Below are 53,982 nucleotides of genomic sequence, written 5' to 3'. Positions count from 1 at the left end.
TTGAGATTATAGCTATGAACGTATTCTACACTATCCTTAATATTATCATAATTTATATTTATTCCTATATTTTTTAAGATTTAAGAATTGTTTTTAAAGTAATTTCTGTTATTCTTTTTTCTATATAATCGTAGTTTAAATAATTTTGATTTGAATTGAAAGAATCTCAAATAGTTATTTCTACTATATATAATAGAATTGGGAAGGTAAAAATAATATTGCTTTACTAGAAGTATTTATAATTTAGAAATGATAATTAGAGGTATAAATAATAGTAAAATTATTATTGAAATTAAATACTAAAAATATTGGGAAAGAGAACCAACTGTTTTAAGAATCAGACATAAGTTAATAATATTAGATAATGGTTCATGTAAAAATTGCTTTTTTAAAATTAATTAATTTTAGCAAATCATTACAATTTTTAAATTACTTATAGCTAGTTTATATTACAAATTAGTTTTCTTAGCTTGCTATATAGTTTTTAAGTTGTTTAGAATAGATTGTAATGATTTGCTAAAGATAGGAAATAATAATTTTTTAATAATTCCTATCTAATAAATTTAATAGTTTCGTATTCGCTTGCATCTTCTATGTCATATGATGATTTTTGCATGGATGCAGATAAAGCTAGTCCTACATTTGCAAAACATATAAGTAAGAATGTTCCTCCCGATGAGAAAAATGGTAAGGGAATTCCAGTAACAGGCATAAGGCCTATTGTCATTCCTACATTTTCAAATATATGGATAAAAAACATAGCTGAAATACCAGAAACTAATAGGCTCACAAAAGTATTTTTTGAATTTTTACTTATAGCTATAAACCTATAAATCATTATAGCAAAGGCTATTAGCATAAGTATTGCACCTATAAATCCAAGTTCTTCTGCAAGCACTGAGAAAATATAATCTGTTTCCTTTTCAGGGATATAACCATATTGAGCTTGGGTTCCTTTCATATATCCACGTCCTGTAAGCATACCACTTCCTATGGCTATTAAACCTTGTTGTTGTTGCCAACCACTACCAGATGTATCTCTTGATGGGTCCAAAAAGTCATGAATTCTATCGGCTCTATAGCCTTTAAGATTAAGTAATAAAATTAAAAATCCAACTATAGCGATGGCTAATAGAGCAATGATCCATTTCCATGAAAGTCCAGCCATAAAAAACATTACAGCTATAAAAAATATATAAACCATGGCTGTTCCAAAGTCAGGTTGTAATAATATTAAAATTACAGGAACTAGGGCAAAGGCCATACTTATAAGTAGACCACTTGGTTTATTTATATTTGATTTGTATTTATCAAAATAAGCTGCTAAAGCAAATATTATACCAACTTTAGTTACCTCAGATGGTTGAATTTGAATAGGACCGAGAATTAACCAAGAATTAGAACCCCACTCTTGTTCACCTTGTCCAAAAAGTATGGTTAATAGTAACAAAATTAAAGATATTACATAAACTGGCATCCATGCTTTTTTTATAACATCCATATCCATGGTGCATAATACAAATATAAGTATAAATCCCAATACAGTTGCAACTATTTGGCTTTTTATATTGCTAATCTTTCCAGAAAAAGCAGAATAAAGTATAAATAGTCCATATAAACTTAAAAAAGCCACACTTATAAATAGCAGCCAATCGAATCTTTTTAAATCTTTTTTCTTTAAATTAAACATTTAATCACTCCAATACTAGTAATAATTATATAATAAGCATCTTAAATCTTCAATCTTTATTTTTCCCAAAAGATAAGGGTATAATAAATTAAGAGGTGAGAATTATTTTAGAAAAAGAAGAAATTTCAAAAGTAATAGATATACTAAATCAACTTTATCCAAATCTTGATAAAAGTTTTCTAGATTTTACAACACCATTTGAACTCTTAGTAGCTACAATTCTATCAGCTCAATGTACCGATGTAAGAGTAAATAAAGTTACAAAATATATGTTTAAAATTGCTAATAAAGCAGAAGACTTTGCAAATATGAATATTAAAGATATTGAAGATTTGATAAAAACATGTGGACTTTATAAGAATAAAGCAAAAAATATTAAAAATGCATCTATAATGTTGTTAAGAGAATTTGATGGAAAAGTACCTGATACCATGGAAGATTTGATTAAACTTCCAGGAGTTGGTAGAAAAACAGCAAATGTTGTAATGGCAAATGCTTTTAATAAAGACACCATAGCAGTAGATACTCATGTACAAAGGGTTTCAAATAGGATAGGTCTTGCTAATAGTAAGAATGTGTTAAATACTGAAAAAGATTTGATGAAAAACTTACCAAAAGACAGATGGTCAATTTTACACCATCAGATTATAGCACATGGAAGAAAAATTTGTAAGGCTAGAAATCCACTTTGCCATGAATGTGATATAAGAGTTTTATGTGAGTACTATAAGGAGAAAAAATGATAAAATTATTTGCTATTGACTTAGATGGGACAACTTTAGATAATCAGTCAAGGCTTGATAATAAAGTTATAGAGGCTTTAAAAAAATTAGATGAAAATGGTATAAAATTCGTATTTACTTCTGGAAGAGCAAAGCCATCCGTAGATTATTTAACATATCTTACAGGTTTCGATAACCCAACTATAGCTAATAATGGAGCTATAGCATCTATAAATAGAGAAAACATAATATACGAAAATTATCTAACTTATAAAAATATAGAAAAGCTTATTGAATTTTGTGAAAATTATAAACTTTTGTATCAATTTTATGACCATGATACTTATTATTCTAATAGAGTATGTCCTGAAAGATTTAACCATCTAAAAAAGAGAAGTGATTATGGAATGAATTATCAGGTCAATTTTTCTTTTTCAGCAAATCCCTTAAATGAAATAAAAAACAGAAATAGTAATGTACTTAAATTTCAAATATTTCCAAAGGAATATAATAAATTAAGTAAAGATAGGATTATTGAAGAAATTAGAAAGTTCAATAAAAATCTTTATATAACATCATCAAATGATAAAGTTATAGAAATAATGCAAAAAAATGTAAGTAAATATCAAGCTATATGTGAAGTTTCAGATTATTTGGGTATAAATAGAGATGAAATAGCTGCAATTGGAGATCAAGATAATGATATACCAATGTTAAAGTTAGCGAAGCTTTCTTTTGCAGTTGAAAATGCTATAGATGAAGTAAAAGAAATTGCAGATGTAATTGTAGGATCTAATGATGAATTTGGTATTGTTGAAGCTATTGATATAGTAATAAAAAGTAATAAAGATGTTTAATATAGTATTGATTTCTCCACAACATCCTGGAAATGTTGGCAATATATCAAGAACTTGTGTACAGACTGATTCAACTCTTCATCTAATAAGACCATTTAAATTTGACCTATCAAATAAATCTTTAAGAAAAGCTGGCATTGACTATTGGGATGATTTGAAGCTAGTAATTCATAATAGTGTTGATGATTTTTTTGAATATGTAAAAGATAAAAATATATATTTTATCGAAACAGGAAGTAATAGGACTTATTGTGATATTTGCTTTAAAGTAGATGATTATCTAATCTTTGGCAGAGAAAAAGAAGGTATAGATCAAAAACTATTAGATGAACATAAGGATAAAATTTTTAGTATACCAATGACTAATAAGATAGATAGGTCATTAAATTTAGCTAATTCAGTTGCAATAGTTTTATATGAAGGATTAAGACAAAATAATTTTTTTAAATAATAGAGGTGAAATATGTTTGATGTAATAATAATTGGAGCAGGACCTGCAGGACTTACAGCAGGTCTTTACGCTGGTAGGGCTAAGCTTAAAACATTAATTTTAGAAAAAGATATAGCAGGTGGGCAAATTGCAACAACAGAGCATGTAGAAAACTATCCTGGTTCTGAAAAAGGAGCAGGAGGTCTTGCCATATCAGATAGGATGGAAGAGCAAGCAAGAGAGTTTTGTGAAATAAAATATAAAGAGGTTAAGAAAGTAGAACTTAAAGGTGAAGTTAAAAAAGTGTATACGACAGATGAAGTTTATGAAAGCAAGGTGGTTATTATCTCAACTGGGGCAAGTCATAGGAAATTGAATGTTCCAGGTGAAAAAGAATTTGCAAATCTTGGAGTTTCATACTGTTCAACCTGCGATGGTCCATTTTATCAAGGTTTAGATATATTTGTAATTGGTGGAGGTGAGGCAGCACTAGAGGAAGCACTCTACCTTACTAAATTTGGCAAGTCTGTAAATATAATTCATAGAAGAGAAGGTTTTAGAGCAAGTCAAACTGTAGTTGATAGATGCAAGGAAAATGAAAAAATCAATTTCTTATTAAATTATACAGTTGAAGAGATAAAAGGCGAAAGTGAAGTAAATGAACTTATACTAAAAAATACTCAAACAAATGAATTAAAAACAATAAAAAATGATGATAATAGTCCATTTGGGGTATTTATATATATAGGTAATATACCACAAACTGATTTATTTAAAGATCAAATTGAACTTATAGATGGCTATATTCCTACAGATGAGGACATGAAAACTAATTTAAAGGGAGTTTTTGCTATTGGTGATACCAGAGTTAAAAAAATAAGACAAATGGTAACAGCAACAAGTGATGGATGTATAGCTAGCGAGATGGCTAATAAATATATCGATAATGGTGAGTGGTAATATACACTTGACAAAAAATCGTCAATTAGTAAAATAATTATTGTAAAGCACATTGAAAAAGCACTTAGGAGGAAATAATGACAACAAAAGTAGCTATTAATGGATTTGGAAGAATAGGACGTCTTACACTTAGAAGAATTGCTGAAGTTGAAGACAATATAGAAGTAGTAGCAATCAATGATCTTATTGATAAAAAAGGCTTATTATATGCATTTAAATATGATACTGCTCAAGGAAGATTCAACGGGGAAGCTGAACTTACAGATGATGGATTTAAAATAAATGGAAAAGATATAAAAGTATTTGCTGAAAGAAATCCAGAAGACCTTCCATGGAAAGACTTAGATGTTGATATAGTACTTGAATGTACAGGATTCTTTACAGAAAAAGAAAAAGCAGAAGCTCATATTAAAGCAGGAGCAAAGAAAGTGTTAATTTCAGCACCAGGTAAAGGTGATATGAAAACAATAGTTTATGGTGTTAACCATGAAACACTTGATGGATCAGAAACAGTGGTTTCAGGTGCTTCATGTACAACAAACTGTTTGGCACCAATGGTTAATGTATTGGTAAAAGAATTTGGTTTTGTATCAGGACAAATGTCAACAATCCATGCTTATACAGCTACTCAAGCTATCCAAGATACTCCAGCTAGTAAAAAAGACCTTAGAGGTGGAAGAGCAGCAGCTCAAAATACAATTCCAGCATCAACAGGTGCAGCTAAAGCGGTTGGTAAAGTACTTCCAGAAGTAGAAGGAAAAATAGATGGATCAGCTCTAAGAGTTCCAACAATAACAGGTTCTATTACAGAACTTTACTCAGTACTTGAAAATAAAGTTACTGTGGAAGATGTTAATGCTGCAATGAAAAAATATGAATCAGATGCTTTTGCTTACACAGAAGATGATATAGTATCAAGTGATATTGTTGGATATCCAGCAGGAAGTGTATTTGATTCACAATTAACCAAAATAGTTGAAGGTACAGATGGAACACAAGTTGTTAAAACTGTAGCATGGTATGATAACGAAATGGGATATGTATCTAACCTAGTTAGAACACTAGATTACTTGGCAAATCTTTAAGATTTTAATTGGCGGGATATAGTCTCGCCTTTTTTTAGAGGTGAATAATGAATAAAAAAACAGTAAAAGATTTAAATGTATCTGGAAAAAAGGTGTTAGTTAGAGTTGACTTTAATGTTCCTTTATCAAAGGAAGAAAAGGGAGTTATAGCTGATGATGCTAGAATAAGAGCGGCTCTACCTACTATTGATTACCTATCAGAAAATGGTGCAAAGGTAATATTAATTAGTCATTTAGGAAGACCAAAGGGAGAAGCTAATCCAGAATTTACTTTAAAACCAGTAGCAGATTGGCTTAAGAATAAGTATGGAGAAAAGTTCCATTTTATACCATCACCTAGGGTAATTGATCAAAATGTAAAAGATAAGGTAAATGAATTAAAAGATGGTGAGATTGCTCTCTTAGAAAATACAAGATTTAGACCAGAAGAAACCAAAAATGGTGAAGAATTTGCAAAAGAACTTTCTGAAATTTCTAATTTATATGTAAATGATGCTTTTGGTACAAGTCATAGAGCTCATGCATCCAATGTCGGAGTTGCAAGTATACTTCCATCTGCAGTTGGACTATTAATTGAAAAAGAAATAGATGTTATGGGTAAGGCTCTTGAAACACCAGAACATCCTTTTGTTTCAATTTTAGGTGGAGCAAAAGTATCAGATAAAATTGGTGTTATAGAAAATCTTATAACAAAAGTAGATACAATTCTAATTGGAGGAGGAATGGCTTATACTTTCCTTAAAGCACAAGGAAAAGAGATTGGTAAGTCATTACTTGAAGAAGATAAGATGGATTTATCTCTTGAGCTAATCAAAAAAGCTAAGAATAAAGGAGTTGAAATACTTCTACCTATAGATGTAGTTATTGCTGATGAAATAAAATCAGGTGTTGAGACTGCAATAGTTGATATTGATAATATTCCAGAAGATAAGGAAGCTTTGGATATAGGTCCAAAAACAATAGAACTTTTTGCAAGTAAAATTAAAGATGCAAAAACAGTTGTTTGGAATGGACCAATGGGAGTTTTTGAAATAAAAGAGTTCTCAAATGGTACAAATGAAGTTGCTAAAGCTTTAGCTGACTCAGATGCTGTGACTATAGTAGGTGGTGGAGATAGTGCCCTTGCTATTGAGAAAGCTGGATTTAAGGATAAAATAACACATGTATCAACTGGTGGTGGAGCAAGTCTTGAATTCTTGGAAGGAAAGACTCTACCAGGTATTGCTTGTATTGATGAAAAATAAGGAGTAGATATGCGTACACCTGTAATAATAGGAAATTGGAAAATGAATTTAGCTCCTAGTGAAGCAAAAGCTTTGTTAAGAGAGCTTAGAGAATTAGACCTTGATCAAAGTGTTGAAAAGGGAGTTTGTGTACCAGCTATAGATTTATTAATAGCTGAAGATATTTTAAAAGACAGTGATATTAAGTTTGGTGCTCAAAATATGTACTTTGAAGAAAGTGGTGCTTATACAGGAGAAATTTCTCCAACTATGCTTAATGATATTAAAGCAGATTATGTTATATTAGGTCATTCCGAAAGAAGAGAGTACTTTAAGGAAGATGATGAATTAATTAATAAAAAAGTCTTATCAGCACTTGAGCATGATATAATTCCAATTCTTTGTGTAGGTGAAACTTTAGAAGAAAGAGAATCTAATAAAGAAGAAGAAAAAGTAAGAAATCAATTAGAAAAAGATTTAAAAGATGTTAAAGATTCTGATATAGAAAAGGTAATTATTGCCTATGAACCAATTTGGGCTATAGGAACTGGAAAAACTGCATCATCAGATGATGCTGACTGTATGTGTAAGTTTATTAGAGACTATATAAAAAAGGTCTATGGTGAAGATTATAGCGAAAAAATTAGGATTCAATATGGTGGATCTATGAAGCCTAAAAATGTCAAAGAACTTTTAGCTAAAGAAAATATAGACGGTGGACTTATAGGTGGAGCAAGCCTTAAAGCAAGTGACTTTGAGCAATTAATAAATTATAAAAAATAATAAATAATAAGGAGAAATATAATGAGTGTAATTTCAAGTGTATATGCAAGACAAATTCTTGATTCAAGAGGAAATCCAACAGTAGAAGTTGAAGTTGTTACAGAAGATGGTGGATTTGGTAGAGCAAGTGTTCCATCTGGAGCATCAACTGGTGAATGGGAAGCTGTTGAGCTTAGAGATGGTGACAAAGATTACTATCTTGGAAAATCTGTCCTTCAAGCAGTTAAAAATGTAAATGAGATAATTGCTGAAGAATTAGAATTCACATATGATGTATCAGATCAAGTTGGTATTGATAAAGCAATGATTGAACTTGATGGAACTGAAAATAAGGGTAAACTAGGTGCTAACGCAATCCTTGGCGTATCTCTTGCAGTAGCTAAGGCTGCAGCTGATGAAATTGGCGTTCCTTTATATAACTATCTTGGGGGAACAAATGCTAAACTTCTTCCAACACCAATGATGAATATCCTAAATGGTGGAGAGCACGCAGATAATTCTGTTGATATTCAAGAGTTTATGATTTTCCCACTAGGTGCAGAAAGTTTCTCACACGCTCTTCAAATGGGTACAGAAGTATTTCATAGTCTTAAAAATGTACTATCATCAAAAGGATATAATACATCAGTAGGAGATGAGGGTGGATTTGCTCCAAATCTTAAATCAAATGAGGAAGCTTTAGAAATTATATGTGAAGCTATTAAGGCTGCAGGATATGAACCAGGAAAAGATGTTTATATAGCTATGGACTGTGCATCTAGTGAATTCTATAATAAAGAAGATGGTAAATATCACCTTAATGGAGAGGGAACAGTTAAAACTGAAGATGAAATGATTGATTGGTTAGAAGAATTAGTTGGCAAATATCCAATTATCTCAATTGAAGATGGTCTTGATGAAAATGACTGGGAAGGTTGGAAAAAACTTACTGATAGACTTGGAAATAAGGTTCAATTAGTAGGAGATGACTTATTTGTAACAAACACTAAAAAACTTGAAAAAGGAATTAAAGAAGGTGTTGCAAATTCAATTCTTATAAAAGTTAATCAAATAGGTTCTCTAACAGAAACTCTAAATGCTATTGAAATGGCTAAAGAAGCTGGCTATACAGCAATAGTATCACATAGATCTGGTGAAACAGAAGATACAACAATATCAGATTTAGTAGTTGCTGTGAATGCAGGTCAAATTAAAACTGGTGCACCTTCAAGAACTGACAGGGTTGCTAAATACAATCAATTATTAAGGATTGAAGATGAACTATTTGATACAGCACAATTTAAAGGTTTAAAGGCGTTTTACAATATCAATAAATAGTTAAAAAATATAGATAGAGGGGTAAATATATACAAAACCCCTCTTTTTATTGATATATATAATAATTTATGTTATCATTATATAGTATGAAAATGGAGGTGTCTTATGACAACAGTATTATCAATCTTATTGATGATTGCTTCTCTTGTACTAGTTATTGCTGTAACTCTGCAAGAACCAAAAACTGATGGACTTGGAACATTAGCTGGACAAGAAACTAATGTGTTTGGTAGAAGCGCACATAGATCAAAGAATGAAATGTTAGATAAAGTTGTAATAGCTGCAGGTATTGTATTATTTGTATTGAGTATAGTACTTTTAGCAATAAACTAAGGGGTTGAGTATAACTATAATTTGCCAAGCAAGTTAATAGGCTATACTAGCCTCTTTTTTAATAGGAGTAAAAATGAATTTCAAGGATTTAATTTTAAATATAGTAAATGGTGAAAATTATAGACCTATGACAATGAAACATATGTTAAAGTTTCTAGATTGTGATAAGTATATAAGAAAAGATGTAGTAAAAGAAATTCAAAAATTACATAAAGAAGGAGAACTCAATATTACAAAAAAGGGAAAGATTATGCCTTTAAGCAAGGAAGATAAGGCACTTATAGGTATAATTTCTACAGCTCAGGGCGGCTATGGATTCTTTATATCTGATGATGAAGACTTTGATGATGTTTTTATTTCTAATGCTAATCTTAATAAAGCTATAAATGGTGACAGAGTTAAAATAAAAATCTTAAAAGAAAAAGAATATGGAAAGAATGCTGAAGGTGTAGTTGTTGATATCTTAGAAAGAAAACAAAATAAGATAGTTGGACTTTATCAAAAAAATAAGAAATTTGGATTTGTTATAGCTGATGATAAGAGTATATTTGATGATATTTATATAGATAATGAAGACTCAAAAAACGCAAAAAATAATGATAAGGTAGTAGTAAAGATATTAAGATACCCTGAACATGGTAATCCAGAAGGAAAAATTACTGAAGTATTAGGCAACAAAGATGATGCAAATATAGATGTATTGTCTATAGTAAGAAGCCATGGGATAAAAGATAATTTTTCAAAAAAGGCAAAAAGTGAATGTTTATACATAAAAAAGGAAATTACTGATAAAGATATAGAAGATAGGATGGATTTTAGAAAGCTTTTTACGGTAACTATAGATGGTAGAGATTCTAAGGACTTTGATGATGCAATCTCAATTGAAATAGATAAAGATGATTATATACTCTATGTTCATATAGCTGATGTAAGTCACTATGTTAAAGAATCTACTGCAATTGATAAGGATGCTTATGAAAGAGGTAATTCAACTTATTTATTTAATATAGTTATACCAATGCTTCCTGAGGTTTTATCAAATGGTATATGTTCACTTAACCCAAATGAAGATAGGCTTGCTGTAAGTATTAAAATGAGAATCGACAAGAATGGAAATGTTATAGAAAATGATTTTTATAAATCTGTAATAAAATCAGACTATAGACTTATTTATGATGATGTAAATGCTCTCTTAGATGAAAATGATCAATCAGTTTATAATGATAAATTAACTATTGAAAAATTAAACTTGTTTAAAAAACTATATAAAATATTAAAGGATAAAAGAAGCAAAAGAGGATCAATTGATTTTAACTTTACAGAAAGTCAAATTGATGTGTCAGAAGATGGAGAAGTTTTAAATATATCTCGTTATGAAAGAGGTACTGGAAATAAGATGATTGAAGAGTTTATGATTGCTTCTAATGAAACTGTAGCAAGTTTATTTGCTTATATGGACTTTCCATCAATTTATAGAATTCATGAAAAACCAAAAGAAGAAAAAGTAGAGTCATTTAATAAAATTTTAAATACTCTTGGGCACAATATTAAGGGAAATAGCCTCCACTCAAAAGATTTCCAAGAAATCTTAAAAGAAGTAAAGGGTGAAGATGATGAAGGCTTAATAAATATTTTGATGTTAAGAACCATGCAAAAAGCCAAATATACAAATTATAGGGATATTCATTTTGGACTTGCAACAAAATTTTACACCCATTTTACATCACCTATTAGAAGATATCCAGATTTAATAGTCCATAGACTTATAAAACTTTATATAGAAAATAAACTTACAAAGCTTAACCAATCTAAATTAAGTAAGGATTTAGGTAAGAAGGCTGAACATTTATCAATTACTGAAAGAAATAGTGAAGAATGTGAAAGAGATGTAGAAGACTTAAACAAATGTAAGTATATGAAAAAATATATTGGGAAGGAATTTGAAGGTATAATTTCATCAATTACAGATTTTGGAATATTTATAGAGCTTGAAAATACTGTTGAGGGTTTATTTATGTATAAATTTTCCGAAGATAGATTCGAGTATATTGAAGATATGATGTATACTGTAAATACTGATAATAATAAAAGATATAAGATTGGAGATAGAGTAAGGATTTGTGTTATTAATGTAGATATTGAAAAAAGAAATATAGATTTTGATTTATTGGAGGAATAAGTGAAAGTAATTGCTAATAATAAAAAAGCAAAACATGATTATTTTTTAGAGGAAAAATATGAGGCAGGAATTGAACTTAAGGGAAATGAAGTAAAGAGTATTAAGGAAGGAAAAGTATCAATAAAAGAATCCCATGTAGGTGAGTATAAAGGTGAGATGTATATATACAATATGAATGTAACTCCTTATAAACAATCTTATGATAAAAATATAGACCCTATTAGGACAAGAAAACTTTTACTTCATAAAAAAGAAATTAATAAGTTAATAGGTAAGGTATCACAAGCAGGCTATACTATTGTTATAACAAAGATTTATTTAAAAGATGGTCTTATAAAAGCGGAAGTGGCTTTAGCAAAAGGGAAAAAGGTATTTGATAAGAGAGAAACTATTAAGAGAAAAGATGCAGATAGAAAAATTGAAAGAGCGTTAAAAAATTATTGATATGGCCTATATAGAATTAAAAAATGTGTATAAATATTTTAATGTAGCTGGAAATAAGATAATTGCAAATGATAATATTAACTTATCCATAGACAAAGGTCAGCTTGTAATAATAGTTGGAGCAAGTGGTGCAGGTAAAACAACCCTTTTAAACCTTATAGGAGGAATGGATAAGTTAAGTGAAGGGGAAATTATAGTTGATGATAAAAACTTATCGGATATGAATGAAAAAGAGCTTACAAAATATAGAAGAGATGATGTTGGGTTTGTTTTTCAATTTTATAATCTTATACCAAATCTTACAAGTATAGAAAATGTAGAACTTGCATCAGAGATTGCAAAAGATAATATGGATGCTTATAAAGCTCTTGATGAGGTGGGACTTTCAAATAGAAAAGACTCTTTTCCTTCTCAGCTTTCTGGAGGAGAACAACAAAGAGTTGCTATTGCAAGGGCTATTGCTAAAAGCCCTAAACTTTTACTTTGTGATGAGCCTACAGGAGCTCTTGATTATAGAACAGGTAAGTCTATACTAAAATTATTACAAGATACAGCCAAGAATCTAAATACTACTGTAATTATAATAACACACAATACAGCTATAAAAGATATTGCTGATAAGGTATTTGAACTTAAAGATGGTAAAATAGTAAATGAGTATGAAAATAAAAATCCTGAAAATGTAGAAAATATTGAGTGGTAAAATGAGAAAAAGTAATTATTATAAAAGTATATTTAGGGATATGAAAAATACCAAGGGTAAGATTTTTTCTATCTTTATAATGATAATGCTTGCCTCAATGATTGTAGTAGCTTTATTTCTAACAGGACCTACTATGAGAAACACCTTAAATAATACTTTAAAAAATGCTAATCATCCAGATATGATTATAAGCTCAACTTATGGACTTAAAGATGAAGATAAAGTAATTATAGAAAAAGACAAGGGTATTGAGAATGTATCCTACCAAAAAGGAACAGACCTATATTATAAAGACTTACTATTAAGTATAGATTCTAAAGATGAAACTTTCCCAAAATATAATATAAAAAAAGGTAGGGACTTAAAAAACAATAATGAAATAATCATTGATGAAGTATTGAAAGATGAGTTTAAAATTGGAGATACTATAGAATTTGATGAATCTTTAAATAAAAATATTGATGATAAATTAAAAAATAAAAAATTTAAAATAGTGGGCTTTGCCAATTCGACAGAAAATCTCATGAATGATATACGAGATTATTCAATTGAAGGCAAAAAAATGGTAGATGGCTTTGCTATAATATCTTATGATAATTTTAAAACAGATGATATAAAAAAAGCAAATATACTATATAAAGATACCAAAAATCTTCATAAATTTGATGAAACTTACATATCATATGTTGACAAAAAGAAGAAAGATTTAGAAGATGACTTTAAGTATAGGCCAAGTGAAGTTTTAAAAAAACTTAAAGATGAAAGTAATAAAAAATTAGATGAGAACGAAAAAGAATTAGATGATGCGAAAAAAAAGCTTGGTGATGAGCAAGAGAAACTCTACAATGCTAATGAAAAATTACTTAATGGTATAAATAAATACTATGCCAATGAAAAAGAATTTCAAAATAAAATTACTGAATCTGAAGAAAAGCTTAAATTATCAAAGGTTAAAATTGACAATGGATATATTAAGCTCGATAAGGCAAAGAAGCAATATGAGAGTGGTTTAAATGAATATAATACTAAATTTAGTAATGCAGAAAAAAGACTTAAAGATTTAGAGCTTGAAATTAATAAGGCTTACAAAATAATTAATGACAGTAGTAAGGAAATTGAAGAAGGTAAAAATAAAATTGAAAGCTCTTTTAAATCCCAAAAGGATAAATTAGTTGAACTTAATAACAATAAAAGTAAACTTGAACTTGAAATTTCAAAAATCAATGAAAGTAAAAAATCTATAGAAGAAAATATTAAAATTATTGAAAAAAAAATAGAAAATTTAGATGATAGTGAAGAGAATAAAGAAGAGATTGATAAGTTAAGTAAATCCAGAGAAGATCTCTCAAATAAGTTTAATGAATTAGATTCGAAAAATAAAGAGCTTATAGAAAAAAAAGAAGAAATAGATTTGTCTTTTAAGGAATTTAAAAATAAGTATGATTTAGCCTATAATGAAGCTATGGCTCCAATTTTAGAAAAAGAAGATGTACTTAATAAGAAAAAAAATAATTTAGGTAAAAAAAATACTATCTTACAAGAATCTATTAGAAAAATAAATATCGAGAAAGATAGTGCAAGAAATAAGTTAAATGAATCTAAATCCATGATAGCTTCTAATGAAGCAAGTTTAAATGAAGCTTTAAATCTTTATAATTTATCTTACGAAAGGTTTAAAAATGAAAAAGAAAATGGAAGATTTAAACTTGATAAAGCATATGAAGAACTTTTAGAAAATCAAAGAAAATTAGAAGAAACCAATAAAAAATTTTTCGAAGAAAAAGATAAATCATTAAAGAAAATTAACGATGGTTATGATGAAATTGAGGATGCTAGAGAAAATCTTGTAAGACTTCCAGATCCAAAATATAGTATAGGGAATATATTATCAAATAAAGCTATTGACACTTACTATAAGAATTCTAAGAACATGGATGAACTTTCTAAAGTATTTCCAACATTTTTCTATTTTATAGCTCTTTTAGTATCATTGACTACAATAAAAAGATATATTGAAGAACAAAGAATTCAAAATGGTACTTTGAAATCTCTAGGATATGCTAATAAGGATATCGCAAATAAATTTTATATATATGCACTTTCACCTACTATATTGGGATCAATAATAGGGGTTATTTTAGGAAAGTATCTAATAAGTAAGATTATATTTAAGGCTTATTCATCAGGATTTGATATATTTGAGATGGATTTTCCTAATAGTTTTTTACTTGTTGTTACAACTATTATCCTTTCTATAATTCTTATAACGCTTACTGTATTTTTTACATCAAACAGTGAGGTAAAAGAACAAACTGCAGACTTACTAAGGCCAAAACCACCAAGGGGTGGATCAAGGATATTTCTAGAAAAAATTGACTTTTTATGGAAAAGATTGTCTTTTATGACAAAAATTACTTTTAGAAATTTATTTAGATATAAGTCACGTATGCTGATGACAATTTTTGGTATTGGAGGATGTACTGCCTTGTTATTTTTTGGATTTGCAATGACAGACTCTATAAAAGATACATCAAATATCCAAAGACAAGAAATTAGCAAATATGATTATATAAATATATTTGATAATAGAGCTGATGTAAAAGATAAAAATGAATATGAAGATATAATAAATGGTGAGATGACAAAAAGAATCTATTATAAGAGTGTAGAAATTGATCTTAAAGATGATATCAAAGCTAATTTAATAGTCTTTGAAAATCAAGATAGGCTTAATGAATTTATTGATATAAGAGATAAATCCAAAAATCCTATTAAGTTATGTGAAGATTCTTTGGTAGTAACTACAAATCTTTATAATAAACTTAATGAAAAAGACGAGCTTAAGTTTTTAGACAAAAAAGTTAAAATTAAAGATGTGGCAGAAAATTATATAGATGATTATATCTATATGTCAAAAGAAGCTTATGAAAATAATTTTAATGATAAATTAGAATTTAATGCTGATATAATAAATACAGAAAATAAAGGTTTGAAAGATAAAATATTAAAAAATAAAGCTAGTCTATCACTAATTGAACCTAATAAATCATATGAAACAATTGATTCATTGATGGCAAATCTTAACTTGGTTATAGGAATAATCACTCTGGTTTCTGCAATATTGGCCATAGTTGTTTTATATAATCTTACCAATATAAATGTTAGTGAAAGAAAAAAGGAACTAGCAACAACAAAAGTTTTAGGATTTTTCCCAAGAGAGACGACAGCTTATATATATAGAGAAACTTATATTTTAACAATTTTAGGAATAATGTTAGGCTATATATTAGGATATATTATGCTAAAGTATGTACTTTTAGTTGTAGCACCTGATGGTATATATTTATCAGCAAAAACACATCCACTATCTTATATAATATCAGCTATAGTAACCTTATTTATTTCATTTATTATAATGATAATCGTCCATTTAAGATTGAAAAAGATAAATATGGCTGAAGCCATGAAGGCAGGAGAATAAAGCAGTTTAGTCTGCTTTATTTTATTGTGATATAATAGAAAAAGGTGATTAGTATGAAGATAATATTTTTAAGACATGGTCTTACTGAATCAAATAAGAGTAAGAGATTTTCTACAGAAGATACGAAAATATCTAAAGATGCTTATAAAGATCTTGATAAAAGTAAGTTTAATTTAAGAGATTATAATGTAGATAAGGTATACACATCCAAGCTATTGAGAAGCAAAGAAACTGCAGAATATTTAGGCTTTAATGAGTATACAGAAGATAAAAGATTAAATGAAATGGATTTTGGTGACTTTAAGGGAAAAAGGATTTCTGACACTTTAATAGAATACGAAAACTTTTATAAGGAAAGGAAATTAAATCCATATGATATAAGATATCCTGGAGGAGAGAGCGTAAAAGATCTTATAAAAAGGCTTGATGATTTTATTGAAGATAAAAAAACATCTCATAATACAATACTTTGTGTAAGTCATGGCATAGCAATAAGGGCAGCTATTTTTACAATATTGAATGATTTATCAAATTTTGAAAATTTTTGGATTGATAATGGCTCATTAACTATTATTAATATTGAAAATAACAAAAAAATTCTAGAGTGTGTAAATAAGATATGAAATTTATTAATTTATCAGATGTACATCTATCAGATAGTTTTGATTTTGAAAGCTCATATTCTAATATAATTAGAAGAAGTAAATGGGATAGTTTTAAGGACATATTAGAAAGTAATAAGGATGTAGATTTTGCCCTTATTTCTGGGGATCTTTATGAGCGAGATTATTTTATGTCTAAAGATTATGACAGATTGTTTAGGATAATAGAAAATTTTGGTAAAAATATTTATTATGTTACAGGAAATCATGACTATATAGATAGAAAAAATGATTTTTTCTTTGAAAATAAACCTCAAAACTTATATATATTTGGGAGTGAAAGAATTGAGTTTTATGAATATAAAAATGTAAGGATATATGGAATATCTTATGATGATAGGATATTTTCAAAAAGATTTAATTATAGTATAAATCTAAATAAGAATTATTATAATATAGGTATATTTCATGGCGAAATTACTAATATTAACTCAACTTATTTAAGTCTTGATTTAGAAAGACTTAAAAAAATAGGATTCAACTATGTAGGGTTAGGTCACATTCACAAAAAAACAAACTTTAATAATAATATTTACTACGTAGGAAGTATAGAGCCTCAATCTTTTAAGGACAAAGGAAAATTTGGATATATTAAGTATGATAATGGAGATTTTTTCTTTAAAGAATCTTCTAAGCTTGAATTTTTAGAATTAAATGAAGATCTATCAGACTATAGAAATATGGACCATATGATAGATTCTATAAGAGATATGTTTAAAGGGGATTATGTTTTTTTGAGATTAAAACTTGATAATTATGATTTATTTGATATTAATGAAAAAAAATTAAGAAAAGAACTTGATTTAATTTATATTGAACTTGTTTACAAAAAATCATTATCATATTATAATGATTTAATTAAAAAATATCCAAATACAATATTGCAGGATTTCTATGATTCTTTGTTAAGTCTTGATGAAGATGAAAAAGTAAAAGAAAGAGCATTAGAAATAGGTATAGATGCAATACTTAGGAGTAGAGATGTCTAATTTATATATAAAAGAAATCAACTTATTATCTTTTGGACATTTTCAAAATAAAAATATAAAATTCAATGAAGGATTTAACCTAATTTATGGAGAAAATGAAAGTGGTAAATCTACAATTCTTGACTTTATAGAGGGTGTTTTTTATGGATTTGACCAAGGTAAAAATAAGATTAATTTTTCATATAAAAGAGAAAAATACAGACCAATTGGTTCTTTTAAATATATGGGTTCATTAATTCTTTCGAAAAATAATAAGGATTATAGAGTAGATAGAAATTTTGATGATGGAAGCTATAAGATATATGATTTAAAAGAAAATATAGAGATAGAAAATAAAAAATCAAGACTAAATTATCCGGGTGAGTATTTCTTAAATATTAGTTATAGTATTTATCGAAATATAATAAATAATCAACAATTACAAGATATTGATCAAGATTCTAAAAAAAAGATTATAGATTTTTTAAAAAATCCATCATCGGATTTAGAATTTTCATCCCTAAAAGCAAAAGAAAATATAGAGGACAGAATTAATAAGCTCGGAAGTAAAAGAGCTTATACAAAACCCTATGCAAAAAATCTTAAACTTTTAGAAAATAAAAATGATGCGCTTAGACGTATAAATAAGTTAAATGACCAATATTATAATGATTTATTAAAATTAAAAAATCAAAGGCATAAAATTATACAATTTTTAGAAAAAATCAAAGAATTAAAAAATGAAAGAGATCAGTATAGGAAAGCAAAAGCTAATAGTAATTACTTAGAAGAGAAAGCAAGAAAAGAATCTTTAAATATTATTGAGAGAAAACTTAAAGATTACAGTGAGTTTTATGATATTGATAGGATTTATTTTGAAAAGTTGGATGAACTCTTAGATGAAAGTAAAGACTTTTATAAGAATAATAAAAGTCGTGATATTAAATTTCTTTATTTTATTATAATTTTAATGATTACAATTTTTATTATCTTAAAAAGAGCTTATATTATATTAGCCTTTATTATACCAATAATTTATTTTTTATATAAAAAGGTTAAAAATGATTATAAAAAAAGAAATAATCTAATTAATTTAAATATTAGAATAAATAATGAATTATTAAAAGTTGGGGCCAAAAACAAATATCAATACGAAAAAAAGAAAGAAAAATTTATAGAGTATGAAAAATTAAAAATTGAAAAAGAAAAGATAATAGAGATTCTTAATATTCTTGATAAGCAAGAGAAATATGATAAAGAAATAGATATTAACTATAAAAAAAATATAGATATTTTAAAAATTGATAAAGAAATTGAAGAAAATGAAAATGAGCTTAATAAACTTAGGGATTTAAATTTAAAACTTGAAAAGAAATTAGCACTTGTTGAAGATGAATTAGGAAAGAAAAATGATCTTATTGAAGATATAAAAGCTATTAAGAGAAAGCTTGATGAAATAGAACTCGAATTAAGAGCATCCAATTTAGCGATAAAACTTATAGAATCTAATAAAGATAAGTTAGGGAAAAATAAAATAAAGCTTGAAAATAAGATTTCAAAGTTAATAGCTGATATATCTAATTGTAAGTATAAAGATTTATCCTATGATGATAAACTAAATCCATTAATAAGGACAAAAAATAATGAATTTATTGATCTAAATAAATTATCAGTAGGTTTTTTTGATCAGATTAATTTCGCTTTAAGACTAAGTCTTACTGAAAATTTATATAATAATATGTTTTTGATTTTCGATGATGCTTTTATTAATTATGATAGTTTTAGACTTAGAATGGCCTTGTTACATTTATTAGATATTTCTAATAACTTTCAAATTATTTACTTTTCATGTCATAAAAGAGAAGAGGATATACTTAAAGCAGAGGGAATTGATATAGATATAAAATACATGGAGAAAATATGATTTATGCACTAGCAGATTTACATCTTGATTACACGGAAGAGAAGTCTATGGAAATTTTTGGCGAAGCTTGGGATGGATATCAAGAAAAAATATTTAAAAATTGGCAAAATATTATAAATGATGAGGATTCAGTTTTGATAGCTGGAGATATTTCCTGGGCTATGACAGAAAAAAATGCTTATAATGATCTTAAGAGAATAGATAATTTGAAGGGAAAAAAAATCCTTCTTAAAGGAAATCACGATTATTGGCGGCAGTCATTAAAAAAGTTAAATGATTTAAATCTTAGAAGTATAAGTTTTTTACAAAATAATTCTTTTGAAGTCGAAGGATATGATATATGTGGAACAAGAGGTTGGATTAGTAGAGATTTTAAAGACTTTGATGAACATGACGAAAAAATTTTTAAAAGAGAACTTCAGAGATTAAGGAATTCATTAGAATATAATAAGAAAGGAAATAAGAAAATTGTAATGCTTCATTACCCACCATTAAATTCAGACAAATCTTTAAATGAATTTTTTAGAATTTGTAAGGGTTATAAGGTAGAATCAATAGTGTATGGACATCTTCATGGACCAGGACATAAACAAATTGTTGAAGGAATATTTGATGGCATTAAGCTTAAATGTATTTCTGGAGATTATGTAGATTTTAAAGCAGAGAGGATAAGTTTAAATGGATCGTGAATTAGAATTAAAAATTTTAAATATTGACTTGAATGAAATGGAAAAGAAGTTGATTTCTAAAGGAGCTAAAAAACTAGGTGTTGAGATACAAAAAAATCATACTTTTTCACCACAGAATAGGAGTGAATTTCCAAATGGATATCTTAGAATTAGGGAAAAAACTATTGATGGGAAAAGATTAGATACAGAGTTGACCTTTAAGGAATCTGTAGATTCAAAAGATGATGTTAGAGTTAATAACGAATATACTACAAATATCACCTCTACTTCAAACATGATAAAGATTCTTGAAGAAATTGGACTTGTGGAAAGATATGTAGGTGAGAAAAAAAGAGTTTCTTATGAATATAAAGAACAAAGATTTGACCTTGATACATGGTCAAAGGATGTATATCCAGACCCTTATATGGAAATTGAGTTTACAAATGTTAATTTGATTGAAGAAATTTTAGATGAATTTGATATTGATAGAGATAATGTTACAAGTGAGTCTATAAATGAGCTTATACAAAAATTAAAGTAATTTATTGACTTAGCAAGACACTTTTGATATAATTAAAAAAACTTAAAAAGGAGTGTCTAAATGCTAAAAATTAAAAATTTACTAAGTGCAGAAGATTTGTATAAAGATGATTTACTTGAAGTAATTGACTTAGCAGAAGACATAGTAAAGAGTCCTAGTGATTTTTCAGATTATTGTAATGGAAAACTATTAGGGACTCTTTTTTTTGAGCCTTCTACTAGGACTAGACTTTCTTTTGAATCAGCAATGTTAAGGTTGGGTGGTTCTGTTGTAGGATTTTCAAATGCAGCATCTTCTAGCCAAAGTAAGGGTGAAAGTTTACAAGATACAATTAAGACAGTTAGTCAATATGCGGATATAATTGCCATGCGCCATCCCCAAGAGGGAGCTGCAAAACTTGCAAGTGAAGTAAGTGATTGTCCAATTATTAATGCGGGAGATGGCGGACATCAACATCCTACTCAAACTTTGACTGATATTTTAACTATAAAAACTTACAAAAATAAGTTAGAAGGACTTAGGATAGGTCTATGTGGAGACTTAAAATATGGCAGGACAGTCCATTCATTATTAAAGGTACTAACCATGTTTGATAATAATGAATATGTCCTAATTTCTCCAGAAGAGTTAAAACTTCCAAACTATATTAAAAAATCAGTTTTTGAAAAACATAATATAGAATTTGAGGAAAGAAGGTCTTTAGATGATTCTATAAATGATTTAGATATCTTATATATGACTAGAATCCAAAAAGAAAGATTTTTCTCAGATAATCAATATACTAGACTCAAGGATTCTTATGTTTTAAATAAGGAAAAACTTAAAGATGTCAAGAAAGATTTGGCTATACTTCATCCACTTCCAAGAGTTAATGAAATTGATACTGATGTAGATAATGATCCTAGAGCCCTTTATTTTAAACAAGTTAAATGTGGTATGTATGCAAGAATGGCACTTATTATTAAATTATTGGAGGGAAGAGATGCTTGAGATTACTTCACTAAAAGATGGAATAGTTATAGATCATATTAAAAGTGGTTTAGGAATTAAAATATTTAACCTTTTAAGTTTAGATGAATTATCAGAAGAAGTTGCACTTATTTTAAATGCAAAATCATCATCCCAAGGCAGAAAAGATATAGTTAAAATTGCAGGAAATCTTGATATTAACTTAGATGCAGTAGCAATTATCGACCCAAATGCTACAATAAACTTTATTAAAAATGAAGAAGTTGTAGAAAAGAAAACATTGGATTTACCTAAAGAAACTAGGGGAATATTTAAATGTCAAAATCCAACTTGCATAACAACAAGTGAAAGAAATATTGAAAGTAAATTTATCCTTATAGATAGGAAGGAAAAGATGTATAAATGTGCTTATTGTGACCATATTTATGATGTGGAGGAATAATGAGACAAGTATTTAAAAACCTTGTTGGGATTGATGATGTAAATATATCTAGAAAGAATATTTTTGTTGAAAATGGATTTATTACAGATGAATTTGACTTAGATGATGATGTAGAAATTATAGATTGTGAAGGTCTGATTTTAGTTCCTTCATTTATAGATATGCACACTCATTTTAGAGACCCAGGATTTATCTATAAAGAAGATTTAGAATCTGGCTCTAAGACGGCTCTTAAAGGTGGATATACTACGGTAAATCTCATGCCTAACACAAATCCAATTGTATCAAGCAAAGATGTTTATGATGATATAATGAAAAGAGGAAGAGATTTAAATCTTATTGATATATTTCAAGTTTATTCAATAACTAAAGATTTTGAAACAGATGATTTATCACATCTTAAAGACCTACCTGAAGATTTACTATTTCTTTCAAACGATGGAAAGGGTGTGGATGATGATTTTGCTATGTATAAAGCTATAAAAATAGCTAAAGAGAATAAACTTAAATTCACTTTACATGAAGAATGTAAAGAAATATCTAAATATGATTATGAAATAGCAGAAGATTTGATGACTATAAGAGATGCATACCTTTCTTATAAAATGGATGTACCAATTCATTTTTCTCATGTATCTACTAAGGGAGCTATTGAAGCTATTGCATATTTTAAAGATAAAGGTGCAAATATTACTTGTGAAGTTACACCTCATCATATTTATTTTACAAATAGGGTTGATTTAAAAGTTAATCCTCCTATTAGAAAAGATAAGGATAAAGAAGCTTTACTTTCTATGATAAAAAGAGGATATGTAGACTGTATAGCAACCGACCATGCTCCTCATACTAAAAAAGAAAAAAATGAAGGAAAACCTGGTTTTATAGGACTTGAAACTGCTTTTTCAACTTCTTATGAGGTTTTGGTTTTATCTGGTCTAATATCTTTAAATGACTTAATTAGGATGATGAGCACAAATCCAGCTAAGCTTCTTGAGATTAAAAAAGGAAAACTAAAAAAAGGATACTTGGCTGATTTTACCATTATTGACTTAGATAAAGAATATATATATGAAGAAGAAGATATTTTATCAAAATCAAAAAATTCTTTATTTATAGGTAAGACACTAAAGGGACAGATTAAAAAAGTTTACAAAAAAGGAGTACTAAAATATGACCTTGATGGAAAGATTATATAATAAAGTAAGTCAAAATGGCTTTGTTTGTGTAGGTTTAGATACATCTATAGACTATATACCAAAAACTCACAAAGAAAATAAGTCTATTGATCAAGCTCTATTTGATTTTAATAGGGAAATAATAGATAGTACAAAAGATGTCTGTGCTATATATAAGATTCAAATTGCTTATTATGAATCATATGGATTATTGGGAATGAAAGCCTATAGCAAAACTCTATCCTATATTAGAAAAAATAATCTTTTAAGCATAGCAGATGTAAAAAGGTCTGATATTGCTCAGAGTGCAAAACAATATGCAAAAGCTCATTTTTCTGGAGATTTTGAAGCAGACTTTATCACTCTTAATCCATATATGGGAATGGATTCGATTTCACCTTATTTAGATTTTATTGAAAAAAAAGATAAAGGTGTTTTTGTACTTTTAAGAACTTCAAATCCTGGAGCAAGTGATTTTGAGTGTTTAAAGCTTAAAGATAATAGTGAATTTTTTTATACAGTAGGTGACAAGCTTAAAGAGTTGAATAATAAATTATTAGATAAAACAGGCTATGGCCCAATAGGATTGGTCGTTGGTGCAACACACAAAGATGAGGTGGAGAAAATTAGAAAAAGATATGATAATATGTTTTTCTTAATACCTGGTTTTGGTGCTCAGATGGCAGAGTCTATGAATGTATATAAACTTCTCAACAATCTTAATGGAGGAGTAGTAAATTCATCTAGGGCTATCCTAAAAAATTATCTCAATTTTGATGATGGTGAAGATAAAATTGGTTATTATGCAAGGCTTAAGTGTATAGAAACAAGAAAGGAAATTGAGAATAATGGAAGGCTATAGAAAAGCAGATGTGGTTTTTAATAAAAAAATTAGTGATAATATCTATTTTTGTAAGTTAAAAACCAAAATTAATGCAAAGCCTGGTCAATTTTTTATGCTTAGAACAGATAGCTTTAGAGAATCTCCACTATTATCAAGACCTTTTGGTGTGTGTGATCAAGATGAAGAAACTATGTCATTTTTATATCAAGTTAAGGGTGTAGGTACAAATATAATAAAAGACTTAAAAAAGGGATCAGAAGTAAGTATTCTTGGTCCTCTTGGAAATGGATTTAAGATAAGAGAAGGTAGAAAATCAGCAATAGTTGCTGGTGGTATAGGGATAGCTCCTTTATTATTTTTGGCAAAAATGCTTGATAAAAAGGCTGATTTTTATGTTGGATTTTCTGATTTTGAGTATTTTACAGATTATTTTAAAGACTATGTGAATAATACAACTGTAACTATAGATAAAATAGATAAAATATTTATTACAGATAAAATAAATACTAATGATTACGATGTAATCTATGCTTGTGGACCAAATCCAATGCTAGAGACACTATCTAAGAAAAATACTACTACTGAAATCCAAATATCTATGGAAGCACACATGGCTTGTGGAATAGGAGCATGTCTTGGTTGCACTATTGAAAATATCAATGGAGATTTTATTAGAGTATGTAAAGACGGACCGGTTTTTGATTCAAAGGAGATATTTTAATGACTTTAAAAGTAAATATCTGTGGAATAGAATTTAACAATCCTGTAATAGCGGCAAGTGGTACTTTTGGTTTTGGCAAAGAATTTGCAAATTATATAGATATAAATAAGCTTGGTGGAATATCTTCAAAAGGTCTAACCCTACATAAAAATTTAGGTAATAAGGGGGTTAGAATTTATGAAACACAATCTGGAATTATGAATTCAATTGGACTTCAAAATCCAGGCATAGATTATTTCATTAAAGAAGAACTTCCTTTCTTAGAAAGTAAAAATCCAGTAATTATTGCAAATTTAGGTGGACATAGTATTGATGAGTATGTAAAAGGTGCAATATTACTAGATGATACATCTATCCCTATAATTGAGTTAAATATTTCTTGCCCTAACGTTAAAGAAGGTGGAATGGCCTTTGGTACTGATCCTAATAAGGCTTGTGAAGTTATAGAAGAAGTAAGAAAAGTCACTAAAAAAGTTTTAATGGTAAAATTGTCTCCAAATGTAGGAAGCATAAGTGAGTTTGTAAAAATTGCAGAGAATTCAGGTGCTGATTGTATATCCTTAGTAAATACTTTTAATGCTTTAGCAATAGATGTTGATAAGAAAAAGGCGATTTTTGAAAATAAGACTGCTGGTTTATCTGGACCTTGTATAAAACCAATAGCATTAAGAATGGTATATGAGGCAAGTATGGCTACAAAGCTACCTATAATTGGAATGGGTGGTATAAGAAATTATAGAGACTGCCTTGAGTTCATTATGGCAGGAGCAACGGCAGTCCAAGTTGGGACTAGTAACTTTGTTGATTTTAATACAATGATAAATATTATTGATGATTTAAAATCATATATAGATAGAGAAAATATAAAATCTTTAGATGAAATAAGAAATATTATATAGGAGATATTATGGATAGAACAGTTGAATTATTAAAAAAATCTAATGCTTTACTTGAAGGACATTTCTTACTTTCAAGTGGAAGACATTCTAGAAAATATATACAATGCGCTAAATTAATAGAAAATCCAGTATATTGCGAAGAGATTGCGAAAATTATAGCTAAAAAAATTAAGGAAGCTGGAATTAAAGTTGATTTATGTGTAGGTCCCGCTATGGGAGGGATAATTATAGCCTATGAAGTAGCAAGAGCTCTAGGGGTAAATGCTATCTTTACTGAAAGGGTTGATAATATAATGACTCTAAGAAGAGGCTTTGAAATAAAAAAAGATATGAATGTTATTATAGTTGAAGATGTAATAACAACTGGAAAATCTTCATTTGAAACAGTAGATGTTATTGAAAAAGAGGGAGCAAATACTGTGGCTTTGACATCAATTGTGAATAGGTCAGGTCTTGATCAGATAAGGGGACTTAAGTTAATATCAGCTACAAAAATTCAAATTAATAGCTTTGATCCTGATAATTTACCAGATGATTTAAAGGATACTCCTGCAGTAAAACCTGGTTCTAGAAAATAAAGTTGAAATATAGCATAAGTTATGATAGAATATTTGTAACAATTCTGTAACATTTAAAATAATAAGGGAGATATGTGTGTTTAAATATAAAAAATTAAAAATATCTATGTTTTCTTTTTTATCTATTGTTCTTGTGCTAATTATTTCATCTGGAATTGAAAGTTCATCATTTGCATCAAATTCAAGTCAAAGAAGAAATAAGATTATTAGGGGAATAGAAAAAATTGACAAAGAGGCACTGAGTTTAGAGCAGTCTAAAATTAAAAGATATGAAAAATTAGAGAATGATTTAAAAGAGTTTAGGGAAAAGGGGTCTGAGAATATAAGTGAGAATTCTTATTTATATTTAACCAATAAGACTGATTTTACAGCTGATGAATTAGAAACAGGTCTTAAAAATACAGAACTTTTAGGCCTTGGTAAAGACTTTAAAAATGCAGAAGAAAAGTATGGAGTAAATGCAATACTTTTAATGGCTATGGCTAAGCATGAAACAGGTAATGGAAATTCATATCTTGCAAAAGAAAAAAATAATCTTTTTGGATTCAATGCTATAGATCAAGATCCTATTAATAAAGCAAATCATTTTAAAACTAAGGGTGAATCAATAGACTATGTAGCTAAATTCTTAAAAGAAAATTATTTGAGTAAAGATGGTAAGTTTTATAATGGAATATCTACTGCATCTATAGGAAAATTATATGCTTCAGATCCATATTGGTCAGAAAAAGTAGATTATATGATTAGAGAAGTTTCTGTAAATATATTAGAAAATAAATAAAATTAAGGTTAAAAGGGGCCGTTGCAAAATGATAGAAATTAATAATTTTGCAACAGTCTCTTTTTGTTCTAAACTTAATAATTAACTAAGGGTGCACGCCTTAATGAAAAATTAATTTTTATAAGACATAAAGATAAGAGAAACTTTATGCTTATTGGATTATGAAATTATTTTAGCCCCATCAAGATCCACATTAAGTTTTTTTACATCCCAATCTTTAAGATTGTTATTAATATAGTCTTTAAGCATCGCATATGTTTTGGAGTTTTTTTCTGAAAGTACCATTATTGTTGGGCCTGCACCACTAAGATAAGTAGCAATTGCATCAAATTCTAAAGATTTTTCTTTAAGTAAATCAAAATCTTTTATAAGTCTCTTTCTGTAAGGTTGGTGAAACCTATCATCAAGGCATACTTTAATAAGATTTTTATCAAGATTTACAAGAGCAGGAGTAAGTAAAGCAGCTCTTGAAACATTATGTACTCCATCTTTTAGACTAATCATTTTTGGAAGTATATTCCTTGAATCCTTGGTGCTTAATGAAAAATTAGGAATTAAAGCTAGAAATTCTAGATTTTTATTAAGTTCAAACCTTCTATAGTGTATGTGTTCATTGTGTTTAAGCGAAATTACAAAGCTTCCCATAATGGCTGGAGCTACATTATCAGGATGTCCTTCAATTTCTGTTGCTATGTCAAGAGCAAGTTCCTTATTTATGGTTTTATTCATCATGAAAAGAGCAGAATATACTCCTGCAACTATGCAAGTTGATGATGAGCCTAGTCCTCTAGTATATGGAACTTGTGATTTTATCTTTACTGATATTGGAATAATATCCTCATCTAAATATTTAAAAGTTTTTTTATATGAATCAATCACAAGGTTATCTTCCATGAAGGTTTCAGATTTTTTAAATGTAAACGTATTAAATAAATTTAAAGAAACGCCAAAAGTATCAAAGCCTACTCCAATATTAGCACTTGTTGCTGGAACTTTAACACTAAATTTGCAATTTAAGATTTCTAATACTTCTTTTTTCATATTTTTAGGATCAATTATCCTATGATGTATAATCTTCTTATTTTCTAATTCCTTAATATTTTTTGGAACATCAACCTTCATTAGTTTAGCTAAATCTTCAAGCTTTTTAAAATCATCTTCTGATTTAAAAATACCTATTGAATTCAAGACCTTGTCTGGAAATTTAAAAGGGCTTGCTGTAGATGCTATTAATGTCAGAGTATTATCAGATGTTCGATTTTTATAGCTTTTGTAGACACTATATGAAACAGCTGTATGAGAATCTATTACATAATTGTAATTATCGTAGCAAGTTTTTATAGCATTTGAAATATCTTCTTCTGTTGCAAAACCAGCTTCTATAAGGCTCTTATCTAAGTCTTTCCACTTGTACGATTTTTTGTTTTTAAGATCTTCCATAGCTATTTTGACTTTTTTTGTATCCCCATCTACTAGGTGGAAAAGTAAACGTTCAAGGTTAGAAGAAATTAGTATATCCATTGACGGAGATGATGTAATAATAAGATTTCTATTAGAATTATATATACCACTATTAAAAAAATCTGTAAGTACATTATTTTCATTTGATGCTACTATTAACTTGTTTATAGGCAGTCCCATCCTTTTTGCATAGTATGCAGCTAAAATATTGCCAAAATTTCCTGTAGGAACACATATATTAATTTTTTGACCTATATTGAGTTTTCCTATTTTTACTAACTTGAGATAGGAATAGACATAGTAGACTATTTGGGGTATAAGTCTACCTATATTTATTGAATTAGCAGAAGAAAGTTCATATCCCCTTTTTAAAAGTAGATTTTTGTAATTTTGATCAATAAAAATTTTTTTAACAGCACTTTGGGCATTATCAAAATTTCCATTTATAGCAATTACATCAAGATTATCTCCCTCTTGGGTTAGCATTTGGAGTTCTTGAATTTTTGATACCCCTCCCTTTGGATAAAATACCATGCAACGAACACCATCAATATTTTTAAAACCTTCTAGACTAGCCTTACCAGTATCCCCTGATGTTGCAACAAGAATTAGTATATTTTTATTGTCCTTATTGACCTCCAATGATGCTTTAAGAAGGTGTGGAAGGACAGAGAGGGCCATATCTTTAAAGGCATGAGTTCTTCCGTGATAAAGTTCAAGAAAGACAGCATCATTTTCTTTTAAAGCTACAACTTCATTAGGAAATTTTGAATCATAAGCTTTGTAAGCAATATCTTTTACCTTATCACCTAAATCATCAAAATATAAACCTAAAATATAAGCTGCAAGATCTTTATAGTTATAATCAATTAGACTATCAAGTTTTTTTATCTTTGGAAAATACTCTGGCACAAAAAGACCACCATCTGGTGCTATACCTTTAATTATTGCCATAGAACCATTCATTTTAATATTTTTATTTCTAGTCGAAAGAAATTTCATCAATAATCCTCACTTTCAAGTCTTATTATTATAGAATTTGAATCTTTTTTAAGAGCTCTTTTAAGTTTTTCATATTGACAATTTTTAATCAAGTAACTTTCATTTGTTAATTTTTTTCTTTTAAAACTATCAAGACTTATAATTTCAGAATTATATCTAACATAAAAATCCCCCTTGATTTCATCTTTTGCAATTTGTCTATTAAGTCCCTCACCAAGTCTTACCTTAGACTGTCTATCAAATAATATATCTATAATATCATTTGTAACTGCGTTAGCTGTAGGAAGCATACCTGCTCCAGCTCCATAAAACTTTAATTCTCCAACCATATCACCATATACTGTTACACTATTATAGGCTTCCCTTACAGATGCAAAGTAGGAGTTAGAGTAAACTGCTACTGGTTGGACAATTGCTTTAATTTTTTCATCTTCTACCCACGCATCACCTATGAGCTTTATGGTTCTATTTAATTTTGCAAGATTTTTAATATCACAAGCTTTTATATTTGATATACCTTCCAAGAGTATATCATTTTCATCAACATCTTGTCTAAAAGCCATTGTTGATAGAATTCTAAGTTTTCTGAGAGTGTCAAGACCATCGACATCACTAGATGGGTCAGCTTCTGCATAGCCTAATTCCTGAGCTTTTTTTAGTACATTTTCGTAATCCTCACCTTCTTCTGTCATTTTTGATAAAATAAAATTACAGGTTCCATTCAGAATACCTCTTACTCTTGTAATATCATTTTCCATAACTAAATCTCCAAGAGGTTTTAGAACAGGAATACCACCTGCAACAGCTGCCTCATGAAGAAAATGAAGATTGTTATCCCTTGCAAGGTCATTAAGTTCATTAAAATACTTACTAATAGCAGCCTTATTTGCGGATACAATATCTTTTCCCTTATTCATTGCCATCACCATCATGTCTTTTGCTTGATCAATTGATGAGGTTACTTCTACAATAATATCTATAGCGTCATCATTTAGGATTTCTTCAAAGTTATTTGTTAAAAGATTTCTATCTATTTCGACTTTATATTCTTTATTAAAATTTCTAACTAAGATTTTTTTTATGTCAATTTCTGCATTTGTATAGTACATAATAGAGTCATGTTTTTCTTTAATAATTTTATAAACGCCTTGACCAACAGTTCCAAATCCTAATATCGCTATTCCTACAATTCTTTTCATTATTTACTCCTTATTACAACAGTTTTTTATAAATTAATAATTTTTATTATTAAGCAAATATTTACTTTTTATAAAAATAATAGTATAAAATGTATTTATAATATGCAATACAAGCATTTAACTTATAAATTTTTAATATTAAGTTTTAGATATTTTTTATGATTTTATTACTTTAAAAGATAAAAGTCAAGAAGATTATGAAAATTATGATTTATACAAATAGTCAATTAAACATAGATAGTATATTTAAGTTTGGCTTAAATATTATTTCTAAGACTTAAATTATATGATTATTAACAAAAAAATATTATTTGTATTTACATGTATTATAAAATAAAAAAAGATAGTTTTGTTTTATGATTTTGAAAATCAAAATTTTTGTAATATACTAATGTCATGAGTATAAAAGATAATTTAACTATAAGTACAGCGAAATTAATTCGCTTTTTATTGAAATTGACAAAACACAAGGCTACAAGTCTTCCAGGTAAAATTGCTTATAAGATGGATAAAGATATACTTAAGTCACTTAGTAAAAATACTAAATTTATTTTTATTACAGGGACGAATGGTAAGACTATGACTACACACTTTGTGACAAGTATTCTTAAAAATCATTATAATAAAGTTTTTACAAATGAATCTGGATCAAATATGATTCAAGGAATAATTACAAGTCTTCTAGATAATCCTAAAAATGAAAATACAGTTGCCGTTTTGGAGGTAGATGAGGCGAATCTTGTTAGGGTTTCTGAATTTATAAAACCGGATTATGTTGTTTTGACAAATATATTTAGAGATCAAATGGACAGGTTTGGTGAAATTTATAATGTTTATAACAAGATTTTAGAGGGATTTAAAAAATGTGATGATGTAAAAATTATAGCAAATGGTGATTTACCAATATTTTCATATGATTCATTAAAAAAATATAATCCAATATATTATGGTATTAGAGAGGATAAAAAAGATAGTCAATTATATGACTTAGATGCTGAGTTTAATAGTGATGGCATACTTTGCCCAAATTGTAAGTCTATTTTAAAATATAGAATTATAAATTATTCATCCCTAGGAGATTTTTCATGTCCAAACTGTGATTTCCATTCTCCAAAAATAGATTATAATATTGAAAATATTTTATCTATGGAAGCAAATTATTCAAAATTTCTTATAGATAATGAAGAGTATGAAATTCAAATTGGAGGATTTTATAATATTTACAACGCCCTTGCGGCCATATCTCTTTCAAAAGAATTGGAACTTACTTATGAAGAAATATATGATGGATTAAAAAATCAGGAACACGTTTTTGGTCGTCAAGAAAATCTTAATATTGAGGGCAAAGAAGTAATTATAAATTTAGTTAAAAATCCAACTGGTTTAAATCAAATTATTAATCTTATGCTTTTAGAAGATGATCCTATAAGTTTATTTTGTTTTTTAAATGATAATTATGCTGATGGAACAGATGTATCTTGGATTTACGACTCTTATTATGAAAGACTAAAAAAACTAAATATAAAAGAAGTAAAAGTTTCAGGTAAGAGAAAAAAAGATATGAAGAGAAGACTAGAAATCGCAGATATATTTGATGGGGAAATTATAGAATTTGACTATGAAAAAGATATTTTAAAAGCTATCAGTACATCAAAAACAAATAAAATTTATATACTTTCAACCTATACTGCCATGTTAAGATTAAGGGAGGTTTTAAACTTACAATGATAATAAATATATGCCATCTTTATGGAAATCTTTTAAATACCTATGGAGATGTAGGAAATGTTATGGCTATTAAATATTTAGCAGAAAAAAAGGGCTATAAAGTAAATGTAGATGTTATTAGTATTAATGATGATTTTTATTATAAAAAATATGATTTTGTTTTCTTTGGTGGAGGACAAGACTACGAACAGTCAATAGTCGAAAAAGACTTAGAAAATAAAAAAGATAACATAATAAAATATATTGAAAATGATGGATTATTTCTTGCGATTTGTGGAGGATATCAACTTTTAGGTAAATATTATTATGATGCTTATAATAATAAAATAGAAGGTCTTAACATTTTTGACTATTATACAAAAAATCAAGAAGATTCTAAAAGATTTGTTGGGAATGTAAAGGTTAAGGATAATAAAAGCGGACAAATTTATGAAGGATTTGAAAATCATGGTGGAGTAACTTATCTTTCAGATAAACATTGTGCATTTTCAACCATTATTGAAGGATATGGAAATAATGGCCAAGATAAAACTGAAGGATTTAGATATAAAAATACTTTTGCAAGTTATCTCCATGGTCCTTTGTTAGCTCGCAATGATAATTTGTGTGATACATTTTTACAAATCATAGAAGATAATAAAAAACAGTATTAACCTAATTCACTTTAATAAGCTATTGAATTGATAAGTTTTTATTGATATAATGTACTATGAAAAGCAAATCATAAAGTTTTATAGGAGTTTAAATGAAAAAAGATATTGAAATTGCTAGAGAAGCTCAAATTAAGGATATTGATGAAATAGCACATTTTCTCAATATTGAAAAGTATGAGAAATATGGAAATTATAAGGCTAAAATCGATCTTTCTTATTCTGAAAATCAAAATAAAGATTCAAAGCTAGTATTAGTAACTGCTATTAGTCCAACACCTTATGGAGAAGGTAAGACTACTATGAATATAGCCTTGTCTATGGGGCTTAATAAACTAGGAAAGAAAGCTATTTCAGCTTTAAGGGAACCATCTTTAGGACCATCTTTTGGTATTAAAGGAGGAGCCTGTGGTGCAGGATATTCTCAAGTTATACCAATGGAAGATATTAATCTTCACTTCACTGGAGATTTTCATGCTATAACTAGTGCTGTTAATCTTGTAGCTTCAATGATTGATAATCATATTTACCAAGGTAACGAAAAAAATATAGATTTAAGTAATATTCTATGGAAAAGATGTGTTGATCTTAATGATAGGGCCTTAAGAGAAGTAGTAGTTGGTTTAGGTAAAAAAACGAATGGAATAGCTAGACAAGATGGATATGATATTACTGTTGCTACAGAAATGATGGCAGTATTTTGTTTAAGTAATAACTTAAATGATTTTAGAGAAAAAGTATCCAGAATGATAGTTGCCTATGACTATGATAACAATCCGGTTACAGTAGATGATATTAAAGCTACAGGACCTGTAGTAGTTCTCATGAAAGACGCACTTAAACCAAACCTTGTTCAAACCTTAGAAAATACGCCAGCTATTATACATGGTGGACCTTTTGCAAATATTGCTCACGGCTGTAACTCTATTATAGCCACTAAAACGGCACTTGCCTTATCGGAATATACAGTAACAGAAGCAGGCTTTGGAGCAGACTTGGGAGCCGAAAAATTCTATGATATTAAGTGTAGAAAGGCATCTATAAAGCCAAATATTACTGTAATAGTTGCAAGTGTTAGAGCACTAAAATATCATGGTGGTGTTAGCCTTGAAGATATTAATTGTGAAAATCTTGAGGGCTTGAAAAGTGGCTTTAAAAATCTTAAAGTTCATCTAGAAAATTTGAAGAAATTTTCTAATAATGTGGTAGTAGCAATTAATAAGTTTGACCAAGATACTAAAGCTGAACTAAGTTTATTAAAAGAACTAGTTAATAATTTAGGTATAGAGGCCTTTGAATGTGATGTATATCATAAGGGCTCAGAAGGTTGTCTAGATATATGCAAGTATATTATTGAAAAATCAAATAAAGATAATGATTTTAAATTATTATATGATGAATCCTTATCTATTAAAGAGAAAATTGATGTTATTTGTAAAGAAATATACAGGGCTAATGGAGTAAAATATACAAAAAAAGCCCTTGATGAAATAGAAAGAATTGAAAATTTAAACTCAGATAAATTACCTGTATGTATTGCTAAAACTCAATATTCATTTTCTGATGATCCAAAGAATCTTAATCCTGAAAGTGAATATGAAATTACTATCAATGATATAAGATTAAATCAAGGAGCAGGTTTCATAGTTGCTATTACACAAAATATTATGACGATGCCAGGCCTTGGCAAAAAACCTGCTGCTTATGAGATTGATATTGATGGAAATGGGAATATCGTTGGACTATTTTAGGGAGATATGTATGACAGAATCAAAATTAAAAAGTAAAGAATTAGATGAATTTTTTGATGCTATATTGATGTTAAAAAATCGAAAAGAGTGTTATATGTTTTTTGAGGATGCTTGCACAGCAAGAGAGCTTCAATCTATATCACAAAGGCTTCAAGTAGCTAAATTATTAAAGATAAGAAAAACCTATAGTGAAATAGAGGAGCAAACTGGTGCATCAACTGCTACAATTTCCAGGGTAAATAGGTCGCTTCACTATGGAACTGATGGATATGATTTGGTTTTAGAAAATCTTATAGCAAATAATCTAAAAGAAGAAAAAGAAAATAATAGATAAGTAAAAACTTATAACGGATTTATCTTAATGATGTATAGACATAAAACTGGACAAAGAGCGGTAAGGATGGTACACATCAATCAAGGTGAATCCGTTTTTTAGTTAGTCTAATTTGATTAATCTTTTTTACAAACTAGTTTGTGGTATAATTGTAAGGATGAAAGGATGTGAAAAATGGACTTATCTAATTTAAATGATAAACAGAAAGAGGCTGTTTTACATAATAAAGGTCCTTTGTTAGTGGTAGCAGGTGCAGGTAGCGGTAAGACTCGAGTTCTAACTACAAGCATCGCTTATCTAATTAAAGAAAAAAATGTGGATCCAGTAAATATTTTAGCCATAACTTTTACCAACAAAGCTGCTAATGAAATGAAAGAAAGAGTTGCTAATTTATTGGGTAAAGATGTATCTTATCTTTGGATTGGGACATTCCACTCCATATGCGCAAGAATTCTTAGGATGAATATTGATAAGTTAGGCTATGATAATAACTTCACAATATATGACACAAATGATCAGAAAACTTTAGTAAAAGAAATAATAAAAGACTTAGGATATAAGGATGAAATAAGCCCAAAAGAAGCCTTAAATATAATCTCATATTGTAAAAATAAATCAATATACCCAGATGAATTCTTAAAATTAAATACATTCTATGTAAAACAAGAAGAGTATTATAAAATATATAAAAATTATGAAAAAAGAAAGTTTGAATATAATTCCTTAGATTTTGATGATTTAATACTTAAAACTTTGGAATTGTTTGCAGAAAGTCCTGATACTCTAACTTACTATCAAAATAAGTTTGAGTATATTTATGTAGATGAATATCAAGATACAAATAAAAGTCAATATGAATTGATTAAATTCATAGGAAAACTACATAATAATATTACTGTTGTAGGAGATGCTGATCAATCTATTTATAGCTTTAGGGGAGCTGATATAAATAATATTTTAGATTTTGAAAAGGACTTTAAAGATGCTAAGACTATAAAACTTGAGCAAAATTATAGGTCGACTTCAAAAATAATAAATGCTGCAAATAAATTGATAGAAAACAATACCGAAAGAAAAGATAAGGTTCTTTGGACATCAAAAAAAGATGGTGCAGAAGTCTTATATAAAAAATCTTCTCTTGAAACAGAAGAGGCAAGCTTTGTAGTTAATGAAGTTACATCACTTTTAAAAGATGGCTATAAATTAAGTGATATTGCAATCTTATATAGGACCAATGCTCAATCGAGAATATTTGAAGAAGTTTTCATGAAAAAACTTATAGATTATAAGGTTATAGGTGGTTTAAAGTTTTACGACAGAAAGGAAATAAAAGACCTTGTAGCTTATCTTAAAGTTTTAGTAAATCCTAAGGATGATATTTCATTAAAAAGAATTATTAATGAACCTAAAAAAGGAATAGGTCAAAAAACCATAGAAGGACTAGAAAAAGAGGCTTCTAAATTAGGTTTTTCTTTGACAGAACTTGTAACAGACCCAAGTCTTTTCAATGGCCTTACTGAAAAGTACAAAAATACTTGTAGAAAATTTTATGATCCTTTAAAAGATATTTTTGAACATTATAGTGATTATCTAATAGTTGATTTAATTGAAAATGTTTTGGATAAGAGTGGTTATTTAAAATCTCTTGAAGAAAGTTATTCAATAGAAAATAGATCAAGGATTGACAACTTAAATGAGTTTATGTCTTCTGCAGCTGAATATCAGTCAAATAATCCTGAAGACAATATATATGACTACTTAGAAAATCTATCTCTTTTATCAGATCTTGATAAGACGGAAGAAAGTGATGATGCTATATCTTTAATGACTATTCATTCTTCGAAGGGTTTAGAATTTAAAGTCTGTTTTATTGTTGGTATGGATGAAGGTTTATTTCCATCAAAAAGAAGTATTGATGAAGGAAATATTGAAGAAGAGAGAAGACTATGCTATGTTGCAATAACACGTGCTATGGAAAAATTATATATAACCTCAGCAGAAATTAGAAGACAATATGGTCAACCAGTATATTATAAACCATCAAGATTTTTAAATGAATTAGACGGTTCAATAAAAAAGCTAGATCAAGATAAGACTCAAACCTTCTCCAATCACGAGTTAAGAGTTAAGACAAATGAAGATTACATGAGAGATAAGGCCAGAGAAAGTGTTCTAAAGAAAAAAACCATAAAGGAATCATCAAAAGAAGAATTTAAAATAGGTGATAATATTCTCCACTCTAAATGGGGAAAGGGTATGATAGTACAAATAAAATTATCTACTGATGGAAATGAACTAGTTGTAGCATTTGATAAAAAAGGTCTTAAAAAATTAAATCAAGACTATGCTCCTATAAAGAAGGTTTAATATGGACAAAAAAGAAAGAATTAGAGATTTAATAGATCAAATTAATGAATTAAATTATCACTACTATACTTTAGATAAACCTTTAATATCAGATGGTGAGTATGATAAGCTATATGATGAGCTTAAAAATCTTGAAGAGGAAACAGGTATAGTGGATAAATTCTCACCCACTCAAAGAGTTGGAGGAGTAATACTCGATAAGTTTGAAAAGCATTACCATATTTCAAGGTTATATTCTCAAGATAAGTCACAAAATTACGAAGATCTAAAAGAGTGGATTAATAGATGTGAGAGGTTAAGACAAAATTATAATAATACTCATGAAGATAAATTAAAAAAGTTAGAATTTATAACTGAGTATAAGTTTGATGGACTAACAATAAATCTAACCTATAATGATGGAGTGCTTCAAACTGCAGCTACGAGAGGTAATGGAATAGTTGGAGAAAATGTTCTAGAACAAGTTCTTACTATTTCTTCTATCCCAACAAAAATTGATGAAAAATCTTTGATAGAAGTCCAAGCAGAGGCTGTAATGCCACTTTCTTCATTAAAAAAATACAATGAAGAAAATGAAGTTCCTTTAAAGAATGCTAGAAATGCAGCAGCTGGAGCAATTAGAAATCTAGATACAAGTCAAACAAAAAAAAGAAATCTTAAGGCATATTTTTATCAAATTCCTACAAATGAATTATCATTTGAAACTGAAGAAGAAATGCTTAAGTTTTTAGAAAAGCAAAAACTTCCAGTATATCCTTATTACAATTTGATTGATAATTTTGATGACTTAGTTAAAGAGATAGAAAGAATTAAAGTTCAAAGACATAAAATAGACATATTAACTGATGGCGTAGTAATTAAAATAAATGATATAAAAACTCAAAAAGTACTTGGATATACTAATAAATTCCCTAGATGGTCAATAGCCTTTAAATATGATCCTGAAGAATACACTACAATTTTAGAAGATGTTTTGTGGAATGTGGGAAGAACTGGAAAAGTTACACCATCTGCAATAGTCAAACCTGTAGATTTTTCTGGGGTTACTGTAAGACGTGCTACCTTAAACAATTATGATGATATTGAAAGAAAAAAACTTAGAATTGGTTCCAAGGTGTTCATAAGAAGATCTAATGATGTAATTCCAGAAATTTTGGGCGTAGTTGATGAAAATCAAAAAAATACAAAAAAGATAGAAAAACCATCAAGATGTCCTTTTTGTAACTCAGAACTTATTGAAGGGAATGTTCATATATACTGTCCAAATTCTATATCATGTACACCTCAACTCAAAGCAAGACTTGTTCATTTTGCTTCAAGAGAGGCTATGGATATAGATGGTTTGAGTGAGAGAACTGCTGAATTATTTATAAAAAATTTAAATATTAATGAAATTTATGACTTATATGATATAGAATATGAGGATTTGATAAAACTTGAATCATTTAAAGAAAAAAAGACTAATAATCTATTAAATGCTATTGAAAATAGTAAGGAATGTGATTTATCAAATTTCACTTATGCTATAGGAATTCCAAATGTTGGAGTAAAGACTGCAAATGACCTGGCAAATAAGTTTAAGACTTTTAATAATCTTAGAAATGCAAAAGAAGATGAGTTAATAGAAATTGAAGATATCGGTGAAAAAACTGCAAGTTATATAATAGATTTCTTTAATGACCATAATATTAGTAAATCAATTGATATACTTTTATCAAAAGGCATAAAAATTAAAGAAATAGAGAAGGGTATTAAGTCTGACTTATTAAAAAATAAAAATATTGTTATAACGGGTTCTATTGATAATTATAAAAGAAATGATTTGAAAAAATTAATAGAGAATAACTTAGGTAATGTAACAAGTTCTGTTTCTAAAAATACAGACCTAGTCTTGTGTGGTCAAAAACCTGGCTCAAAAAGAGATAAAGCTATTGAATTGGGAATTGAAATATTAGAAAGTGAAGATTTACTCGATTTTATAGAAAAATTGGAGGAAAACTATGAATAAAAATGAAGTTGAAAGAGTTTATAGACTTGCTAACTTAGATCTTTCAAATGAAGATATAGATATAATAACAAATAAATATAATATAATACTTGATTTTATAGATCATATATTTGAGGTAGATTGTGAAAATGTCGAAATGACAGAAATGTTAGAAAATCATAAGGCTATATTAAGAGAGGATGAAGCTCAAGAATCTCTTGATAGAGAAGATGCCTTAAAAAATGCTAAAGATACTCAATTTGGATACTTTAGATTAGATTGGAAACTTTAAGGAGATATTGATGGATATAAACAAAACTATTGAAAAATATAAAAATAAAGAGATTTCAGTCTATGATCATACTAAAAAAGTTTTAGAAAAGATAAAAAATGATAAAACAAATGCTTATATATCATTTAATGAAGAAGATTCTCTTAAAAGAGCAAAATATCTTGATCAAAAACTTAAAAGTGGTGAGAATTTAGGAAAATTATTTGGAATACCTGTAAGTGTTAAGGATAATATTTCATATAAGAATATGAAATTGACCTGTGCTTCAAAAATGCTAGAAGATTTCACACCTTTGTACAATGCTACAGTAGTTGAAAATATTTTAGATGAAGATGGTATAATTATAGGGAAAACAAATATGGATGAGTTTGCTATGGGTGGGTCTGGTGAAACATCTTATTTTGGTCCAGTTTTAAATCCGCTTGATGAAAATTTGATTCCGGGTGGATCATCATCAGGTTCTGCAGTTAGTGTTGCAAAAGGTGATGTATTAGTTTCTTTAGGTACTGATACTGGTGGATCAGTAAGGCAACCTGCTTCTTATTGTAATATAATTGGCTATAAGCCAACTTATTCTATGATGAGTAGGTATGGAGTTGTAGCTATGGCAAATACCTTAGATCAAGTATCTTTATTTGCAAACAATGTAAAAGACTTAAGAATTTTAGCAAGTGCAGTTCAAAGTCCTGATCAAATGGATATGACAGCAAGCTTAGAAAAATATAAATTTTCTGACGATGATTTTAGCTTTGAAGGTAAAAAAGTTGCAATTATAAAAAATGATAACAATGAATTTAACATTACAGATTCTGTATATGAAGATTATAAAAATGCCATAGACTTAATTAAAAACAAGGGTGCTATAATAGAGGAGGTTGACCTTAAATACTCAAAGTATGCTAATGAAGTTTATAGTGTAGTAATGAGCTCTGAAGTAAGCTCAAATCTTTCTAGATTTGATGGCATCAGGTATGGTTACCAAACAGAAGATTATAAAGATGTTGAAGAACTATTTATAAAAAATAGATCTGAAGGTTTTGGAGAAAATGTTCAAAGAAGAATAGCACTGGGAACTATGTATTTATCAAGTGAAGATAATCAAAGGATATACAAGCAAGGGTTAAAAATCAGGAGTCTAATTATTGAAGAATTAAAAGAAATATTTGATAAATATCATTTCTTAATTACACCTACAACTGTAGATTTGCCATCTAAACTTGGAATTTATACAGATAATCCATTGAAAGACTTCTCATCAGATATATTTAATGTAATAGTTAATTTAGCAGGATTATGTGGAGTTTCAGTACCTGTTAGAAAAGGTATATCAGGAAGTATTCAAATAATTGGTGATAGATTCAAGGATAAAGAGATTATAAATGCTTGTGAAGAATTTGAAAGGATAAAAAATGAAGACTAGAACAATAATAGGATTAGAAATTCACGTTGAACTGTCAACTAAAACAAAAATGTTTTGTTCATGCAAAAATGAATTTGGTGCTATCCCTAATACAAATACTTGTCCAACTTGCTTAGGTCATCCTGGTACTCTTCCAAGAATTAATAAAGAAGCAGTAAGATATGCAATTATGGCTGGACTTGCTTTTAACTGTGATATAAAGACAGAAATGAAAATGGACAGAAAGAAGTATTTCTATCCAGACCTTGTAAAGGGATATCAAATAACACAACAAGATGAACCTTATGCTGTTGGTGGATATATAAAACTTAAAAATGGAGATAAAATAAGACTAAACCATATCCATATGGAAGAAGATACTGCAAAATCAAATCACGATGAAAATAATAGGACATTAATGGACTATAACAGAGCAGGACTTCCATTAATAGAAATAGTATCAGAGCCAGATTTGAAATCTGCTAAAGAAGCTAGAGAATTTGTAGAAAAGCTTGCCCAAACATTGAGATTTTTGGATGTTTCAGATTGCGTAATGGCTGAAGGATCAATGCGTTGTGATGTTAATATAAACCTTGAAAATCTTGAAAATGGGAAAAGAACTGCCATATCTGAAATAAAAAATCTTAACTCAATGAAAGCTATAGAAGATGCCTTAAATTTTGAAACTAATAGACATAAAAAAATGCTAGAAGATGGTAATCTAGGTATAAAAGAAACTAGAAGATGGGATGATTTAAGTCAAAGCACTATATCTATGAGAACAAAGGAAACTACAAATGACTATAGATTTTCCATAGAGGGTGATATCCCAAGAATTAAGCTTGAAAAAAGTTTCATAGAAGATATAAAAAATAATTTACCTGAACTTCCTGAGAAAAAAGAGCAAAGATATATAGAAGAATATATACTATCTTCATATGATGCTAACCTTTTATCAAATGATAGAAAACTTTCAGAACTTTTTGAAAGCACAAATGAAATTGTAGATAACCCAAAAGAAGTTTCTAATTGGATTTTAACAGAGCTTTCAAGAAGATTAAATGAATTTGAAATAGAATCTGACCAAATGAATTTATCTGTAAAAAACTTTGCGAAACTTATAAACTTGGTTATTTCAAATAAAATCAACAATAATGTTGGTAAAAAACTTTTAAGAGAAATCTTTGAAAGTAATGATGATCCAGAGAAACTAGCTAAAGAGAGAAATCTTCTACAAATAAGTGATGAAAATTTCCTAGAAGACATAGTAAATGAAGTTTTGAGAGAAAATCCTCAATCTATTGAAGATATAAAAAATGGTAAGGATAGGGCTTTTGGATTCTTAGTAGGTCAAGCTATGAAAAAGACCAAGGGTAAGGCAAATCCACAACAAGTAAATGCTTTGCTTAAAGATAAAATAGCCAAATTCTAATTCTAAGAATTGATTTATTATGAATATATTAATAGAAAATGCTAATATACTCTCAATGGCAGATGGTGAAAAAATTTATAAATCTAATATCTGTATTGAAGATGGCAATATTACAAAAATTTCAGATAACACACAATATTTTAATTATGATAAAAAGATTGATGGAAGTGAAAAACTTGTCATGCCAGGGTTTATAAATGCCCATACTCATGTTGGCATGAGTTTTTTTAGAAATTATTCTGATGATGTGAGTCTTATGACATGGTTAAATGAAAAAATTTGGCCACTTGAAGATAAACTATTAAAAGACGATGTTTATTGGGCTTCACTTTTATCACAAATAGAAATGATTATGACTGGCACTACAACATTTGCTGACATGTATTACTTTGAAGAGCAAACCATAAAAGCACTTGATAAGTCAAAAATGAGAGCACAAATATCAAGAGGTCTAACCTTAGAAGATAAGGATAATAAAAAAATAAAAGAAAATCTAGCTCTTTATGAAAAATTTGATGGAAAAGATGGAAAAATAAATATAGCGTTTGGTCCTCATGCTGTTTATACGACTGACAAGGACTATCTTAAAGAAATATCCAAAATATCATCAAAAAAAAATATTCCAATTCATATTCACCTATCAGAAACAAAGGCAGAAAACATTGAATGTCAAAAAAAATTTGGTCAAAGTCCAACTGAAGTGTTTAATGAGTGTGGAATATTTGATAATAGGACTATAGCAGCCCATGGATTGTACTTATCTGAAAAAGACATTGAAATATTAAAAAATAAAAATGTTTCTATAGTTCATAATCCATCATCAAATTTAAAACTTTCATCTGGTTTTTTAGATGTTTCTAAATTATTATCTACGGGAATCAATGTTGCAATGGGTACTGACTCAGCAGCTAGCAATAATAATTTATCAATGATTAAAGAAATTTCTTTGGCTTCCTTAGTTTCAAAATACTATGATCCAAAGAATTTAAGAGCTTATGATATTTTAAAACTTGCTACTATAAATGGTGCTATGGCTTTAGGACTTTTTGATAAGATTGGAAGTCTTGAAGAGGGGAAAAGAGCTGATTTAATTTTAATAGACTTAGACAATCCAAATCATACTCCAAAAAATAATCTTATATCATCAGTTTGTTATTCAACATATGATAAGGATGTAGAAACAGTAATAATAGATGGTGATATTGTTTATGAAAATTATGAGTTTACAAATTTGGATATTGAAGAAGTGATGGCAAAATCAGAAGAAGCATTTAAAAGATTAAGGATGAGATAATGCTAGGTATAGATTTAGTTGATATAAATAAATTTAGGATGAAATGTAAAAATCCTAAATTTATTTATAAAATATTTACTGATAATGAAATTCATTATGGAAATAAAAAAGGTAATAGAATAGAAACTTTTGCTGGTCTATTTGCTGCAAAAGAGGCCGTTATAAAAGCTTTAAATCTTAATTTAGCTTATATTTTAAGAAAAAAAATAGAGATTTTACATATAAATAATAAACCATATGCAGTAGTTGATAATAAAATAGAGCTTGAAATAAGTATAAGTCATCAATCAGATTATGCTGTTGCTATATGTAATAATAAAAGTCTATTTAATGAAATTATTATTGATAAAAATATAAAAAAATTATTAGTAGATAGAAATGAAAATTCTCATAAAGGGGATTTTGGCAGAGTTGCAATATTAGGCGGAAGTAATGGAATGAGTGGCTCTGTTTATTTGTCATCTCTTGCTTCACTTAGATCAGGATGCGGACTAAGTCATATTATTTGTCCGTCATCTATTTCAAATATTTTACAAATAAAGTCAACTGAAAGTATAATAGAAGAAGTAAAATGTGATAATTTTCATTATAGTGATGAGATATATAATAAGATTCTCATATATTTAAAAAATAAGGATAGTCTAGCTATAGGCCCTGGCATGGGAAGAGCTAATGGCTTAAATAAGCTTTTATTCTCAGTTATAAAAGAATATAAAAAAAATATCGTTATAGATGCTGATGGATTAAATGCTTTATCTGATGATATTAGTATACTTAAAAATCATGAAAATATAATTCTAACTCCACATGTAATGGAATTTCATAGGTTATCTAAGCTTCCTTTAGAGTACATAAATAAAAATAGAATGGAAGTTGCAAAGAAATTTGCAAAAGAAAATAAAATTATTTTAGTTTTAAAGGGTCAAAAAACTATTGTGACAGATGGAGATTACTCTTATATAAATAATACAGGAAATTCCGGCATGGCTACTGCTGGAAGTGGCGATGTTTTAACAGGTATTATTTTGGCAAATCTATCAATAATGAAACCTCTAAATGCTGCCATATTATCAGTTTATATACATGGATTGGCAGGAGATATTGCTAAAATAAAGTTAGGGGCTGATTCAATGATTGCAAGTGATATAGTTAATAATATAAGTGAAGCTTATAAATTAATGAGGAAGTAAAATGATAAAAAACTTTAATTTAGTCTATATACATAATGATTTTTATAAATTGAAAATATTTGATAAATATATTAAAAAAATAAATATTAAGCTAATAGGAGATATAAATGAAGGTTAAAAGAGGTGACTTATTTTATGCTGATCTTTCTCCAGTAGTTGGTAGTGAGCAAGGGGGCGTTAGGCCCGTTATAGTAGTTCAAAATGATATGGGGAATAAATACTCTCCAACTATAATTGTGGTTCCTGTCACAAGCCAGATAAAAAAATCAAAACTTCCTACTCACGTCTCACTTAGTGCTAATAAATTTGGTTTACCTAAAAATAGTGTAGCCTTATTAGAGCAGTTAAGAACTATTGATAAAAGAAGATTAAGAGATAAATTGGGAAGTTTCGACAAATCAGTTATGATAAAAATTGACCAAGCTATAGCAGTTTCTGTTGGAATTGATTGATGAAATCAATTATTAAAAATATACTAATAGTAGTTTTACTAATAGTTCTTTCAATAGTTAGCTATTATACATATACCAATAAGAAAATAGATACAAATTTAGAAATTGACTATATAGATGTAGGTCAAGGTAATGCTGTATTAGTAAAAGAAAACAAAAAAGTTTTATTGATAGATGGAGGAGGTAGGTCTAGTAGTAGAAAATATTATTCTTATATTGATAATAAAAATATAGATACTATTGATTATCTTTTAGTTAGTCATTATGATGAAGACCATATAGCGGGTCTTATATCCATATTGGATAATAAAAAGGTTATCAATGTAATTTGTCCTAACTATAAAAAGAATAGTAAAATTTATAAATCTTTTATGAAATCCTTAAAAAATTCTAGTGCTCATATAATTCATCCACAAGTCGGAGATGAATTTATTTTAGGTAAGGCAAAATTTAAAATCTTATGGCCTAAATCTTTTGAAGATAGTTTAGATAATGAAAATTCCATAGTTTTAAGACTTAGTCATGGCAATAATTCGTTCTTATTTCCTCAAGATGTTGATACGAAAATAGAAGACCAGCTAATATATAGTGGTTATAATCTAAAAAGTGATGTACTAATGCTAGGACACCATGGGAGTAAATTTTCTACTTCAAAAGAGTTTATTAAAGAAGTTAGACCAAAGCTTGCTATACTTTCAGTTGGAAAAAATAATAGGTATAATCATCCCGCTAAACGTGTAATTGATTTACTTATAAACGAGAATATAAAACTTTTAAGAACAGACATTGATGGTAATATATCCTTAGAAAGTAATGGGAATGAAATAAAAGTATATACTGATAAAGAATAAAAATCCCTCTTTAAAGTGAAACTTAATATAGGTTGAACCGACCTCCCAAATTGGTTTTTTATCTTCAACTTTTGTGGTTCAGTCCATAGATATAGTTTCACTAAATTAGAGGGATTTTATTATTATTTACTTTTTACTATCATTTTAGCTAACTCATCTGGATTTCCACACCCAGTAGTTATTACTAGATCATCTTTCTTAATTTCTTTAAGTATATAATCACGAGCACTTTCGAAATCTGGAATATAAATTGCATTTCTTCCAGTCTTTACCATAGCATCAACTACATCCTTGCTATTTATAGTAGGATCAAATGCTTCTCTTGCTGCATATATATCAGTAATTATAACTTCATCTGCATCATCAAAACTTTCAACAAAATCATTAAATAGAGTTTTGGTTCTCGAATATGTATGAGGTTGCCATACACATATTAACCTACCCTTTGTATGCTCCTTAAGAGCGTTTAGAGTCACTTTAATTTCTGAAGGGTGATGTCCATAGTCTGTCATAATATCGCATCCGTTTACATTACCTATTACTTGCATTCTTCTATCAAGCCCTTTATACTCTTTTAAATATTTTCTTATAGTTTCAATATCTACACCATTTTCATGAGTTGATATGATTGCTGCACAAGCATTATTTATATTGTGTCTTCCTATTATAGACAATTCGAAATGTTCAACACTACCATCTTTCATAATCAAATCAAATCTCGGCCTGCCAAGTTCATCAAATGTTATATTAGTAGCGTTATAATCAGCATCTTTATTATCTTGACCATATGTTATAAGCTCACCTTGAACAGCATCTAAAATAAGTTTATTATTTTCTTCATTAAGATTTAGTATAGTTTTAGAATCTTTATCTTGGTTTCTTAAATAGGTTTTGAATGTTTCAATTATTTGATTTAAATCCTTATAAAAATCTAGATGGTCCTCATCTATATTTAGGATGATTACAGTTGAAGGATAATAATACTTTATATTTCCTTTGTATTCACATGCCTCAGTTACTAAAAAATCTTTGTCACCTACGTGTACATTTCCATCAATTTCATCTAATTCTCCACCTAATAAAATCGAAGGATTTTTTGAAGAATGCATAAGAATTTTTGAAATCATACTTGTTGTGGTACTTTTTCCGTGAGAACCAGAAATAGCAATTGAGTTTTTATAGTTTCTCATAAGGGCTCCTAGAAAAACACCCCTTGTAACAACTGGTACATCTAGCTTACGTGCTGCTATTAGTTCCTCATTAGAATCTGCTATAGCATCAGTATATATTACTAAATCTGGATTTTTAATATTTTCTTTTTTTTGTCCAATTAGGACATCTATCCCATTATTAATTAGGTTTTTACTTGTTTCGGAAAGCTGTCTATCAGAACCTGTAATATTGTAACCATTTTCTTTTAGTAAAATGGCGATTCCACTCATTGAAATACCACCTATTCCAATCATGTGAATATTTTTATACTTGTAATCATTTATATTAAATTCAAACATTATTACTCCTTTAAAAGCTTTTTTTATTTTAACTTATGTTATTATACCATAAGTTAAATAATTACTCCATTTCTCAATATTTATCTTTATATTTTGAAAATTGACACAAATTCTATTAAATGATAATCTTTTATTATATAAAGTTAATGAATTGAGAGGTAAAAATGAGATATATTATAGGTAACGATCACGGAGGTATAGATCTTGTTGATAGTGTAGAAGAAATTCTTCTTGATTTAGGTCAAGAAGTTGAAAAAGTAGGCACTTATAATAAGGATTCTTGTGATTACTCTGATTTTGCAAAAAAGGCATGTGAAAAAATCATAAATAATGAAGCGGATTTTGCAATACTAATATGTGGAACAGGAATTGGTATGAGTCTTTCTGCTAATAAAGTTAAAGGAATAAGAGCTGCTTGCGTATCTGATGTTTATTCTGCAAAGATGTCTAGAGCACACAACAATTGTAATGTTTTATGTATTGGTGCAAGAGTAATTGGATCAGAAGTTGCAAAGATAATTGTAGAAACTTTTGTAAAAACTAAATTCGAAGGTGGAAGGCATCAAAGAAGAATAGAAAAAATCACTGAAATTGAGGAGAATAATTAATGTTTAATGAAAAAGATATCAATGCTATAAATGCAATTAGAACTTTATCAATTGCTCAAATAGAAAGTGCAAATAGTGGACATCCTGGTCTTCCAATGGGTGCAAGCCCAATGGCATATGTATTATGGAATAAGGTTTTAAATGTAAATCCAGAAAAAAGTGATTGGCATAATAGGGATAGGTTTGTTTTATCAGCAGGTCATGGATCAGCAATGCTTTATTCATTACTTCACCTAAGTGGATTTGATTTATCTATTGAGGACTTAAAAAACTTTAGACAAATAGGTTCTAAGACTCCAGGACATCCTGAAAGAAAACATACTGATGGAGTTGAGGTAACCACAGGACCATTAGGTCAAGGAATTGCAAATGCAGTTGGATTTGCTATAGCTGAAAAGCATCTTGCAGCTTTATATAATAAAGAAGACTTAAAGATTGTAGATCACTATACTTATGCCATATGTGGAGATGGTGATCTTATGGAAGGTATTTCATATGAATCTATGAGTCTTGCTGGACACTTAAATTTAAATAAACTTATAATTTTACATGATTCTAATGATATATGCTTAGATGGAGATTTAAAAACTTCATTTTCTGAAAATATTGAAGGAAGAGTTAAGGCTCAAAATTGGAATTATCTTAAAGTTGATGATGGTAATGATTTAGATGCTATATATGAAGCAATAAATAAAGCTAAAGAAAGTAAAGATAGACCTAGTTTCATAGAGATTAAAACTATTATAGGTTATGGTTCTTTAAACCAGGGTACCAATAAAGTTCATGGTGCTCCTATAGGTTTTGATGATTATAAAAGAGTAAAAAAATTCTATAATTGGTCCTATGACGACTTTGAAATACCTGAAAATATATACGAAACCTTTAGGGAAAATATATTGAAAAATGGTAAAGAAAAATATCAAAAATGGCTTGAAAAATTTAAAGAATATAGAGAAAAATACCCAGAAGATGCAAAAGATTATATAAGTGGATTTGAAAGAAAACTTGATGAAAATTGGATTGATCAAGTTAAAAAATACTCACACGAAGATGCACCGATTGCCACAAGAGCTTCAAGTGGCGATATAATTCAAGATATAGCAAAAATAAATAAAAACTTTTGGGGAGGAAGTGCCGATTTATTTTCTTCAAATAAGACAGATATAAAATCAAGTGATAGGTTCAAAAAATCAAATCCTGAAGGAAGAAACTTATGGTATGGAGTAAGAGAATTTGCAATGTCTGCTATTGCTAATGCAATTGTAGCACATGGTGGATCTTTCCATCATATATCTACATTCTTCGTATTTTCAGACTACCTTAAGGCTGGTTTAAGGCTTTCTGCTCTATCTCATATACCTGTAACTTATGTGTTTACTCATGATTCGGTAGCAGTAGGTGAAGATGGACCAACACACCAACCTATAGAACAATTAGCAATGATTAGAGCAATTCCTAATACTATAGTGCTTAGACCATGTGATGCTAATGAGGTTAGGCTTTCATGGAAGATAGCACTTGAGAGTAAAGAATCTCCAGTAGTTATAGCCCTAACTCGTCAAAATGTGTCTAACTTAGAAGAAACTGAAAAATTGGATGATATATCTATGGGGGCCTATATAATTAAAGATTCAAATAAAGATAAACCTGATGGAATTATAATAGCAACAGGAAGTGAAGTAGAGCTTGCTATAGAAACTAGAGAAGAACTGTTAAAAGATAATATTGATGTTAGGGTAGTATCAATGCCTTCTTTTGAATTATTTAGAAAACAAAGTGAAAAATATAAAGAGAAAATTTTACCAAAAGATGTAAGAAATAGAGTATCTATTGAAATGGGAACTTCTTTTGGTTGGAGCGAGTTTACAGGTAATGAAGGTTTAAATATAGCTGTAGATAGCTTTGGTATATCAGGTAATTTTAAGGATGTTAAAGAAGAATTAGGTTTTGATAAAACTATAATAGCTAAGAAATATAAAGAAAAATTCAATTGATTAAGGTGGCAAGCTTACTACTTGCCTTCTTCATTTTAAAAAAATACTAAAAAGTGATATATTATAATTATAAGAATAATAAAAAGGAGTGAATATGAGTATACCAACACCACATATTTCAGCAAAAAGTAAAGATGAGATTGCTAATACTGTATTAATGCCTGGAGATCCTTTAAGGGCAAAGTATATAGCCGAAAATTTTTTAGATGATTATAAACAATTTACAAATACTAGAGGAATGTTAGGATTTACAGGCTTTTATAAGGGTAAAAGGGTATCTGTAATGGGTAGTGGAATGGGAATTCCATCATCAATGATATATTTTAATGAACTATATAAATTCTATGATGTAGAAACTATAATAAGAGTTGGAAGTGCTGGAAGCATGCAAGAAAATGTGAAATTGCATGACATTGTTCTTGCAACAAGTGCTTGTAGTGAGTCCTCAATAAATGATAATTTATTTGGAAATATACATTTTTCACCAACACCAGATTTTGATTTACTTTTGACAGCTTATAATAAATCAAAAGAGTTAGGTTATATAACTCATTGTGGACAAGTGCACTCTTCAGATCAATTCTATAGTAATATTGATGAGAAAGTATTTAAAAACTTACAACAATATGATGTTTTATGTGTTGAAATGGAATCTTATGGTCTATTTACAACCGCTAGAAAATACGGAAAGAAAGCTTTAGCAATATTTACCATTAGTGATTCTTTAGTGTCAAATGAAGCTGATAGTGCTGAAAACAGACAAAATTCTTATACTCAAATGATGGAATTAGCACTAGAAGTTGCACCTAAATAAGGGGTTAAAATGCTTAAAAATATAATACTTGCAGCAGGAGAAGGTACTAGAATGAAATCTAATACCTCTAAAGTTATGACCAAAATTCTAAATAGAGAAATTATATCATATATAATTGATGCGTGTGATATAGAAAATTCTAAAACCATACTAATAGCTGGGAAAAATAAAGCACTTATAGAAGAAAAATTTCCTAATCTTGAAATAAGAGAACAAAAAATAGGAGAAGATTATCCTTATGGCACAGCATATGCGGTAAGTATGGCCTTAGATCTTTTAGAAGATGAAGACGATATTATAATATTAAATGGTGATATCCCACTAATAACTAAAAATTCACTTAATAGTTTTTATAATTTCCACAAAGAAAATAATAACAATTTGAGTGTAATGTCTACTGAAATTGACAATCCAACAGGATATGGAAGGATTATTAGAGAAAATGGGAAATTCAAAAAAATAGTAGAACAAAAAGATGCTAATAAGGATGAACTTAAAGTAAAAGAAATAAATGTAGGTATATATGCTTTTAAGGCAATAGATTTAAAAGAATCACTAAAAAAGATCAATACTGATAACAAGTCAAATGAGTATTACCTAACAGACTGTATTGAGATTTTAAATAATGAAAATAAAAAAGTTGAAAGCTATGTAGCTAGTAATCCTGATCAATTTTATGGAATAAATAATAAAAAAGAGCTTGCAGAAGCTGGTTCAATTTTAAGAAAAAGAATAAATGAATATCATATGTTAAATGGTGTAATCATTGAAAATCCAGACATAGTAACAATAGAAAAAGATGTAAAAATAGGAAAAGATACTCTTATATCAGGTCCTTGTAAAATTTTGGGAAAAACATCTATAGGTGAAAGTTGCATTATTGAAGGAAGTTCAAGAATTGAAGATTCTGAGATAAAAGATAAAGTTAAAATTGATAATTCAGTAATAGAAAAATCTTTTGTAGATGAAGGAACAGATATTGGACCATTTTCTCATTTAAGACCAAAATCAAAATTAGGTAAAAATGTTCATATTGGAAACTTTGTTGAAGTTAAAAACTCAAACATAGATGATGGGACTAAAGCTGGACACCTTGCCTATATAGGAGATGCCGATTTAGGAAAAAACATAAATGTTGGTTGTGGAGTTATTTTTGTTAACTACGATGGTAAGTTTAAGCATAGATCAATTATAGAAGATGATGCCTTTATAGGATCAAATTCAAACTTAGTAGCACCAGTCCATATAGAAAAAGAAGGATATATAGCGGCAGGATCAACTATAACAAAAAATGTAGAAGAAGGAAATCTTTCAGTAGAAAGAGCAAAACAAGTGAATATACCTGGATATGTTGAAAAAAAGAAAAAAAGAGATTTAAAAAAATTAAAGGAGCAAAATTAAGATGACAGAGTGTGTAAATCCATCTAATATTTGTAGGGGAGAGCTTATAGTAATTGCTGGTAATTCAAATCCAAAACTAGCACAAGATGTCGTTAATTCACTAGGAATAGAATTAGGGGAAGCTGAAGTTAAACACTTTGCTGATGGTGAAATTAATGTAAAAATAAATGATACTGTAAGGGGAAAGGATGTATATATAATTCAACCAACTTCATATCCTACCAATGATAATTTAATGGAATTATTGATATTGACTGATGCTTGCAGAAGAGCTTCTGCAGGTCATGTCAATGTAGTAGTACCATACTATGGATACGCAAGACAAGATAGGAAAACAAGAGGTAGAGAACCAATAAGTGCAAAATTAGTTGCAAATTTGATTACAGTTTCTGGTGCAGATAGGGTAATTACTATGGACCTACATGCAGGTCAAATTCAAGGATATTTTGATATTCCTTTAGATCATTTTTCTGCAATTAGACTTTTATCTTCATACTTTAAAAAAGAAGCTTTTGGAAAAAGTGATGATTATGTAGTAGTAAGTCCTGATTTAGGTGGGGTAACTAGGGCTAGAAACTTTGCCGATTATTTGAAATTAACAATAGCCATTATTGAAAAAAGAAGACCAAAACCAAATGTTTCAGAAGTTATGAATGTCATAGGAGATTTTAAGGGAAAACACTGTATTCTAGTTGACGATATGATAGATACTGCTGGTACAATATGCAATGCTGCAAATTATTTAATGGAAAATGGAGCAAAGGATGTATCAATGGCTGCAACTCATGGAGTTTTAAGTGGACCAGCTATAGAAAGATTAGAAGAATCTTGTCTTAAAGAAATAGTGATTACAGATACAATTCAATTGCCAGAAGAAAAAAAG

48 protein-coding genes are annotated in these 53,982 nt (G+C 28.3%); 44 read left to right on the top strand and 4 right to left on the bottom strand.

Translation table 11 applies throughout. The annotated features are described in order from the left end of the window. Positions 1-550: 550 nt before the first annotated feature. Positions 551-1,690: a rod shape-determining protein RodA gene (rodA, locus tag SOR60_RS10310; RefSeq protein WP_320595884.1), complete on the bottom strand. Its 1,140-nt coding sequence runs from the start codon at positions 1,688-1,690 to the stop codon at positions 551-553. 95 nt (positions 1,691-1,785) lie between these two features. On the opposite strand from rodA, the gene nth reads away from it, so the two are divergent. The 26 genes from nth to SOR60_RS10180 all read left to right on the top strand — a co-directional run bounded on the left by nth (position 1,786) and on the right by SOR60_RS10180 (position 27,382). Beyond that, positions 1,786-2,433: an endonuclease III gene (nth, locus tag SOR60_RS10305; protein WP_320595883.1), complete on the top strand. Its 648-nt coding sequence runs from the start codon at positions 1,786-1,788 to the stop codon at positions 2,431-2,433. Further along, positions 2,430-3,269 (top strand): HAD family hydrolase, encoded by an 840-nt coding sequence (locus SOR60_RS10300; protein ID WP_320595882.1) that lies wholly within the window; start codon positions 2,430-2,432, stop codon positions 3,267-3,269. The genes nth and SOR60_RS10300 overlap by 4 nt, the downstream gene beginning before the upstream one ends. After that, the gene (locus SOR60_RS10295; protein WP_154538837.1) at positions 3,262-3,720 is read left to right on the top strand and encodes a tRNA (cytidine(34)-2'-O)-methyltransferase; all 459 of its coding nucleotides are present in this window, start codon (positions 3,262-3,264) and stop codon (positions 3,718-3,720) included. The genes SOR60_RS10300 and SOR60_RS10295 overlap by 8 nt, the downstream gene beginning before the upstream one ends. 12 nt (positions 3,721-3,732) lie before the next feature. Next, on the top strand, positions 3,733-4,659 hold the full coding sequence (trxB, locus tag SOR60_RS10290) for a thioredoxin-disulfide reductase (protein WP_320595881.1): 927 nt from the start codon (positions 3,733-3,735) through the stop codon (positions 4,657-4,659). Positions 4,660-4,736: 77 nt separating this feature from the next. Continuing rightward, positions 4,737-5,744: a type I glyceraldehyde-3-phosphate dehydrogenase gene (gene gap, locus SOR60_RS10285; RefSeq protein WP_154538835.1), complete on the top strand. Its 1,008-nt coding sequence runs from the start codon at positions 4,737-4,739 to the stop codon at positions 5,742-5,744. 47 nt (positions 5,745-5,791) lie between these two features. Next, entirely contained in the window at positions 5,792-6,988 is a 1,197-nt protein-coding gene (locus SOR60_RS10280) for a phosphoglycerate kinase (RefSeq protein ID WP_154538834.1), read from the top strand. A 9-nt stretch (positions 6,989-6,997) separates the two neighbouring features. Next, a complete protein-coding gene (gene tpiA / locus SOR60_RS10275; protein WP_154538833.1) occupies positions 6,998-7,750 on the top strand; it encodes a triose-phosphate isomerase in 753 nt (250 codons plus the stop codon). Between the two features lie 21 nt (positions 7,751-7,771). Beyond that, a complete protein-coding gene (eno, locus tag SOR60_RS10270; protein ID WP_176269305.1) occupies positions 7,772-9,067 on the top strand; it encodes a phosphopyruvate hydratase in 1,296 nt (431 codons plus the stop codon). A 105-nt stretch (positions 9,068-9,172) separates the two neighbouring features. Next, the gene (gene secG / locus SOR60_RS10265) at positions 9,173-9,400 is read left to right on the top strand and encodes a preprotein translocase subunit SecG (RefSeq protein ID WP_154538831.1); all 228 of its coding nucleotides are present in this window, start codon (positions 9,173-9,175) and stop codon (positions 9,398-9,400) included. A gap of 73 nt (positions 9,401-9,473) precedes the next feature. Next, a complete protein-coding gene (rnr, locus tag SOR60_RS10260) occupies positions 9,474-11,579 on the top strand; it encodes a ribonuclease R (protein WP_320595880.1) in 2,106 nt (701 codons plus the stop codon). Beyond that, the gene (smpB, locus tag SOR60_RS10255) at positions 11,580-12,023 is read left to right on the top strand and encodes an SsrA-binding protein SmpB (RefSeq protein ID WP_176269307.1); all 444 of its coding nucleotides are present in this window, start codon (positions 11,580-11,582) and stop codon (positions 12,021-12,023) included. Between the two features lies 1 nt (position 12,024). Then, positions 12,025-12,726: an ABC transporter ATP-binding protein gene (locus SOR60_RS10250; protein WP_154538830.1), complete on the top strand. Its 702-nt coding sequence runs from the start codon at positions 12,025-12,027 to the stop codon at positions 12,724-12,726. A gap of 1 nt (position 12,727) precedes the next feature. Continuing rightward, positions 12,728-16,207 carry an FtsX-like permease family protein gene (locus tag SOR60_RS10245; protein WP_320595879.1) on the top strand — a complete coding sequence of 1,160 codons (3,480 nt, stop codon included), beginning with the start codon at positions 12,728-12,730 and terminating at the stop codon, positions 16,205-16,207. Positions 16,208-16,260: 53 nt separating this feature from the next. Further along, the gene (locus tag SOR60_RS10240) at positions 16,261-16,830 is read left to right on the top strand and encodes a histidine phosphatase family protein (protein ID WP_320595878.1); all 570 of its coding nucleotides are present in this window, start codon (positions 16,261-16,263) and stop codon (positions 16,828-16,830) included. Further along, the gene (locus tag SOR60_RS10235) at positions 16,827-17,858 is read left to right on the top strand and encodes a metallophosphoesterase family protein (RefSeq protein WP_154538827.1); all 1,032 of its coding nucleotides are present in this window, start codon (positions 16,827-16,829) and stop codon (positions 17,856-17,858) included. Before SOR60_RS10240 ends, SOR60_RS10235 begins: the two co-directional genes overlap by 4 nt. Further along, on the top strand, positions 17,851-19,761 hold the full coding sequence (locus tag SOR60_RS10230) for an ATP-binding protein (protein WP_154538826.1): 1,911 nt from the start codon (positions 17,851-17,853) through the stop codon (positions 19,759-19,761). The genes SOR60_RS10235 and SOR60_RS10230 overlap by 8 nt, the downstream gene beginning before the upstream one ends. Beyond that, positions 19,758-20,450: a metallophosphoesterase gene (locus SOR60_RS10225; protein ID WP_154538825.1), complete on the top strand. Its 693-nt coding sequence runs from the start codon at positions 19,758-19,760 to the stop codon at positions 20,448-20,450. Before SOR60_RS10230 ends, SOR60_RS10225 begins: the two co-directional genes overlap by 4 nt. Further along, complete coding sequence (locus tag SOR60_RS10220; protein WP_154538824.1) at positions 20,440-20,973, top strand: class IV adenylate cyclase; 534 nt, start codon at positions 20,440-20,442, stop codon at positions 20,971-20,973. The genes SOR60_RS10225 and SOR60_RS10220 overlap by 11 nt, the downstream gene beginning before the upstream one ends. 60 nt (positions 20,974-21,033) lie before the next feature. Next, positions 21,034-21,963: an aspartate carbamoyltransferase gene (pyrB, locus tag SOR60_RS10215; RefSeq protein ID WP_154538823.1), complete on the top strand. Its 930-nt coding sequence runs from the start codon at positions 21,034-21,036 to the stop codon at positions 21,961-21,963. Then, entirely contained in the window at positions 21,956-22,384 is a 429-nt protein-coding gene (locus tag SOR60_RS10210; protein ID WP_320595877.1) for an aspartate carbamoyltransferase regulatory subunit, read from the top strand. The genes pyrB and SOR60_RS10210 overlap by 8 nt, the downstream gene beginning before the upstream one ends. Beyond that, the gene (locus tag SOR60_RS10205; protein WP_154538821.1) at positions 22,384-23,580 is read left to right on the top strand and encodes a dihydroorotase; all 1,197 of its coding nucleotides are present in this window, start codon (positions 22,384-22,386) and stop codon (positions 23,578-23,580) included. Before SOR60_RS10210 ends, SOR60_RS10205 begins: the two co-directional genes overlap by 1 nt. Beyond that, a complete protein-coding gene (gene pyrF / locus SOR60_RS10200; protein ID WP_154538820.1) occupies positions 23,555-24,421 on the top strand; it encodes an orotidine-5'-phosphate decarboxylase in 867 nt (288 codons plus the stop codon). The genes SOR60_RS10205 and pyrF overlap by 26 nt, the downstream gene beginning before the upstream one ends. Further along, positions 24,408-25,124, top strand: a complete 717-nt coding sequence (locus SOR60_RS10195) for a dihydroorotate dehydrogenase electron transfer subunit (RefSeq protein WP_154538819.1) — start codon at positions 24,408-24,410, stop codon at positions 25,122-25,124. Before pyrF ends, SOR60_RS10195 begins: the two co-directional genes overlap by 14 nt. Continuing rightward, entirely contained in the window at positions 25,124-26,023 is a 900-nt protein-coding gene (locus tag SOR60_RS10190; protein WP_154538818.1) for a dihydroorotate dehydrogenase, read from the top strand. The genes SOR60_RS10195 and SOR60_RS10190 overlap by 1 nt, the downstream gene beginning before the upstream one ends. An 8-nt stretch (positions 26,024-26,031) precedes the next feature. Further along, positions 26,032-26,601, top strand: coding sequence for an orotate phosphoribosyltransferase (gene pyrE, locus SOR60_RS10185; RefSeq protein ID WP_154538817.1), 570 nt, complete (start codon positions 26,032-26,034; stop codon positions 26,599-26,601). Positions 26,602-26,677: 76 nt separating this feature from the next. Continuing rightward, complete coding sequence (locus SOR60_RS10180; protein ID WP_320595876.1) at positions 26,678-27,382, top strand: glucosaminidase domain-containing protein; 705 nt, start codon at positions 26,678-26,680, stop codon at positions 27,380-27,382. Positions 27,383-27,541: 159 nt separating this feature from the next. Here the strand turns inward: SOR60_RS10180 and thrB are convergent, their stop codons facing one another. Both thrB and SOR60_RS10170 read right to left on the bottom strand, forming a co-directional pair. Continuing rightward, a complete protein-coding gene (gene thrB, locus SOR60_RS10175; RefSeq protein ID WP_195837828.1) occupies positions 27,542-29,845 on the bottom strand; it encodes a homoserine kinase in 2,304 nt (767 codons plus the stop codon). Next, positions 29,845-31,044 carry a homoserine dehydrogenase gene (locus SOR60_RS10170; protein ID WP_154538816.1) on the bottom strand — a complete coding sequence of 400 codons (1,200 nt, stop codon included), beginning with the start codon at positions 31,042-31,044 and terminating at the stop codon, positions 29,845-29,847. Before SOR60_RS10170 ends, thrB begins: the two co-directional genes overlap by 1 nt. Positions 31,045-31,440: 396 nt before the next feature. Between SOR60_RS10170 and SOR60_RS10165 the strand changes: the two genes are divergently transcribed. The 13 genes from SOR60_RS10165 (at position 31,441) to SOR60_RS10105 (ending at position 46,771) form a co-directional block, all read left to right on the top strand. Beyond that, the gene (locus tag SOR60_RS10165; RefSeq protein WP_154538815.1) at positions 31,441-32,772 is read left to right on the top strand and encodes a Mur ligase family protein; all 1,332 of its coding nucleotides are present in this window, start codon (positions 31,441-31,443) and stop codon (positions 32,770-32,772) included. Next, on the top strand, positions 32,769-33,425 hold the full coding sequence (locus SOR60_RS10160) for a type 1 glutamine amidotransferase (protein WP_154538814.1): 657 nt from the start codon (positions 32,769-32,771) through the stop codon (positions 33,423-33,425). Before SOR60_RS10165 ends, SOR60_RS10160 begins: the two co-directional genes overlap by 4 nt. Before the next feature lie 92 nt (positions 33,426-33,517). After that, positions 33,518-35,173, top strand: a complete 1,656-nt coding sequence (locus SOR60_RS10155) for a formate--tetrahydrofolate ligase (RefSeq protein WP_320595875.1) — start codon at positions 33,518-33,520, stop codon at positions 35,171-35,173. Positions 35,174-35,183: 10 nt separating this feature from the next. After that, entirely contained in the window at positions 35,184-35,507 is a 324-nt protein-coding gene (locus SOR60_RS10150) for a YerC/YecD family TrpR-related protein (protein ID WP_154538812.1), read from the top strand. 174 nt (positions 35,508-35,681) lie between these two features. After that, a complete protein-coding gene (locus SOR60_RS10145; protein WP_320595874.1) occupies positions 35,682-37,874 on the top strand; it encodes an ATP-dependent helicase in 2,193 nt (730 codons plus the stop codon). Position 37,875: 1 nt separating this feature from the next. Next, entirely contained in the window at positions 37,876-39,882 is a 2,007-nt protein-coding gene (gene ligA / locus SOR60_RS10140; protein WP_320595873.1) for an NAD-dependent DNA ligase LigA, read from the top strand. Next, a complete protein-coding gene (gatC, locus tag SOR60_RS10135) occupies positions 39,875-40,153 on the top strand; it encodes an Asp-tRNA(Asn)/Glu-tRNA(Gln) amidotransferase subunit GatC (protein ID WP_154538809.1) in 279 nt (92 codons plus the stop codon). Before ligA ends, gatC begins: the two co-directional genes overlap by 8 nt. 10 nt (positions 40,154-40,163) lie before the next feature. Further along, complete coding sequence (gatA, locus tag SOR60_RS10130; RefSeq protein WP_320595872.1) at positions 40,164-41,573, top strand: Asp-tRNA(Asn)/Glu-tRNA(Gln) amidotransferase subunit GatA; 1,410 nt, start codon at positions 40,164-40,166, stop codon at positions 41,571-41,573. Continuing rightward, complete coding sequence (gene gatB / locus SOR60_RS10125) at positions 41,563-42,984, top strand: Asp-tRNA(Asn)/Glu-tRNA(Gln) amidotransferase subunit GatB (RefSeq protein ID WP_320595871.1); 1,422 nt, start codon at positions 41,563-41,565, stop codon at positions 42,982-42,984. Before gatA ends, gatB begins: the two co-directional genes overlap by 11 nt. 19 nt (positions 42,985-43,003) lie before the next feature. Next, positions 43,004-44,278 (top strand): amidohydrolase, encoded by a 1,275-nt coding sequence (locus SOR60_RS10120; RefSeq protein ID WP_320595870.1) that lies wholly within the window; start codon positions 43,004-43,006, stop codon positions 44,276-44,278. Further along, the gene (locus SOR60_RS10115; protein ID WP_154538805.1) at positions 44,278-45,468 is read left to right on the top strand and encodes an NAD(P)H-hydrate dehydratase; all 1,191 of its coding nucleotides are present in this window, start codon (positions 44,278-44,280) and stop codon (positions 45,466-45,468) included. The genes SOR60_RS10120 and SOR60_RS10115 overlap by 1 nt, the downstream gene beginning before the upstream one ends. Positions 45,469-45,575: 107 nt before the next feature. Beyond that, positions 45,576-45,920, top strand: coding sequence for a type II toxin-antitoxin system PemK/MazF family toxin (locus SOR60_RS10110; RefSeq protein ID WP_154538804.1), 345 nt, complete (start codon positions 45,576-45,578; stop codon positions 45,918-45,920). After that, positions 45,920-46,771, top strand: coding sequence for a ComEC/Rec2 family competence protein (locus tag SOR60_RS10105; RefSeq protein ID WP_154538803.1), 852 nt, complete (start codon positions 45,920-45,922; stop codon positions 46,769-46,771). Before SOR60_RS10110 ends, SOR60_RS10105 begins: the two co-directional genes overlap by 1 nt. Before the next feature lie 122 nt (positions 46,772-46,893). On the opposite strand, the gene murC is transcribed toward SOR60_RS10105, so the two are convergent. Continuing rightward, positions 46,894-48,282, bottom strand: coding sequence for a UDP-N-acetylmuramate--L-alanine ligase (murC, locus tag SOR60_RS10100; RefSeq protein WP_320595869.1), 1,389 nt, complete (start codon positions 48,280-48,282; stop codon positions 46,894-46,896). Positions 48,283-48,446: 164 nt separating this feature from the next. Here murC and rpiB point away from each other — a divergent pair, with 164 nt between their 5' ends. The 5 genes from rpiB to SOR60_RS10075 form a co-directional block, all read left to right on the top strand. Further along, positions 48,447-48,890 (top strand): ribose 5-phosphate isomerase B, encoded by a 444-nt coding sequence (gene rpiB / locus SOR60_RS10095; protein WP_154538801.1) that lies wholly within the window; start codon positions 48,447-48,449, stop codon positions 48,888-48,890. Beyond that, the gene (tkt, locus tag SOR60_RS10090; RefSeq protein ID WP_320595868.1) at positions 48,890-50,884 is read left to right on the top strand and encodes a transketolase; all 1,995 of its coding nucleotides are present in this window, start codon (positions 48,890-48,892) and stop codon (positions 50,882-50,884) included. Before rpiB ends, tkt begins: the two co-directional genes overlap by 1 nt. Positions 50,885-50,978: 94 nt before the next feature. Then, on the top strand, positions 50,979-51,698 hold the full coding sequence (gene deoD / locus SOR60_RS10085; RefSeq protein WP_154538799.1) for a purine-nucleoside phosphorylase: 720 nt from the start codon (positions 50,979-50,981) through the stop codon (positions 51,696-51,698). A 9-nt stretch (positions 51,699-51,707) separates the two neighbouring features. After that, complete coding sequence (gene glmU / locus SOR60_RS10080; RefSeq protein ID WP_320595867.1) at positions 51,708-53,099, top strand: bifunctional UDP-N-acetylglucosamine diphosphorylase/glucosamine-1-phosphate N-acetyltransferase GlmU; 1,392 nt, start codon at positions 51,708-51,710, stop codon at positions 53,097-53,099. 1 nt (position 53,100) lies between these two features. Next, positions 53,101-53,982 (top strand): ribose-phosphate diphosphokinase (locus SOR60_RS10075; protein WP_320595866.1); only part of this gene is annotated, 882 nt, incomplete at its 3' end.

The organism is Anaerococcus porci (assembly GCF_034090325.1).
In the GTDB taxonomy this organism is placed as follows: domain Bacteria; phylum Bacillota; class Clostridia; order Tissierellales; family Peptoniphilaceae; genus Anaerococcus; species Anaerococcus porci.
Note: the sequence above shows the minus strand (reverse complement) of the source record. Positions and strands in the feature narration are given on the sequence as shown.

Excerpts from the sequence above, each read along its gene's own strand:
- SOR60_RS10300 (WP_320595882.1), top strand. The coding sequence starts at position 2,430 with ATGATAAAATTATTTGCTATTGACTTAGATGGGACAACTTTAGATAAT.
- gatA (WP_320595872.1), top strand. The coding sequence starts at position 40,164 with ATGGATATAAACAAAACTATTGAAAAATATAAAAATAAAGAGATTTCA.
- SOR60_RS10235 (WP_154538827.1), top strand. The coding sequence starts at position 16,827 with ATGAAATTTATTAATTTATCAGATGTACATCTATCAGATAGTTTTGAT.
- SOR60_RS10210 (WP_320595877.1), top strand. The coding sequence starts at position 21,956 with ATGCTTGAGATTACTTCACTAAAAGATGGAATAGTTATAGATCATATT.
- SOR60_RS10115 (WP_154538805.1), top strand. The coding sequence starts at position 44,278 with ATGCTAGGTATAGATTTAGTTGATATAAATAAATTTAGGATGAAATGT.
- SOR60_RS10245 (WP_320595879.1), top strand. The coding sequence starts at position 12,728 with ATGAGAAAAAGTAATTATTATAAAAGTATATTTAGGGATATGAAAAAT.
- gatC (WP_154538809.1), top strand. The coding sequence starts at position 39,875 with ATGAATAAAAATGAAGTTGAAAGAGTTTATAGACTTGCTAACTTAGAT.
- SOR60_RS10150 (WP_154538812.1), top strand. The coding sequence starts at position 35,184 with ATGACAGAATCAAAATTAAAAAGTAAAGAATTAGATGAATTTTTTGAT.
- SOR60_RS10280 (WP_154538834.1), top strand. The coding sequence starts at position 5,792 with ATGAATAAAAAAACAGTAAAAGATTTAAATGTATCTGGAAAAAAGGTG.
- pyrE (WP_154538817.1), top strand. The coding sequence starts at position 26,032 with ATGGATAGAACAGTTGAATTATTAAAAAAATCTAATGCTTTACTTGAA.
- SOR60_RS10230 (WP_154538826.1), top strand. The coding sequence starts at position 17,851 with ATGTCTAATTTATATATAAAAGAAATCAACTTATTATCTTTTGGACAT.
- deoD (WP_154538799.1), top strand. The coding sequence starts at position 50,979 with ATGAGTATACCAACACCACATATTTCAGCAAAAAGTAAAGATGAGATT.
- eno (WP_176269305.1), top strand. The coding sequence starts at position 7,772 with ATGAGTGTAATTTCAAGTGTATATGCAAGACAAATTCTTGATTCAAGA.
- secG (WP_154538831.1), top strand. The coding sequence starts at position 9,173 with ATGACAACAGTATTATCAATCTTATTGATGATTGCTTCTCTTGTACTA.
- SOR60_RS10240 (WP_320595878.1), top strand. The coding sequence starts at position 16,261 with ATGAAGATAATATTTTTAAGACATGGTCTTACTGAATCAAATAAGAGT.
- glmU (WP_320595867.1), top strand. The coding sequence starts at position 51,708 with ATGCTTAAAAATATAATACTTGCAGCAGGAGAAGGTACTAGAATGAAA.
- ligA (WP_320595873.1), top strand. The coding sequence starts at position 37,876 with ATGGACAAAAAAGAAAGAATTAGAGATTTAATAGATCAAATTAATGAA.
- pyrF (WP_154538820.1), top strand. The coding sequence starts at position 23,555 with ATGACCTTGATGGAAAGATTATATAATAAAGTAAGTCAAAATGGCTTT.
- tkt (WP_320595868.1), top strand. The coding sequence starts at position 48,890 with ATGTTTAATGAAAAAGATATCAATGCTATAAATGCAATTAGAACTTTA.
- SOR60_RS10225 (WP_154538825.1), top strand. The coding sequence starts at position 19,758 with ATGATTTATGCACTAGCAGATTTACATCTTGATTACACGGAAGAGAAG.
- trxB (WP_320595881.1), top strand. The coding sequence starts at position 3,733 with ATGTTTGATGTAATAATAATTGGAGCAGGACCTGCAGGACTTACAGCA.
- rodA (WP_320595884.1), bottom strand. The coding sequence starts at position 1,690 with ATGTTTAATTTAAAGAAAAAAGATTTAAAAAGATTCGATTGGCTGCTA.
- rnr (WP_320595880.1), top strand. The coding sequence starts at position 9,474 with ATGAATTTCAAGGATTTAATTTTAAATATAGTAAATGGTGAAAATTAT.
- SOR60_RS10145 (WP_320595874.1), top strand. The coding sequence starts at position 35,682 with ATGGACTTATCTAATTTAAATGATAAACAGAAAGAGGCTGTTTTACAT.
- SOR60_RS10190 (WP_154538818.1), top strand. The coding sequence starts at position 25,124 with ATGACTTTAAAAGTAAATATCTGTGGAATAGAATTTAACAATCCTGTA.
- gatB (WP_320595871.1), top strand. The coding sequence starts at position 41,563 with ATGAAGACTAGAACAATAATAGGATTAGAAATTCACGTTGAACTGTCA.
- SOR60_RS10165 (WP_154538815.1), top strand. The coding sequence starts at position 31,441 with ATGAGTATAAAAGATAATTTAACTATAAGTACAGCGAAATTAATTCGC.
- SOR60_RS10250 (WP_154538830.1), top strand. The coding sequence starts at position 12,025 with ATGGCCTATATAGAATTAAAAAATGTGTATAAATATTTTAATGTAGCT.
- murC (WP_320595869.1), bottom strand. The coding sequence starts at position 48,282 with ATGTTTGAATTTAATATAAATGATTACAAGTATAAAAATATTCACATG.
- SOR60_RS10155 (WP_320595875.1), top strand. The coding sequence starts at position 33,518 with ATGAAAAAAGATATTGAAATTGCTAGAGAAGCTCAAATTAAGGATATT.
- SOR60_RS10220 (WP_154538824.1), top strand. The coding sequence starts at position 20,440 with ATGGATCGTGAATTAGAATTAAAAATTTTAAATATTGACTTGAATGAA.
- SOR60_RS10105 (WP_154538803.1), top strand. The coding sequence starts at position 45,920 with ATGAAATCAATTATTAAAAATATACTAATAGTAGTTTTACTAATAGTT.
- SOR60_RS10195 (WP_154538819.1), top strand. The coding sequence starts at position 24,408 with ATGGAAGGCTATAGAAAAGCAGATGTGGTTTTTAATAAAAAAATTAGT.
- rpiB (WP_154538801.1), top strand. The coding sequence starts at position 48,447 with ATGAGATATATTATAGGTAACGATCACGGAGGTATAGATCTTGTTGAT.
- thrB (WP_195837828.1), bottom strand. The coding sequence starts at position 29,845 with ATGAAATTTCTTTCGACTAGAAATAAAAATATTAAAATGAATGGTTCT.
- SOR60_RS10110 (WP_154538804.1), top strand. The coding sequence starts at position 45,576 with ATGAAGGTTAAAAGAGGTGACTTATTTTATGCTGATCTTTCTCCAGTA.
- gap (WP_154538835.1), top strand. The coding sequence starts at position 4,737 with ATGACAACAAAAGTAGCTATTAATGGATTTGGAAGAATAGGACGTCTT.
- SOR60_RS10205 (WP_154538821.1), top strand. The coding sequence starts at position 22,384 with ATGAGACAAGTATTTAAAAACCTTGTTGGGATTGATGATGTAAATATA.
- tpiA (WP_154538833.1), top strand. The coding sequence starts at position 6,998 with ATGCGTACACCTGTAATAATAGGAAATTGGAAAATGAATTTAGCTCCT.
- SOR60_RS10160 (WP_154538814.1), top strand. The coding sequence starts at position 32,769 with ATGATAATAAATATATGCCATCTTTATGGAAATCTTTTAAATACCTAT.
- pyrB (WP_154538823.1), top strand. The coding sequence starts at position 21,034 with ATGCTAAAAATTAAAAATTTACTAAGTGCAGAAGATTTGTATAAAGAT.
- SOR60_RS10170 (WP_154538816.1), bottom strand. The coding sequence starts at position 31,044 with ATGAAAAGAATTGTAGGAATAGCGATATTAGGATTTGGAACTGTTGGT.
- SOR60_RS10120 (WP_320595870.1), top strand. The coding sequence starts at position 43,004 with ATGAATATATTAATAGAAAATGCTAATATACTCTCAATGGCAGATGGT.
- SOR60_RS10295 (WP_154538837.1), top strand. The coding sequence starts at position 3,262 with ATGTTTAATATAGTATTGATTTCTCCACAACATCCTGGAAATGTTGGC.